This is a genomic window from Caballeronia sp. GAFFF2 (assembly GCF_023631485.1).
Classification (GTDB): domain Bacteria; phylum Pseudomonadota; class Gammaproteobacteria; order Burkholderiales; family Burkholderiaceae; genus Caballeronia.
The window spans coordinates 1-57061 of sequence record NZ_JALQDA010000009.1; the positions used below are offsets into that span (position 1 = coordinate 1).

Below are 57061 nucleotides of genomic sequence, written 5' to 3' on the forward strand. Positions count from 1 at the left end.
AGAAGCGACGGTGCGTTTCTTCTTCATCGGCATATCCATGACTTTTACCTCTCATAATATGCCTCGCCCACAGAATTGCGGATAGGTCCCAGAAGAGCCGCTCGGCTCAGTCGTCTGGAAAACCATACCAGCCATCCATTAAGGCGCTGATTTCGATGTCGATAAATTCTGGTCTGCCTTCGAATGAAGCTTCGTAATTACGAAGGGCCGCTATTCGGCCCTCGTTGCCTATTTATGCGTCGATGAACAAAAGGTTCGAACGCGCGCCCCTGCGTGTTTCTTTAGAGGTTGTATGAGTTAGTCCTACATCAACACAATGTCATATTGTCGTGATGTTGATGACACCTTGCACCAAACAGAACCGCCGTCTCTTTGCCGGGCAATACTTCGGCGTTTTCTGAAAAACATATCGAACCACGTTGAGCCACATAACTTCAATTAAAATGGGTAGCTAGACAGGTAGCTACGGGGCGACGATGGGCAAGAGGGCAATAAATTTGCTGGGCGACATCCAGCTCAGGCAGTTCGTCCGGGCCGGCGTGCCCGTCGCGAAATCCGATGGAGGCGGTCTGACGTTCACGCTTTCGGCGAACGGCACAGCCGCGTGGGTCCTGCGCTTCTATCACGGCGGCCGGCGCCAGGAAGTCACGCTTGGCCGCTATCCCGATCTCTCACTTTCTGCTGCTCGGGTCAGCGCCGCTCGCAAGCGGGCAGGCCTATCTGATGGCGTCAATCCTGCCGACGAGGTTCGCAAGGCGAAGTCGCGTCGCGATTGGACCGTGCGCGAGCTGGTCGAAGACTACCGTCTGCTCGTGTTGGATGGTCTCGCCGAAAGTACGCAGCGGAGCTACGAGCGCAACTTGAAGCGTATCGAAAACGGTATGGGCGCGATGTCCGTGCAATCTGTCGGACCGGCGGACGTGGTCGCGCAGCTCGAGCGCGTGAAGGTCGGGTGGGTCGAGTCGTTCACGCTCTGGTGCGCGCTACGCGGCATCTTCAAGCACGCCGCGGGCAAGAAGATTGTCATGGCGAACCCGTGTGCTGGCGTTGTTCTCGAGTCGATCATTGGCAAGCGTCCGGAGGTCAGAAAGCGCCTCATGCTGACCGCCGACGAGATTCGCACTCTCATGACTGCCGAGATGAGTGAGCCTAATCTTCTCTCGATGTCCATCCTTCTCGCGACCGGCGTGCGGGCATCCGAATTATTCACCGCGCGTCGCGCAAACCTATACCTTGACGAGGCGCGTTGGCATATCCCGTCAAGCAAGACCGGTCCGGAGATGGACATCCCGCTTGCGCCCGTCGTCGTGGCGTGGTTCCGGCGACTGGTTGAACTTGCTGGCGGTTCTGGTTTCGTTTTACCGGCCAGGCTGAGCACTCGGTTCAATCGCTTTGATGGCGACGCACACATCTCGAAGGATGTTTTTCGGGAGGCCATTGATTACTGGCTCGATAACACGGTGCCGAAACCGAAGATCCGACGCTTTACGCCGCACGACCTTCGCAGCACGATGAAAAGCCATATGCGCAAACTCGGGGTGTCGCGTGACATCTCGGAGATGTGCCTTAATCACAAGCTGAAGGGCGTCGAAGGGCTGTATGACCAGTACACGTACTATGAAGAGCGGCGGGAGGCGCTTCGGTTGTGGGCGTCGTTCCTGACATCCTGTCGAGCAGGAACCGTTTGGAATATCGTGCCGTTCAAGCGCTCAGGGTAATTTTGCTCCAATTTCTATCGAGTCAAAGGTTCCAATAGCGTTCAAAAAAGGACAATTCTGCGCTCCTGAAAACTTACTCTGCTGACATCGTGATGCAAGAAGCGCCACGAAAAAACACTCTGAATCAAGGGGCGTCACATGTCAGTAGAAGCCAAAGGGCGGGCCCTTCGCCCCAAGCAAGCCGCTGCTCGAATCGGTTTTAGCGTCACGTCGCTTTGGCGCTATTGCAGGACTCGTCCGGACTTCCCGAAGCCGGTCCAGATAAGCACTGGAATGACGATCTTTTTCGAGAACGAGATCGATCAATGGCTCGAACTGCAGGCTCAACGCGCTCGCGCAGCAGCTGCCTAAGCTCTTCAGATGCCGATCGTTCGAGGGCCGCAGCCCGATCGCAATTTCACTCGCATCTCCAATCGCATACTCAACGACGCCGGATTGTCGTGGGCGGCGAGAGGGATGCTCGTGCATCTGCTGAGCAAACCGGACCATTGGGCAATCAACGTCCAGGCGTTGATCAATGAGACCCGCGATGCACAGCGGCCCGCCGGTCGCGATGCGGTCTACAAGATTCTCGATGAGCTCACGTCCGCTCGCTATGTTCGCCAAAAGCGGAACTCAACGGGTTCAGTCGTCTGGACGGTCTTCGACGAGCCTTATCCGGAAAATCCGGATGAGGGTTTAGAAATCTGCGAAAAGCCCTATCCGGAAAAGCCCGACGAGGAAGCCAGGAAAGGCGTTGCGGATCATGGCGAGCCTCATCCGGAAAAGCCCGATCTGGAAAAGCCCGATCGGGATATTCCGGATGTATTAGTAAAGACTGAAGAAGCAGTAAAGACTGAAAAACCAGCAAAGGGTGACTCGCTCCGCGAGCCGTCGACTACCGCGTCCATTGCTTCGCATCGTCAGAAGTCTTCTGCACTTCCCTGTCCCGTCGATGCCATCGTCAAGGCGTACCACGATCTTCTGCCTGATAACCCGCGCGTGAAGGTCGTGAGTGATGCACGCCGAAAGATGATTTCGGCGCGATGGAAGGAAGCGTCCCAGCTCACTTGCAAACCTTTCGGCTACGCCGACGTGCCTTCGGGCATCGCGGCTTGGCGTCGTTTCTTCCAGGTCTGTTCGCAGTCTCTGTTCTTGACTGGCAAGGCGACGCCTTCTCCGGGCCGCACGCCGTTTGTTGCCGATATCGATTTCCTAATGAAGCCGAGCAGCTTCATTTCCTGCCTCGAAAACAAATACCACCGGGATGCAGCATGACCAAGACCATCGGAGACGCTATCGATTTTGACGCCTATCTCAACCAGACATCGCAGGAGCTAGCCTCCGTCGAGATGGAGCAATCGGTGCTCGGCGCGCTGCTGCTCGACAACGACGGGATCGACCGCATCGGGCCGCTGCTCGCCGAGCATTTCGCTCGCGCTGACCATCGCCTAATCTTCGAAGCGGTTACGCGCATGATCTCCGCCGGCTCGACCGCCGATGTCATCACTGTGCTCGAACAGGTGCGCGCCATTGGCAAGGAAGACGTGGTCGGCGGCCTGCCGTATCTGAATGCGCTTGCGCAGAACACGCCGGGCGCCGCGAACATTGCGCGCTATGCCGAGGGCGTGGTCGACCGCTGGCGTCTTCGCCAAATGCTGAAAGCGGCTGACGATATTCGGGGTGAGGTGATGAACCGCAACGGCGCGAGCGTCGGCGACATCCTCAGCAGCGCGCAAGCAAAGTTCGAACGGATGGGCGACGCGCGCGGCACGGAGCCGCGGCTGCTGGGTGAGTACTTCGGTGAGCTTGTGCAGGAACTGGATGCCCAGTACACCGGGCGCTCGACAGTCAAGGCAACCGCCACTGGCTATGCGGACCTCGATGCCAAGCTCGACGGCGGCATGTTCGACGGCGATCTGGTGATCGTAGCCGGGCGGCCGTCCATGGGCAAAACGGCCTTTGCGCTTGGCATCGCCGAGCACGTCTCCGGCAACGCCCCTGCGGTGTTCTTTTCGATGGAAATGGGCGGCCAGCAGATTGCGATGCGTCACGGCGCACGCGCGGGCGGCATTCCAATGGGTCGATTGAAAGATGGCAAGCGGCTGCACGACGGAGACTGGCCGGGCATCACGCGCGCTGCCCAGCGTGCGGCAGCCGCGAAGCTCTTCATCGACGATCGCCCAGGCCTGTCGCTCTTCGAAGTCCAGAACGCTGCGCGGCGCATCAAGCGCGTGCACGGCCTCGGGCTTGTCGTCATCGATTACCTCGGCCTCATGACCGGCGGCGACGGCGATAACCGCACGCAGCAGATCGGCAGCATCACGCGCGGCCTGAAGGGGCTGGCCAAACAGCTTGGCTGTCCGATTGTGCTGCTCGCCCAGCTCAGTCGCGCGATCGAGCAGCGCCAGAACCGCCGCCCGGTAATGGCAGATCTGCGCGATTCGGGTGAGATCGAGCAGGACGCGGACACGATCTTGTTCATCTATCGCGACGAGGTCTATTACCCCGACACGCAGGCCAAAGGAGTTGCTGAAATCATCATCGGCAAGCAGCGGAACGGCGCTCTGGGCAAGGTCGGACTCGCGTACACGGGTGAGCTGACACGCTTTTCGGACCTTCCGCCCGGCGCGTTATGGGAAGACGCGCGCGAACGCCGCTCGCGCCCGCGCGGCGGATTCGACGAGTGATCGGCGCGATGCCGAACGCGAACGAGCGCCGCAAGGCGTGGAGCAATCTCATGCGCGCTGTGCACGAAGGCAAACGCGGAAATTACGGGCCCGCGCGACAGATTGTCGAGGCGGTGCGAGCGAAACACGGCGACATGGCTGCGGACAGCCAGCGTCGGGAGCTTTGGCGAATGATTCAGACCGGGGAGAAGAAGACGTGATCGATGCATTAGTGGGCGGCAAGCTCTACAAACAGGCCGAGGCGCGGCGTAGCCAAAACGGCAACACCTACGTGCTCGCGAAAGTGCGCGCGGCCGACGGCGACGGCGAGAGCATGTTCATCAGCGTCATTGCCTTCGACCAGCAGGCTCAGGACGCCTTGCTCGCGCTCGCCGACGGCGACAGCGTCTCGCTCGCTGGTCCGTTGAAGATCGGCACCTACACCGGGCGCGACGGCACAAAAGCGAGCGTCAGCATGACGGCGCAGCGCGTTTTGACTGCGTACCACGTCTCTCGGAAGCGGAGGGCGCTGGAAGCCGCTGGTGGGGCCGCAGAGGCATTCAGCGAAGGCTTCGACGATCCTATTTGATAGACAAAAATTTACTGGAGGTCTGACACATGACACCCCAATGCGCGGCCGCAGTCGCAAAAGCAGCAGGACGAGCCATTTCGAAACGCGAGCTGGACGAGATCGACAGTCGCTTGAAGCGCACGGCGCGACGGCTCGCTCGAGAGGACAACTCGACGTGGCGGTCGCTTTCGCCTGAGGAACGAACGATCCGCGCCGCTCAGCGCGCGATGCAGGACATCAACGCCGAAGCGGATAAGAAAGCTGCTCGCGGGAAGCTGCAAATCCTGAAAGCCATGCAGACGGATGCGCGCGTTACGGCCGGCATGGCAAACGGCGAAAAGCGCGCGCATGCCCTTGTCGAAGACATCGAGCGCACGGACGGCTATATCCGCGCAATCAAAGACACGTCGCTTGGCGGCCTGCTTGACCTCATCAACGCGGCAAAGAGCGGCCAGGGTGCGAGCGTGGCGCGCCGTGTGTCGATGTTTCTCTTTGACGCAGAGAATCCCCAGATGTCCCGCGACCTTCTGCGCGAGATCTACGCGAACGCGGACGGTTCCACGGGCAACAAGACGGCTCGCGACGGAGCCAAGGCATGGCTGACCACCATCGAAGAGTTGCGCACGCGCTTCAACGCCTCCGGTGGCGACGTGGGCCGCTTGGAGTACGGGTATATCCCGCACGCCTGGGAGACCCATCTCGTGCGCGGCAAAGGCGATGCGCGCGCCAAGCAGACCTTCGTCGACGACGTGCTACCGCAGCTGGATCGATCGCGGTACTTGCGCGAGGACGGCACTGCGATGCCGGACGCAGAGATCGCCGACTTCCTGGCTGAAGCTTGGGAGACGCTTTCTACGAACGGCCTGAACAAGATGGAGGTCGATGCCTTTCCGGGCACTGGTGCGCGCGCCGGCCGCGGCAGCGAATCCCGTGAGATTCATTTCCGTGATGCCGATGCTTATTTGCAGACGATGGCGAAATACGGCGGCGGCAGCATGTACGACGTAATGCTTGGCCATCTCGGCGGCATGGCACGCAATATCGGTTTGGTGGAGCGCTATGGGCCCAATCCGAACAGTCTCATGCGCATCGAGTTCAACAAGGCAGCGGCGACTGATCTTCGTGATGTCAGCCGACTGCACCGGACGTTTGGCAACACGCCCCAGGCGTATTGGGACATGGTGAGCGGCAAGGCCGCGACACCTGCTGACGCGAACATTGCGAAGATCGCCGGCGCCGCGCGCGCTATCGAGTCGGCGGGCAAGCTGCAGGCTACGCTCCTTTCGTCGATCACGGACCTTCCGCTTCTATTCGTCACCACGGGCTTCAATAAGCTGCCGTACTTCGATCTCATTCGGAACGTCACCCATGTGGCGGCAGACGCAGACACGCGCGACTTCCTGACCATGCACGGCATCATCGCCGAATCGATCGCATCGGACTTGAACAGGTGGAGCGGAGATAGCCTGCGCGGTGACCTGCCCGGCAAGCTCGCCAATTCCACCCAGAAGCTTTCGCTTTTGCGCGCCTGGACAGATTCCCTGCGCGGAGGTTTCAGCCTGACTATGCAGGCAGCCATGGCTCGCCTTGCGAAAACCGACTGGCAGGCGCTCACGGAATACGACCGGTGGCGGATGGAAAACCACGGACTCGGCGAGGACGACTGGAATCTGATCAGGCAGGCGACGCCGACGCAATTCAAGGGCCGCGAATTCATGACGCCGCAAGCTATCCGTGCCGTCGATGATCCGCGCGCCGTCGAGGTGCTGACGAAGTACCAGGCCATGATAATCGACGAGTCGGAGACGGCCATCCTGAACCCAGATCTGAAGGTGCGCACAGTCGCATCCTGGGGTGGCAGTCAGGCGGGCACGATGCGCGGCGAACTGGCGCGTGCCGTGATGCAGTTCAAGAGCTTTCCTCTGGCCATCATTACCCGCCATTGGCAACGGCTCTTCGACACGCCCGCTGGCCTTGAAGGCGCGCCGCTCGCCTCGAATAAGCTAGCTTATGGATCGGCTCTCACGATCGCAATGACGGCGCTCGGTGCGATCGCCGTGCAGGCGCAACAGATCGCGGCAGGCAAAGACCCGATCGACATGACCCAGAAGAAGTTTTGGCTTGCAGCAGCCACGAAGGGTGGCGGGCTCGGCTTCCTTGGCGACGTGCTGCTTCGCGATTCGACTGACGACAACTCGCCTCAGCAAGGCCTGTTCGAGCTGCTCGGACCGACTTTCGGCACTGTGGCACAGGCCTATGAGCTGACGAAGGGCAACATCGATAAATCGATCGCCGGCAAGCAGACGCATGCAGGCGCTGAGGCGCTCCGGCTGGCGCGCGGGCATCTTCCGTTCACCAATCTTTGGTATGCACGCGCGGCGCTCGATCACGCCTTCCTGAATGCGTTGAGCGAGAACCTGTCGCCTGGATATCTTGGGCGCATGCAGGCGCGCGCGCAGCGCGAGTTCGCTCAACAGTACTATTGGGCGCCGGACAGCGGCTCGCTTCTAAAAGGCACCATGAGTAGCCCGAGCCGTGGGCCTGACCTGGGCGCTGCCATCGGCAATTAGCTTAGCGGGAACATCGCGACGCGATAGCGTCGCGTAGTTCGCGAGAGGCCGGAGCTTCAAAAGGCGGGCCGTATGTGGGATGTACCAGCAGCGTTAGGCTTGTTAAACGGTCTTCCCACCGCTCTCCAAGCGCCTCCGGCCAGTTGTCGAGCCAGTCAGCTACGGGAAAGAACCATTGAGCCTGTTCCCCGTCCGCTATGGTCACAGGTAACGGAGCGGACATCAGGTCGCGGCCGGGCGGGAGTTGAACAAGGTGTGTGGCGGATTTTCCGTCACCTGCGCGCCACCCAATGCTCAGAATTTTGGCGGAACGAGAGCCTTTGTTGGTTGCGGATATGACGACGAAATCAGAAGGTTCCACTCCGCCGCCTACGAGCGTACGGACGTTTGCACTGACCTCAAGATCGAGGCCTTCCTTGCGTTGCGCGAGCCATAGAGAAACGATAACTGCGGCCAACGTTCCTGCGGCGCCGACACATGAGGCAAATGCATTCGCGATTTCCCATTGCTCTTTGTCCAACCCGAGGAATTGATACATGGTTTTTTGTCCAAATGGTGACGCTCTGCATTTTCGCGCAAATGCGGACATTTCTGCGAACGAAACGCGGCAGTATCAAGACTTTCAACGGGAAACACGGAGTAGGGCCATGGCAGATATCGAAGTGATCGAGCAGCACCTGCGCGATGCACGCGCCAAAGCGGAAGAGGTGCAAAAGCAACTCGACGAGCACTTGCTTGATACGAACGGCGCTGAGGATGCTACAGCGGCAGAGCTGCGAACGGTCGCTCACGGGCATCAGGCGCGCGTGGCTGAACTCATGCGCGTCAAGCTGATGGCCGAGAGCAAAGATGCGGCTCAAGAGCTTGCCGAAGAGGCTGCAACCGCGCGCCGCGCGTTGCAGATGTACAGCAAGATTTCGCCGCGTCGGATAGAGGCCTTGAAGGCAGTAGATAAGGCTCGCGACCATTTAAAGCGCGCCATCGAAGATGCAGAAGCGCTCGAATCGGAGGCCGCGCGCATTGCGAAGGAAATCGTCTTGCATTCGCGCGTACGTGAGAGTCATGCGTTCGGCGCGCTCGCTCATGTCGTCTATCCGGTGCGCACGCGGACCGCTGATCTTATTCGCAGCGTTTTGGCCGAAGGCGGGAAGGGCGAAGAACGTCTCGAGACGTGGGCTCGACACCATTGCGAGTCAAGCGAGCGGCACTTTGCGGGCGTCGTCGCCTATATCCCCGGCCCCGCGTTCGACCCTGCATCGATCTACCCGCCAAGCAGCTACAAAGTCCTTTTCCGTCGAGGTGCATGAAATGTTTCTTACCGGAGTGCAAGTTGATTGGCCCAAGATTGTGCAGGACCTTTTCGATAGCGGGATGTCGTCTCGCGCGATCAGCGTCGCGATCGGAGGCCATGCAAGTGAGCGGCAAATTCGCGCGTACGCGGACAATCAATCGCCCGGGCATTATCGGGGTGAGCTGCTTTTATGCCTTTGGGCAAAGAAATTGGAGCGTTCGCGAGATGATGCGCCGATGCGTCCGTACAGTCTGAAGAGCATGCCGTCTGCACGTGCTCTGCCGGCATCGTCCGAGGTTCGAGATGCTGACGCCTAAGCAACAGCGCTTCGTCGACGAGTATCTGATCGACCTCTCGGGGGCGAAGGCCGCTGTGCGAGCCGGGTTCGGGGCCAAAAATGCGCGCCAGGCCGCTCACAATCTGCTGCAGAAGCGCGAGGTCGCCGAAGCGATAAACACCGGCCTGGCTGCGCGCAAGGTCAGGGTCACTGCCGAGTCAGACAGGGTGGTGCGAGAACTGTACGAGCTCGTGTTCGCGAACGCGGCGGACGTTGTCGAGGTCCGGCGTACGTGCTGCCGCTATTGCTACGGCCGTGACAACCGCTATCAGCGCACCGCTGGAGAAATGGAGCGTGCTCGCGCGGCCTACGCGCGTGATATGCGCGCCGCGCGAGCCAAAGGCGAGGAATTTCCTGACCCCTTCGATGAGCAGGGTGGAGACGGCTGGAATCCGACACGCGAGCCTAGCCAGTCCTGCCGTGAATGCTTCGGTGAAGGCGTCGGCAGCGTCCACATGCACGACAGCGGCACGCTCATCGGTGGCGCCGCTCGTCTTTTCGACGGCGTCGAGGAGACGAAAGACGGCATCAAGGTTCGGTTACGCAGTCGGGATAAGGCTATCGAACTGCTCGGCCGCCATCTCGGTATGTTCAATGACAAGCTCATTCTGAAGAAACCGAAGGTGCGTGTGCGCGACTTCACCGGGCGGGGCCTGAAAACTTCTAAGACTGGAGAAAATGATGAATGAAGAAGAGATGGCTGCGGCCTTCTATGGCAGCAGCACCGACACCACGCCAGCCGTTGCCGCGCCCGCGCGAAGCGATGAGGAGATGGCTGCAGTGCTGTACGGTAAGAGCACGACTGCGGAAGCCCCAGCAACGCCGCAAAACGGTCGCCAGGACGCGACGGCGAACCCGCTAACTATTCAGGCCAAGGAGCAGTCGGCGGACGCGCACGCGCTTGATCTCGTGCGCAACGACCCGATGCGCAAGATATTCAGCGACGAAGGGTCGAATGGCCTGCTCTACGACGAGCTCATCGCGACTGACGGCGTCAATGGAGTACCGCACGATATGGCGCCTGTCGAAGGCGTTGACCGCGCGGAGTTCTCCTCGATCGTTGCTGATCACGGCGCCTCGCACGCGGATGTGCGCGAGTTCCTGCAGGACTACCGCGAATTCAGCGAGGCGAAGCTCACAGAGGCACATAAGCAAGAGTTCCTTGCCGATGCCATTCAGGGCATGAAGGAAAAGTATGGCGATGGTTGGGAAGGCGCTTGGGACGCTGCTGCGGCGCTTGCTCGGCGCGACCCGCGCGTCGCCAAGATGCTCGTGGAGTCTGGCCTCGGGGCAGACCGAAAGACCGTGATGCGGTTCGCTGAAGAGGCATTGAGGCAGCGTAATGATGGGAGGCTGAAATGATCAGCGACACGCTTTTGACCTTCTCAGACCGGCAAGCGCTTACGGTGAGTGCCGGCTCTTCGAACGTAATCGACCTGTCCGCGCAACCGCGGCTCGATCGGCCAATGTGGCTGGCCTTCGTTTTGCACCAGATTGCAGGCGCTGGTGTGTATGAGATCCAGATCCAGACCGCCGACGATGCCTCTTTCACATCGCCGCGCGTGATGCAAAGCATTCGACCTGCGCCGGAAGACGCGCACGCTAATGCCGTCCTTGGCGTGCCGATGCCATACGGGATTCAACGTTATGTGCGCATCTACTACGCCTTGAGCGGAACGACGCCTTCATTAAATGTCACTGCCTATCTCACTAGTCAGCATCCAACGTACTGGAAGCCAATGCACTCAGCATCTTCGACTTGAAGATTATTGAGGCGGCAATATTTGAGTAAGGACACGTGCCGCTGCTTTCCGCAGCGCGTCGACTGCAAGAATATATGCGGCTAGGTCGCGCTCTCTGCTGTATTGTTCGAAGGCCGCTTTTTGTGCGTTCATGTCGATGCTATTGATGGCTTGGCGAACACGCACAGCCATTTGACTGCTCCGATTTACGCGGTCCGAAACGACTGCCAGCAGTACCTTCATTTCCGGTCGCAGTTCGGGGAAATAGAGTGTTTCTATCGTTTCTAGTTCCGGCCGCGGATCTGTCGCATCAAGGATCGTTCCGTCAAGCGCACACCGTTCCGCTGATGTAAGGAAGCGCTCCGTCTCATGCACATGATTTAGTAGCTCTTCCAGTTTAATGCGCCGCAGGTTCGTCCACTCTCGCTTTGTCCAATCCAGATGGTTGACCTCGGTTCTAACCTTCTCGACGATGGCGGTAATCTTTCCAATGTCCTCTTTCGTTGCAAGGCTCTTTCCTTTTTCTCTTATATACGACCCGAAGTAGGCCCCACCGCCAGCGACAAGGAATGTGAAAAGCAGTTGAAGAAACAAGGCCGAGTCCATCAGTTACACCTTTGCTGTTTTGGAGTGTTGTAAAGATATCGCATAACGGAAAACGGACAATTCTCCACGCCTATGCGGTGACCATGGCGCAGACCAACCAAGGCTGCGCCATGACCATCAGCTCAGATACATCATCAGTAGTCTTCTCGACGGATGGCTCATCCACCGTCTTCGAAATCCCATTTTATTTCTTGCGCGACACGCATCTCCTAGTCGATTTGATCGCAAAGAATGGGGTGTTGACGCCGTTGGATCTCGGATCGGACTACAACGTCGAAGGGGCTGGCAACCAAAGCGGTGGAGCACTCTCGACCGTCCTGACATACGCACCGGGCTTTCAGCTTCGTATTTACAGAAATGTGCCGGCAACGCAAGAAACCGAGTATCAGCAGAACGATGCATTCCCGGCGAAGACTACGGAAAAGGCGCTCGACAAGCTGACGATGCTTGCGCAGCAGGCCCTCGCGGGCGTCATCAATTCCCTGCGCTTCCCTTTGTCTGAATACGGAACAGACGGAACGCTTCCGTCTGCTTCACAGCGCGCCGGATACCTGCTCGGGTTCGATTCAAGCGGACTTCCGACGATGGTCCCCCTCTCTGCGAATGTCGGCGCGGGAGACCTGCGGACCGAGGTGTTTGTCGCTGACACACACTTCGAGCCTGGCGTTACCACGCAACTCGTTCTCTCCCGCGCGCCCGGCACGGTTGACAATCTCCGTCTGTTTTTTGACGGCGTGTATTGGGGTCCCGAGAACATCGCCACGCTCGTGGGCAACGTCATCACGTTTAAGCAGCCCATCCCCATCTACATCAACCGCGTCTATGCAGAAACCGGCACCACGCTATCGGTGTTTGTCGATGCCGATGATGCGGTCAAGGATGCACTTTCATACCTCAACCCGAGCAACCAATCCATTCAGAACAACGCGCCGACGAATGTGATCGGGTGGTCGACGCAGTTCGATCGACTCGGGAAGAATTTCGACGCACCTTCGGGCGTTTTCACATGCCCGCGGGGCGGCTCCTATCAAGTCAGTGCCTCGCTTGTTTTCGGCGCGGCGATGCCCGTTGGAACGCTCACCGCAGTCAACGTGCTGGTGAACGATTCTGCCATCTATCTCCAAGGCGCAGAGGTTTCGCAAAACGCAACGATCGCGGCGCATCGCGTCTCTGTAAACGGGGTTTTGGCGCTTAGCACCGGCGACAGGCTACGCGTGCAGGCGTACCAGAACAGCGGTGTTGCCGTTCCGCTGACCAGTAACCCACTCCTGAATGTTTTCGCCATCGCGCGGATTTAAACAACAAGGAAGCCAATGAAACGCTCATTAATCGGTGCAATCCTCGCGTTTGTTTCTGCTGCCTCGCTCGCACAGACGACAGTTCCCACACAACTGCTTCGCGCTGGTGGCACGCCGCCCGTTGGCGCGGTAGGTGACGTCGCCTCGACGGCAACGGCCGCAGTACTCTCGGATGGTTCTCCAGCCAACCCGCATACCGCGAACACGCCGTCGTTTTCCATCAATCGCACTGAGGCCCAAAACGCCACCGACCTCACCGGCGCCGCGCCCGCCTTGTGGGTTGAGGTGCTGAGTAACAATACCGGCACTGGTTCGGCAAACGCGAACAGCAACGCGATGGAGGCGATCAGTACGCAGACTGGTAAGGGAGACGCCGTCGGCGTGGTCGGCTGGGGTATCCAGCGGGGCTCGTCGGGCCACTATGCCTATGGCGGCTTCTTCAACGGACAGGCCGACACGGCCGGCAACAACGCGTTCGCGGTCGAAACATACACCGCGAATAACACGGGTTCCGATGCGCCGCTCAACACGGGTGCGGTGCCATCTGCAGTCGGTATCCATGTGACCGCAGGGGGAGCCAAGCTCAATACCTCAGCCTTGTGGGTGAGCAAGGATACCGGCGCTGGCCCGTCGAACTGGGATTCGGGACTCTACTTCAGCTCGAGCAGCGTCAAGACATACTCGTTCATCGATCAGAGCAATTCAACGCATTCCATCTTTATCGGTGGAACCCACCAGTACGGTATCAACCTGGCGAACGGCACATACACCGGAAACGCAATTCAGGGTACGGGTTTCAACGTAAGCAACAGCGGCGCGACCTACGCAAGCTCTTTGTCGCTAGGCAGCGCGCTCCCGGTGGCGAGCGGCGGAACGGGTGCAACGACAGCGGCTGGGGCGCTGACGGCGCTGGGCGCGGCATCGACATCGAGCCCGACCATCACGACGCCAAACCTTGTCGGCGTGACGAACGGCAGCGCGGCGGCAGCCGGCAGCGTAGGCGAAGCGGTATCAGGCAATTCGACCGGCGTGTCGATGACGAGCAACACCGCCACGAACTGTACGAGCAAATCGCTAACGGCCGGCGAATATCTCGTGTGGAGCAACATTGCGTTCACGGCGGCCGGCTCCACGACAGTCAGCGCGATCTATGGTGGCACGAACACTACCTCCGCAACGCTGCCATCGAATGCATCGCTTACCGCCTTGACGGCGTCGTTCGCGACGGGCGCCGCACAGATTGTTCACACCACACCGACTGTTGTGAACGTCTCTACCACAACCACCGTCTATGCTGTCGGCATGGCGACGTTCGGCACCAGCACGATGACATGTAGCGGCTACATCAACGCGCTGCGCGTGCGATGAACGATTAGATTTCTAAGGAAGCAATCTGTCTACCGCTGCCGTTATACTTGTCTGGCGCATGTGAAGTCTTGGTGGGAATCGACGGTTTAGGGCTGCCAATTCGGCAGCCCTTTCTTTTTTCGCACGTCAGAGCACGGACGATCTTTAGCGCACATATGAAAAATAAAGCGCTTGACGCGCGCTGATTGTCCAAACTATCCTTCGCTCACTGCTGAAACAACAGCAGTCAGGTTTGGCGACCTGAACAGTAATAGGCGGACAACCGCCCAGCGCGGTTTTTTTACGTCCGCACGCCGGAGATCTACCCTATGGGTGGGCCTGGTGGGGAGACCTTCGGGTCTGCCGGGTTCCTATTACCTCGGTTCGCCAACCCCACCAGCGCCCGCTCACCTCATTTGGCGATGAGTGGCCGGGCATTAAGCCTAATAGGAGCCACAGCCATGTCAAAAGCCATCACCGCGTCGAAGCCTGTCACCAAGCCGGCCGCATCAGCAAACCTCGATCACGAGCAACTGAACTTCAAAGGCGCGATGATGCGCGATTACATGGTCGCCGACGGAGAAGAAGAACTCATGCATATCGCCTCGGCCGATGTCGCAGAACTTGACCGCGCATCGAATGCCATTCAGACCATCTCACGCCTTGTCCACAACAGCATCTGCGAGCCGCAAATGAGCGGCGCTGAACCGCTGGGCTTTTCAGCTCACGTGGGGCTTCTCAACGCGATGGAAGTCATCGGTGCACATATCGGCCGCTTGGCAGATTCGATGCGCGAAAAGAACCGTGATATCAGTGAGCTCCATCGGATGATGCGCGGTTCTTCGGACGAATGATTGGAGACAGCCATGCGAGCCGACAATGATTTAGTGATCGCGATGCACCCGGAGTTTTGCTGGACTTTGTACATCGGCGCGCGGGAACAGATAGAGGCAGAAGGATTGGCGCCTCCGTCTGGAATATGGCCAGGAGTGAACCAGGTTGTGGAGTGGGAGATGCGCGGATTAATTTGCCGACTACGGCGCGAACGTCCGCGCAGCGCTCCGCATCTGCGTGCTCCTGCTGCGCGGGATACATGGTGCCTGTCGATGACGCGAACCGATTGGACTGGGCGCGACTACAGTATGTGGCGAAGCGAAAGACGGCAGATGCGAGACACCTTTTTGCGATCGGCAGAGGGCCGCAAGGCATGGCGTGAGCAGCACATGCGACACGTCACCGCCCGTAATGACGCCACATTTCAAACAATGCTGCAGAAGATGTTGCCGTCCCATGCGGCCTCGTCGCGCGAGCATCGAACGCTATACCGGGTGGAGCGATGAGCGAAGAAAGGACGGAGTGGCGCGATCTCATTGCACAGTTAGAACGGCCGCGAAAGGGGAGAAAGGGACTGGCTGCGCAGCGTGGCCCTTTCAAGCCGAGTGACTGTTCAGCGTCCAATGCGCCATTCGTGATGCCGCTCCCAATCGACTTTGTAGCGTTGATTGCAGAGATGGGCCTGAGCGATAAAGAGATCGTCCGAGAGGCGCAGGGCTATTTCTCTGAGAGCTCGGTCCGAGCATGGAGAAAAGCGGCCTCTCCCAACCTGCAGCACTTCAACGGTGAGTTGTTGATTCGAATATGGCAGGACGCAACAGGTAAAGGACGCGACCAAGTGCCTAGGCGCGCCTTGGAAGGGTAGCCAGATGGGTAGCTGGCGTTCAAAATTCTGCAGATATGCTACTTTAAGCTCTTGATTTAGATAGATATTTCAAATTAGAGGAGGACAATGTCATACTGCTCCTGACTCAAATTCGACTCCACCTGCAACGAAACCGGCTTGCCGATAAAGTCCATCAACATCGCCAGATGCTGTGACTCTTCTTCCAGAAACAGATCGATCACCTGCTGGGAAGCCACCACGCGAAATTCGCGCGGATTGAACTGCCGCGATTCGCGCATGATCTCGCGCAACACGTCATAACACACGGTTCGCGGCGTCTTCACCTGCCCCTTGCCCTGACAAGTAGGACACGGCTCGCACAACACATGCGCAAGAGATTCCCGCGTGCGCTTGCGCGTCATCTCCACGAGCCCGAGTTGCGAAAAGCCATTGACCGTCACGCGCGTACGATCCCGCGACAGCGCGCGCTTCAATTCGCTCAGGACCTGATCGCGATGCTCGACGTTCTCCATATCGATGAAATCGATGATGATGATTCCGCCCAGGTTCCTCAACCGCAATTGCCGCGCGATGGTGTGCGCCGCTTCGAGGTTCGTCTTGAAGATGGTGTCGTCGAAATTGCGCGCGCCGACATAGCCGCCCGTATTCACGTCGATGGTGGTCATGGCCTCGGTCTGATCGATCATCAGATAACCGCCCGACTTCAAATCGACGCGCCGCGACAGCGCCCGCAAAATTTCCGCCTCGATGTTGTACAGGTCGAAAAGCGGCCGCTCGCCCGTGTAGTGATGCACGCGCGATGCCACCGCCGGCGTGAACTCCGCCGCAAAATCCGCCAGCATCTGATACGTCTCGCGCGAATCCACTTGAATGCGCGTGGTCTCGTCATTCACGAAGTCGCGCAACACGCGCTGCGCCAGATTTAGATCCTGATAGAGCAAAGTGGTCGGCGGTACGCGCTGCCCTTGAGCAACTATCGTCGCCCAGGTCTTGCGCAGATACGAGACATCGGCGGCAAGCTCTTCACTCGATGCATCTTCGGCAATCGTCCGCACGATATAGCCGCCTTTCTCATCGGCGGGCAGCACGGCGGTGAGACGCGCGCGAATAGCTTCGCGCTCCGTCTCGCTCTCAATCTTCTGCGAAATCCCGATATGCGGTTCCTGCGGCAGATAAACCAGCGTGCGCCCCGCAATGCTCACCTGCGTGGAGAGTCGCGCGCCCTTCGTGCCGATAGGGTCCTTCACGACCTGCACCATCAGCGCCTGTCCTTCGAAGACGATCTTCTCGATAGGCACATGCGGCGACGATCCATGCGGCTCGCCCGCCACGCGCGGATGCCATATATCCGCAACATGAAGAAACGCGGCGCGTTCCAGACCAATGTCGATGAACGCCGACTGCATGCCCGGCAACACGCGCACGACCTTGCCAAGATAGACGTTGCCGACGCGGCCGCGCGAGAGCGTGCGTTCGACGTGAAGCTCCTGAACGGCGGCTTGCTGAACCAGTGCGACGCGGGTTTCTTGCGGTGTGACGTTGATCAGGATTTCTTCGTTCATGGCCTGTTTAGAATTCGACGCGTGCCACGCGCAAGAGTGCTGCGGTTTCGAAAAGGGGCAAACCCATGATACCCGAATAGGACCCGTCGATTCGCTCGATAAATGCTGCCGCGCGGCCTTGAATGCCATAGGCGCCAGCCTTGCCCAAAGGCTCGCCCGTCGCGGCGTATCGTTGCAGCGCAGCACGGTCGACCGGCGCGAAACGCACCGTCGAGCGCGAGAGCGCGGCGTGACATGCGCCATCGGCATCGACGATGGTCAGCGCCGTCAGCACTTCATGTTCGCGACCCGCGAGCTTCGTCAGCATCGCGACCGCGTCTTCTTCATGCGTGGGCTTGCCAAGTATTTGTCCGTCGATGGTCACGGTGGTATCCGCGACGAGAATGGGCGCTGTCCCATGATTGCCCGCGACAAGACGTGCGCGCGCCGCATGCGCCTTCAGCATGCAGACACGCTGAACATAGGCATGCGCTGCTTCGCCGGGCAGCTCGGCTTCGAGCGCTTCGGCGTCTTCATCGGGACGAGGCAAGAGGAGTTCGAACCGCACGCCCAGTTGCCGCAGCAACTCCTGGCGGCGCGGGCTTTGAGACGCAAGATAGACGAAGGGATAAGTAGACATTCGATAGCGGGTCTCGACAAGCGCGCCGGCCTTCGACACCACCACGGAATATCAGGGCATCTGCCGTTACGCGCGATGATAAGGATGATTCTGCGTGATGCTCCACGCACGGTAAAGCTGTTCGGCAAGCAGCACGCGCACCATGCCGTGCGGCAGCGTGAGACTCGAGATACGCAGCATGAGTTTGGCGCGCGCCTTCACTTCGGGCGCGAGGCCGTCCGCGCCGCCGATCACGAACGCGACATCGCGGCCGTCCTGTTGCCAGGCGGGCAGGGCGTTCGCGAGTTGCATCGTGGTCCAGTCGCGGCCGCGTTCATCGAGCGCAATCACGCGGGCGTTCTTCGGCAGGGCGGCTTCTATTCGCTGCTTCTCGGCAGCCATCACGCTTTCGGCATTGCGGCCGGACGAGCGCTGCTCGGGCTTGATCTCTTTGAGCTCGATGCGCAATTCGGGCGGCATGCGCTTCGCGTATTCGTCGAAGCCATTCGTGATCCAGTCGGGCATCTTGTGTCCGACTGCGAGAATGACGAGCTTCATCGACGCGCTGCGCTTTAGGCCTGCTTGCGCGCGGTCTTGCGGGCGGGACGCTTGACGGCCGGTGCGGCATCTTCCTCGTCTTCGTCCTCGTCGGCTTCGACGTTCGCGCCGCCGAACATGCTCGGCTTGCTCAATTTCACGCGCACGGGTTTGTCGCCCCAGACTTCTTCGAGGTTGTAGTACTGGCGCAGCGCCGGTTGCAGGATATGGACGACCGCGTCGCCGCAGTCGACCAGCACCCATTCGCCGATCTCTTCGCCTTCCGTGCTGATGATGTCGCCACCGGCTTCCTTCACCCGTTCGCGCACGCTGTTGGCAAGCGCCTTGGTCTGCCGGTTCGACGTGCCGCTCGCCACGACCACGCGGTCGAACAGCGACGTCAGGTGAGTGGTGTTGAACACTTTGATGTCTTGCGCCTTGACGTCTTCGAGACCGTCGATGATCGCGCGTTGAAGCTTTTGAATTTCCATGATTACCGTTGATACAAATGATGTTGAACAATGTAGTCCCATACGGCGGATGGGACCTGCGCGCGGACTTCGTCTTGCGACGCGCCTCGTGCGCCTTCGTGTGATGCGCTCGCTTCCTCGCGGATCGCCGTGGCGGATACGTCGATGAGAAGCGTGGTGTCGATCAGCATGTGACCGTGCGTGCTGGCCTGCAAGACTTCCGGGGATGCCTCGCGTGCTTCGAGTTCGGCGGCGACGGGCGCGGGCAGCGACGCGACATCGAAGCCGGGACGCGTCTCCACGCAGACATGCGCGAATTCGAAGAGCCGTTTCCAGTCGCGCCAGGTATTGAGCTTGACCAGTTGATCCGCGCCGATCAGCAACGCAAGCGATGCCTCGGCGCCTTCCTGCTCGCGCCAGCGGGCAAGCGTCTCCACCGTGTAGGTCGCGCCTTCGCGCTCGACTTCATCGGTGGCGACGGTGATCTTCACGCCCTCGATGTGCAGCGACTGCGCCGCCGCGCGCGTCATCGCCAGCCGGTGATGCGGCGCCGATACGCCTTCCTTCTGCCACGGCTGACCCGCGGGCAACAGCACGAGTTCGGTCAGGCGTAAGAGCGCGGCGAAGCGGCGCGCGAGCGCCAGATGCCCTTCGTGAATCGGATCGAAGGTGCCGCCCAAAATGCCGACGCGCTTTTTGCAAGGTGTGCCCGGCGCGATCACAGCCATTGCCGGCGCACCAGAAAGTCGGAATAGAGTCGCGCTTCCGGCGTGCCGGGCTCGGGCGCCCAGTCGTAGCGCCAGTTCGCGACCGGCGGCATCGACATGAGAATGGATTCGGTGCGCCCGCCGCTTTGCAGACCGAAGTGCGTGCCGCGATCGAACACGAGGTTGAACTCGACGTAACGTCCGCGCCGATACGCCTGAAACGCGCGTTCGTGCTCGCCGTAAGGCGTGTCGCGGCGCTTGTCGATGATTGGCAGATACGCTTCGAGAAACGCATCGCCGACGCGCCGCATCATCGCGAACGAACGCTCGAAGCCGGGCTCGGAGAAATCGTCGAAAAAGATGCCGCCGATACCGCGCTGCTCGTCGCGATGCTTCAGATAAAAGTACTCGTCGCACCACGTCTTGAAGCGCGGATACAACTCCACGCCGAACGGGTCGAGCGCGTCGCGGCAGACGCGGTGGAAATGCCGCGCGTCGTCCTCGTAGCCGTAAATGGGCGTCAAGTCCATGCCGCCGCCGAACCAGAAGATCGGCTCTTCGCCGGGCTTGACCGCCGTGAGCATGCGCACGTTCATGTGCACGGTTGGGCAGTGCGGATTTCTCGGATGCATCACGAGCGACACACCCAGCGCCTCGAAACCGCGCCCGGCGAGTTGCGGACGCGCGGCGCTAGCGGAGGGCGGCAGCGCGTCGCCCGCCACGTCCGAAAAGCCGATGCCGCCGCGCTCGAAAAACTCGCCGCCTTCGAGAATGCGCGTCACGCCCCCGCCACGCAGATGCGCGCCGGGCTCGCGAGTCCAGGCATCGGTCGCGAACGAATTGCCGTCGAACGCGCCGAGGGCATCGGCAATACGCGTCTGCAAGCCCGTCAGGTATTGACGGACGGCGGCGATATCGTGGGCTGCGTCGTGCTGGTTCGTTTCACTCATCGATTGCTGCAATGCGCCATGACAGGCGTTATGTGGATTCTCTAAAAACGCGCTGCCGGACGCGGAGGTCCGGCAGCGCGGGAAAAACGGCTCGATTTCAGGCGAAAAGCCTTATCCGTGCTTGCGGTTCACCGCCCGGTAGCCAATGTCCCGGCGATACTGCATGCCATCGAACGAAATCTGATTCACTGTATCGTAGACCACGGATTGCGCGCCGCGCACGGAATCCGCCAGACCCACGACACACAACACGCGCCCGCCTGAAGTGGTGAGCTTGCCGTCCGCGAGCGTGGTGCCCGCATGGAACGTGACGGCGTTGTCCGTTTCAGGCGGAATGCCGTTGATGCGGTCGCCCTTGCGCGGCGTCTCCGGGTAGTTGTGAGCCACGAGCACGACGCCCAGCGCCGTGCGCCGGTCCCAGTCGAGCTCCACGCTGTCCAGCTTGCCGTCGATGGCCATCTCCACGACCTTCGAGAAATCGCCCTTGAGGCGCGCCATGATCGGCTGCGTTTCGGGGTCGCCCATGCGGCAATTGAATTCGAGCGTCTTGGGCGTGCCGTTGGCGTCGATCATCAAGCCCGCGTACAGAAAGCCGGTGAAGCGGATGCCGTCGTTTTCCATGCCGCGCACGGTCGGCAGGATGATCTCGCGCATCACGCGCGCGTGCAGTTGCGGCGTGACGATCGGCGCGGGCGAATACGCGCCCATGCCGCCGGTGTTCGGGCCCTTGTCGCCGTCGAGCAGACGCTTGTGGTCTTGGCTGGACGCGAGCGGCAGCACGTGCTTGCCGTCCACCATGACAATGAAGCTCGCTTCCTCGCCGGACAGGAACTCTTCGATCACCACGCGCGCGCCTGCGTCGCCGAGCTTGTTGTCGGCGAGCATGGAGTCGATCGCGTCGTGTGCTTCCTCTGCGCTCATCGCGACCACCACGCCCTTGCCGGCAGCAAGGCCATCCGCTTTCACGACGATCGGCGCGCCTTTCGTGTCGATGTAGGCATGCGCGGCGGCGGCGTCGGTGAAGGTTTCGTAGTCCGCCGTCGGAATGTTGTGGCGCTTCATGAACGCCTTCGCGAAGTCCTTCGAGCTTTCGAGTTGCGCGGCTTCCTTTGTCGGCCCGAAAATCTTGAGCCCGCGCGAACGGAACAGATTGACGATGCCCGCGGCGAGCGGCGTTTCCGGTCCGACGACGGTCATCGCGACATGCTCGCGTTCGACGAAATCGGCGAGCGCCGAAGGCTCGGTGATGTCGATATTGCGCAGGAGCTCGTCCTGCGCGGTGCCGCCGTTGCCGGGCGCCACATAGACGATCTGCACGCGCGGCGACTGGGCGAGCTTCCAGGCCAGCGCATGTTCGCGACCGCCGGAACCAACGACGAGTAACTTCATTTGAATCCCCGAAAAGCTTGAGTGAAAGCAGTAGCCGCGCGCTGACGCCGGGCGGACCAGGCCAATGCCGGAGTCCACGCCGTCACCGGCATGACAGGTCGAAGGCGGCTCGCGCGGACTTCAGGCTGCGTCACCTGCCTTCTCATCAAGCGAAAGCCGTTCCAGCATCGCGGCCCGCCGAGCGCGGCGGACGGGCGCAACGGCGGCGCTTATTCGTCGTTGATGGCGGCGTTTGTATAGACTTCCTGCACGTCGTCGAGATTTTCGAGAGCGTCCAGCAGTTTTTGCATTTTCAGGGCGTCGTCGCCGCTGAATTCCACTTCGCTTTGCGGCTTCATGGTTACTTCGGCGAGTTCCGCCTTGAAGCCGGCGGCTTCGAGTGCGTCCTTCACCTTCTGGAAGTCGTTGGCGGGGCTGATCACTTCGATGCTGCCGTCGTCGTTCGTCACCACGTCGTCCGCGCCTGCTTCGAGCGCGGCGTCCATCAGCTTGTCCTCGGGCGTGCCCGGCGCGAACAGGAACTGGCCGACATGGTCGAACATGAACGACACCGAGCCGTCCGTGCCCATGTTGCCGCCGAACTTCGAGAACGCGTGGCGCACTTCCGCGACCGTGCGGGTGCGGTTGTCGGTCATGGTGTCGACGATGATCGCCGCGCCGCCGATGCCGTAGCCTTCGTAGCGGATTTCCTCGTAGCTCGCGCCATCGACGCCGCCGACACCGCGCTGGATCGCGCGGTTGATGTTGTCCTTCGGCATGTTGGCGTCGTAGGCCTTGTCGACCGCGAGCCGCAGCCGCGGGTTCGAGTCGACTTCGCCGCCGCCCATGCGGGCCGCGACCTGGATTTCCTTGATGAGGCGCGTCCAGACCTTGCCGCGCTTTGCATCGGCTGCGGCCTTCTTATGCTTGATGTTGGCCCATTTCGAGTGACCCGCCATTACCTTTCTCCATCGCGCGCGGACGTCGTGCCGCGCCTTGGTTTGCTGTGATGCTGTAGATGTCTGTTCGATGCGCTGCCGCGTCGTTTTAAACGGCAGCCGGGTTCGTGCGTCGGGCGCGGCCCGAAGGCAAGCCAGTCAGGCTCGCGGCAAGATCCGCTTAGGAACAAACCGAAATTTTATCATGCTGGGATGGCTTGGCAGGCGGCTTGCGTCGATTGGGGAAAACGAGCGGGCGAAGGCGGATTCGGGGAAAGTGCGCCGCGCAAAAGCCATCGCACAATAAAAAACCGCCGCGCATGTCGCGCGGCGGTCTCGAGACTTGATTTGCGAAAACGGGTTGCGATCAGTTCTTCGTGCCGAACAGCCGGTCGCCTGCATCGCCGAGACCGGGAACGATATACGCATGATCGTTCAGATGCGAATCCAGCGAGGCGACGTAGAGCTTCACGTCCGGATGCGCGTCCTGGAACACCTTCACGCCTTCGGGCGCCGCCACCAGCGCCACGAACACGATATTCTCGGACAGCACGTTGCGGCGCTTCATCACGTCGACGGCGTGGACGGCCGAGTAGCCGGTCGCGACCATCGGATCGCACAGAATGAAGACGCGCTCTTCCAGGTCGGGCGGCAGGCGCACGAGATACTCGACCGGCCGGTGATCTTCCGCGCGATAGACGCCGATATGACCGACGCGCGCCGAGGGGATCAGGTCGAGCAGCCCGTCCGACATGCCGATGCCCGCGCGCAGCACCGGCACGATGGCGAGCTTTTTGCCCGCGATCACGGGCGCGTCGATCTCGACGAGCGGCGTTTCCACGCGCTTGGTCGTGAGCGGCAGATTGCGGGTGATCTCGTAGCCCATCAGCAAGGTGATTTCCCGCAGCAGTTCGCGAAACGTGCGCGTGGACGTGTCCTTGTCGCGCATGTGGGTGAGCTTGTGCTGGATCAGCGGGTGATCGGTGATGAAGAGATTGGGAAAACGGCTGTCCTGTTTCATGGGTCTCGCGCGTTCGCGCGTCCTGCTGGTGTGCTGCTCGTGTGATGGGGTGCCGTCATGGGCGATGCATGAGCGCCGGCGCTCATGCCGCGCGCCGGGCGGACAGTGGCGACAGTTTACCGAAAACCCCGCCGTTGCCTAAGAACATTTGCCGCATTCACCGGCAAGCCGCATGGCCCGCCCGACGTTGCCGCCCCGATTCTCTTAGAATTGCGCGGAAGGCGTGACGGTCATCTCACGCGCTCCGAACCGAAACAGTCGAGACAACCTTTGGAGGATGGACGATGGACATGGGAATCGCAGGGCGCACCGCGCTCGTCTGCGCGGCAAGCAAGGGACTCGGGCGCGGTTGCGCCGAGGCGCTCGCAGCCGAGGGCGTCAATCTCGTCATCACCGCGCGCACGGCGGAAACGCTCGAAGCGACGGCCGCCGCCATCCGCGCGGCTTATGGCGTGGACGTGAAGACCGTGGCCGGCGACATCGCCACGCCCGAGGGCCAGGCCGCCGCGCTCGCCGCGTGTCCGCAGCCGGACATCCTAGTCAACAACGCGGGCGGGCCGCCGCCGGGCGACTTCCGCAATTTCACGCACGACATGTGGATCAAGGCGCTCGAAGCCAACATGCTCACGCCGATCGAACTCATCAGGCAGACCATCGACGGGATGATCGGGCGCGGTTTCGGACGCATCGTCAATATCACGAGCTCGTCGGTGAAGGCGCCGATCGATGTGCTCGGGCTCTCCAACGGCGCGCGCTCCGGGCTCACGGGCTTCGTCGCGGGTGTGGCGCGCAAGGTGGCGTCCACGGGCGTGACCATCAACAATCTGCTGCCCGGCACCTTCGACACCGACCGCGTCGCCGTGACGTTCGAAGCGCAGGCAAAGGCGCAGAACATCAGCATCGACGAGGCGCGCAAGCGTCGCGCGGACGCGCTGCCCGCTGGACGCTTCGGCGAGCCGGACGAGTTCGGCCGGGCCTGCGCGTTCCTGTGCAGCGCGCATGCGGGCTACATCACCGGGCAGAATCTGCTGATCGATGGCGGCGCTTATCCGGGCACGTACTGAACGCAGCCGCACCGCACGCGCATCAGCGCGAACGGCGCACTTGATTCTCGACACATGGCGAACTGAACCGACGGAGACATTCAAGCGATGACCAAGGCAATCCGATTCGACAAGACAGGCGGCCCCGAAGTCATGAAGTGGGTCGACGTGAACGTGGGCGAGCCGGGCAAGGGTGAAATCCGCGTGAAGCATCACGCGGTCGGGCTCAATTTCATCGATGTGTATTTCCGCACCGGGCTTTATCCGATGCCGCTGCCCAACGGGCTCGGCATGGAAGGCGCGGGCGAAGTCACGGCGGTGGGCGAGGGCATCACGCAATTCAAACCGGGCGATCGCGTGGCGTATGCGTCGCGTCCGCCGGGCGCTTATGCCGAGGAACGCGTGATGGCGGCGGATTTCGTCGTCAAGCTGCCGGATGCGATCAGCTACGAAGATGCCGCGTCGATCATGCTGCAAGGACTGACCACGCAATATCTGCTGCGCCGGACCTATCGCGTGAAGGCGGGCGAAACGGTGTTGATCCACGCGGCGGCGGGCGGCGTCGGCCTGCTCGCGGTGCAGTGGGCGAAGGCGCTCGGCGCGACGGTGATCGGCACGGTCGGTTCGGACGAGAAAGCGGAGATCGCGAAGGCGCATGGCTGCGATCACGCGATCGTCTACACGCGCGACAACTTCACGCAGCGTGTGCGCGAGATCACCAACGGCGCGGGCGTGCCGGTGGTCTACGATTCCATCGGCAAGGACACGTATATCGCGTCGCTCGACAGCCTCTCGCCGCTTGGATACTTCGTGAGCTTCGGCAATTCGTCGGGTCCGGTGCCGCCTATCGATTCATCCGAACTCGCCGGGCGCGGTTCGCTTTACTTCACGCGTCCGACGCTTTTCAGCTATATCGCCAAGCGCGCCGATCTGGATGCCATGGCGGCGGAACTGTTCGAAGTCGTGTCGTCGGGGAAGGTCAGGACGAACGTGCGGCAACGTTATTCGCTGGCCGACGCGCCCCGCGCGCATGAAGACCTCGAAGCGCGCAAGACGACGGGCTCGACCATTCTTTTGCCTTGAGCCTTTCCCGCGTGACGGATTCTCACTGAAACTAAGAAATAGAACAGCATCGATATGAGCGAGCCGTCCGTCACCGTCGTCCTGATCGAGGACGAAAAGCAGATTCGCCGCTTCGTGCGCGTGTCCCTGGAAGCCGAGGGCATGACCGTGCACGAAGCGGAAACCGGCCAGCAAGGTCTGATCGAAGCGGCGACGCGCAAGCCCGATCTCGTGATCGTCGATCTGGGGCTGCCGGATACCGATGGCCTCGACGTCATTCGCGAACTGCGCGGCTGGACCGAATTGCCGGTGATCGTGCTCTCGGCCCGCACGCAGGAAGCGGAAAAGGTCGCCGCGCTCGATGCCGGCGCCGACGACTATCTCACCAAGCCGTTTGGCGTTTCCGAGTTGATGGCGCGTATTCGCGCGCATTTGCGGCGGCGCAATCAGGCGGCGGGCAGCGAGACGCCGGCCGTGCGTTTCGGCGATGTCACCGTCGATCTCGCGTTGCGGCGCGTCACGAAAAACGGCGAGAGCGTGCATCTGACGCCGATCGAATATCGCCTGCTTGCCACGCTCGTGCGGCATGCGGGGCGCGTCTTGACGCATCGGCAATTGCTGAAGGAAGTGTGGGGACCGTCGCATGTGGAGAGTCCGCATTATCTGCGCATCTACATGGCGCATCTGCGGCAGAAGCTCGAGCGCGATACGGCGCAGCCCGAGCATATCGTCACGGAAACGGGCGTGGGATATCGGCTCGTGGGAGTCGTGTGACGTGCGTCGTTCGAATTACGCGGTGACCGCGGCGTAGGTATCGAGCACGGCGTCGAGCGGTTCGTTTCCGCCGACGAAGCCGATGACCCGATCCCGCACGCCAAGCGCCACGCAACGCAGCGCAATGCGCGCGACATCCTCGCGCGACACGTCGGGCATCTCGACCGTGGTCTCGTCCGCGAGCGCAATCGTGCCGCGCGCGGGTTCGTCGGATAGCGGGCCAGGACGCAGGATCGCGTAAGGCACGCCGCGCCGCATGACGTAGGCATCGGCTTCGCGTTTCATGCGCGAGTAATGACGCAGGGAAAGCGGATTGCGCTCCGGATGAAACGCGGTCAGCGCGCTTACGACGACGAGTTGCCGCACGCGCCGGCGCTTTGCGTAATCGGCGGTGCGCATGACGGCGTCGCGATCGATCGCACGTTCCTCGTGCACGCCTTCGCTCTCGGACGATCCCGCCGCGTAGATCACGTGCGTGATGTCGTCGAAGACATGCGAGAAGTCCTGATCGAGATCGCCGAGCACGATTTCGGCGCCCAGCGCCGCGAACTCGCTCTTGTGCGCGGATTTGCGAAGCAGCGCCCGAAAAGGCGCGGCGTGGTCATGAAGACCTTGCGCGATAAGCCGGCCCGTGCGGCCGTGCGCGCCGATCAGCAGAACTTTCATCGTCTTCATTGAGTTCGCTCCCTTGCGGTGGCCGGCTCGACAATCAAAGTAGGCGATTTCGGCGCCTTGTGCTATCCGTGCTTGCGCGGCCTCGCGTCACTCCACCGCGCTTGCCGGCCGCGCATTGCCACGCCGCCGCGCGCGCCGTTCCTCTGCGCGCACACGGAAGCGGTCCATGTACAGATAAACCACCGGCGTCGTATAGAGCGTCAGCATTTGACTCACGATCAGCCCGCCGACGATTGCAATGCCAAGCGGCGCGCGCATCTCCGATCCTTCGCCAGTTCCGAACGCGAGTGGCAGCGCGCCGAGCAGCGCGGCGGCGGTCGTCATCATGATCGGGCGAAAGCGCAAGAGACACGCTTCCTCGATGGCATCGCGCGAAGTCTTGGCGCCGTGCCGCGTGGCCTCGATAGCGAAGTCCACCATCATGATCGCGTTCTTCTTCACGATGCCGATCAGCAAGATGACCGCGATCAACGCGATGATGCTGAATTCCGTCTTGAACAGCAGCAGCGCAAGCAGCGCGCCGACGCCCGCCGACGGCAGTGTGGAGAGAATCGTGATCGGATGGATATAACTTTCATACAGAATGCCGAGCACGATATACACGGCCGCGAGCGCCGCGAGAATCAGGATAGGCTGGTCGTTCATCGACTGCTGGAACGCCTGCGCCGTGCCCTGAAAACTGCCGTGGATGGTCTGCGGCACGCCGATTTCGGCCATCGTTTCGTAGATCGCGGCGGTGGCCTCCGAGAGCGACTTGCCCGGCGGCAGATTGAACGAGATGGTGGAAGCCACGAACTGGCTCTGGTGATTGACGGAAAGCGGCGTATTGCCCGGCCCGAATTTCGCGATGGCCGAAAGCGGCACCATCGTTTCCTGCGATGTGGAAACCGCCGCGCCTGACGACGAACTCGACTTGCCGCTCGCCGCGATGGCGTTGGTCGCCGAATTCTTGACCGAAGCGAGCGCCAGCGCGGCGGCTGTGTCGGAACTGCTGGTGGACGAGCCACCCGCGCCGGTCGAGCCGGTCGCCGAGGTGGACGCCGTCGAGTTGGCGCCGGAAGTGGTGGTCGAATTAGTCGATGACGTGCCGCTCGCCGTGCCGCCCGACGTGCTGATGTAGATCTGCTTGAGCATCTCCGGGTCCTGCCAGTATTTCGGCGCGACTTCCATCACCACGTGGTATTGCGACAGCGGGTTGTAGATGGTCGAGACCTGGCGCTGGCCGAAGGCGTCGTAGAGCGTGTTGTCGATCTGCGCGGGCTTGATGTTCAGACGCGCGGCCGTGGCGCGGTCGAAGGTCACCATCGCTTCGAGACCGCCTTGTTGCTGGTCGGAATTCACGTCGGTGAGTTCGGGGCGCTTGAGCAGCGCCTCGGTGAGCTTGGGCGCCCACGTGTAAAGGTCGCTCGTGGTGTCGGACAGCAACGTGAATTGATACTGCGCATTCGACTGCCGCCCGCCCACGCGAATATCCTGAACGGCTTGCAGGAAGGTGCGCGCGCCCGCGACATCGGCAAGCGGCTTGCGCAGACGGTTGATGACCTGATCCGCCGACACCTTGCGTTCGCTCTTCGGCTTGAGCGAGATGAACATAAAGCCGGAATTGGTCGTGCGCCCGCCCGTGAAACCGGCGACGCTGTCCACGGCCGGGTCCGATTCGACGATTCGCATCATCTCCGAGAACTTGCCTTTCATCGCCTGAAACGAGGTGCTCTGGTCCGCCTGAATGCCGCCGACGATACGCCCCGTGTCCTGCTGCGGGAAAAAGCCCTTCGGCACGATGATGTACAAATAGACGTTCAGCCCGATGGTCGCGAGCAAAATGAGCAGGATGAGCCGCGGGTGCCCGAGCGCCCAGCCAAGCGTGCGCGCATAGCCGCGCTGCATGCGCTCGAATTGGCGTTCGAGCCAGAGCGCGAGCCGGCCTTCTTTCTTCTTCTGATGCGGCTCTTGAAGCAGACGCGAGCACATCATGGGCGTGACGGTGAGCGACACCACGAGCGATACGGCGATCGCCAGCGACAAGGTCAGCGCGAACTCGCGGAACAGGCGCCCGACGATACCGCCCATCAGCAGGATGGGCAGGAACACGGCAACGAGCGAAATGCTGATGGACAGCACCGTGAAGCCGACCTCGCGCGCGCCGAGTATCGCGGCCTGCATGCGCGGCACGCCGTTCTCGACATGCCGCGAGATGTTCTCCAGCACGACGATGGCGTCGTCCACCACGAAGCCCGTCGCGATGGTCAGCGCCATCAGCGAGAGATTGTCGAGCGAGAAGCCGAGCAGATACATCGCCGCGAAGGTGCCGATGATCGATATCGGCACGGCGACGCTTGGAATCAGCGTTGCGCGCCAGTTGCGCAGGAACAGGAACACGACCATCACGACGAGCGCCACCGCGATCACGAGCGTGAGTTCAGTGTCGTGCAGCGAGGCGCGGATGGTGGTCGAGCGGTCCGCTGTCGGGGTGATCAGGACATCGGCGGGAAGGGCGGCTTGCAGTTGCGGCAGCATGCCCTTCACGCGGTCGATCGTCTCGATGATATTCGCGCCCGGCTGACGGTACAGAATGACGAGCACCGCGTGCTTGTTGTTGATGAGGCCGAGATTGCGCAGGTCTTCCACGGAATCGACCACTTCGCCGACGTCCGAAAGATGCACCGCCGAGCCGTTGCGATAGGCGACGACCAGATCCTTGTATTGCGACGCCTTGCTCGCCTGATCATTGGTGTAGAGCTGGACGTGGTTGTCCTTGAATTCGATTGCGCCCTTCGGACTGTTCGCATTCGCCGATGCCAGCGCCGCGCGCACGTCTTCCAGCCCGATGCCGTAGTGAAACAGCGCGCCCGGTTCGAGTTCCACGCGCACGGCCGGGTTTGCCGAGCCGCTCACGTCCACTTCGCCGACGCCCGGCACGGTAGAAAGCGTCTGCTGCAGCACGGTCGCCGCGGAGTCGTAAAGCGCGCCCGCGGTTCGGGTAGGCGAGGAGAGCGCGAGCACCAGAATGGGCGCGTCGGCCGGGTTCACCTTGTGGTACGTCGGGTTGCTGCGCAGCGCGGTTGGCAAGTCGGCGCGCGCGGCGTTGATGGCGGCCTGCACGTCGCGCGCGGCGCCGTCGATGTCGCGGTTCAGGCCGAATTGCAGCGTGATGCGCGTGGTGCCGACCGCGCTTTGCGAAGTCATCTCGCTGACATCGGCGATGGAGCCGAGATGCCGTTCGAGCGGACTCGCCACGCTCGTCGCCACGGTTTCGGGACTTGCGCCCGGCAACTGCGCCTGCACGGAGATGGTCGGAAAATCGACTTGAGGCAGCGGCGCGACCGGCAGCTTCACGAACGCGAACATGCCGGCGAGCGCGATGCCCACCGCGAGCAGCGTCGTCGCAACGGGCCGGTCGATGAAAATGCGCGACATGTTCATGGCTTACTCCGCGTCGGCGGCGGGCCGCGGCTCGTGCATGCCGCCGCCGAAGCGCGCGCGCAACCGGCGGCCGAGCGAATCGAAGGCCAGATAGATCACGGGCGTGGTGAAGAGCGTGAGCAACTGCGAGACGATGAGACCGCCGACAATCGCGATACCGAGCGGATGCCGCAGCTCCGAACCCGCGCCCCAGCCGATCATGAGCGGCAGCGCGCCGAGAAGCGCGGCCATCGTCGTCATGAGAATCGGGCGAAAGCGCAGCAGACACGCCTGGAAGATCGCGTCGCGCGGCGACTTGCCTTGATCGCGCTCGGCTTCGAGCGCGAAGTCGATCATCATGATGGCGTTCTTCTTCACGATACCGATCAAGAGCACGATGCCGATGATGCCGATGATGTCCAGATCGTGCCCGGTGACCATCAGCGAAAGCAGCGCGCCGACGCCTGCGGACGGCAGCGTCGAGAGAATGGTGATCGGGTGGATGAAGCTCTCGTACAGCACGCCGAGCACGATATACATCGTGACGATGGCCGCGAGGATCAGGAACAGTTCGTTCGAAAGCGAAGCCTGGAACGCGAGCGCCGCGCCCTGAAAGCGAATCTGGAACGACGCGGGCAGGCCGATGTCGTTCTTCGCCTGCTCGATGGCCTTGACCGCCGCCCCAAGCGATTCGCCCTTGGCCAGGTTGAAGGAAACGGTCGTCGCCGGGAATTGGCCCAGATGCGTGACGAGCAACGGCGCCGCGCGCTCGTGGAACTTGGCGATGGTGTTGAGCGGCACCTGCCCCGTCGTCGAAGTGGACGACGGCAGATAGATGCCGTTCAGGATCTCGCTGTAGTGCGCGTCCGAAGGCTCCGATTCAAGGATCACGCGATACTGGTTCGACTGCGTGAAGATGGTCGAAATGATGCGCTGGCCGAAGGCGTCGTAAAGCGCGTTGTCCACCGTCGCGGGCGTGATGCCGAAGCGCGCCGCCGTCGGCCGGTCGATTTCGATATACACCGACTGGCCGTTCTGCTGCAGGTCGGTCGCCACATCCGTGAGAATGGACGTATGTTGCAGCCGCTCGACGAGCTTCGGCACCCATTCCGCGAACTCGGACGGGTTCGGGTCGGTCAGCATGAACTGATATTGCGTCGGACTGACGGTGGAATCGATCGTCAAGTCCTGCACCGGCTGCATATACAGCTTGATGCCAGGAATGTCCGCGACGTCGCTCTGAATGGAACGGATCACGTCGCTCGACGTGTTGCTGCGGTCGTCGCGCGGCTTCAGGTTGATGAGCATGCGCCCGCTGTTCAGCGTGATGTTGGTGCCGTCCACGCCGATGAACGAAGTCAGGCTTTCGACATCCGGGTTCTGCAGAATCTTCTGCGCGAGCGCCTGCTGCTGCTCGGCCACGGCCTGATACGACGCGGCCTGCGGCGCTTGCGTGATCGCCTGGATCACGCCGGTGTCCTGCGTGGGAAAGAAGCCCTTCGGAATGAAGATGTACAGCACGGCGGTCAAAACGAGCGTCAGCAGGGCGACGACGAGCGTCGCGGCTTGCCGCTCCAGCACCCATTCGAGCGCGACGGCGTAGCGGCCGATCACGTAGTCGATGAACTTGTGGGCGCGCGCCTCGAAGCGCTTGCTGTCTTTGGGCGGCGTGTGGCGCAGGAGTTTTGCGCACATCATCGGCACGAGCGTGAGCGAGACGATAGCCGAGATCACGATGGTCACGGCGAGCGTGATCGCGAACTCGTGGAACAGACGGCCAACCACATCGCCCATGAAGAGCAGCGGGATAAGCACCGCGATCAGCGAAACGGTCAGCGAAATGATGGTGAAGCCGATCTGCTTCGAGCCTTTCAACGCTGCTTCGAGCGGCGGGTCGCCTTCCTCGACATAGCGCGCGATGTTTTCGATCATGACGATGGCGTCGTCGACGACGAAGCCTGTCGCGATGGTCAGCGCCATCAGCGAAAGATTGTCGAGTGAAAAGCCGCACAGGTACATGATCGCGAGCGTGCCGACCAACGACAGCGGCACGGAAAGACTCGGGATGATGGTGGCGTAGACGTTGGCGAGAAACAGATAAATTACCAGCACGACCAGCACGACGGAGAGCGCGAGTTCGAACTGCACGTCGCGCACCGACGCGCGGATGGTCGTGGTGCGGTCCGTGACGATGCGCACGTCCAGCGCCGCCGGCAGCGATTGCTGCAAGCCTGGCAGCAGCTTCTTGATGCCGTCCACCACTTGAATGACGTTCGCGCCCGGCTGACGCTGCACGTTGAGGATGATGGCGGGCGTCGCGTCGACCCACGCGCCGAGCTTGGTATTCTCCGGACCTTCGACGACCGTGGCGACATCGGTGAGCATGACCGGCCGGCCGTTCTTGTATGCGACCACCGCGCTTTGGTACGCGCTTGCATCGGTCAACTGGTCGTTCGCATTGATGGTGTAGTTGCGCGATGGGCCGTCGAAATTGCCCTTCGGCGTATTGACGTTGAGGTTGGCGATAGTCGTGCGCAAGTCGTCGATATTCAGCCCGTACGAGGCCAGCGCGCGTGTGTTCGCCTGAATGCGCACGGCGGGGCGGTTGCCGCCGCTGATCGACACGAGACCCACGCCTGCGACTTGCGAAATCTTCTGCGCGAGGCGCGTGTCGGCGAGATCCTGGACCTTGGTGAGCGGCAGTGTCTTGGAACTGATCGCGAGCGTGATGATTGGCGCGTCGGCGGGGTTCACTTTCGCGTAGATCGGCGGGGCGGGCAGGTCGGACGGCAGCAGATTGCCCGCCGCGTTGATGGCGGCCTGAACTTCCTGCTCGGCGATATCGAGCGGCAAATCCAGACTGAACTGCAAGGTGATGACCGACGCGCCCGCCGAACTCTGCGACGACATCTGGTTCAGGCTCGCCATCTGCCCGAACTGCTTTTCGAGCGGCGCGGTGACGCTGGAGGTCATCACATCCGGCGACGCGCCGGGGTAAAACGTCTGCACCTGGATGGTCGGATAGTCGACCGCGGGCAGCGCGGACAGCGGCAGAAAACGTAGCGCGACGAGGCCGACCAGCATGATCGCCGCCATCAGAAGCGCCGTGCCGACCGGACGCAGGATAAAAAGGCGAGATGGATTCATGCGGCTCTGGTTGCTCTTGGCTTAACTGTCACTGCTGCGGTTGCTGACGACGATGCCCGCCATGACGCGCGCCCGAAGCTGCCGACGCGGCAGCCGCCGCCGATGCACCTGAAGCGCCGGATGCGCCCGAAGCACCCTTGGCCTTGTCCGCCGGAATCGTGATCTTCGCGCCTTCCTTGAGCCGGTCGGAGCCGTCGATCACCACGCGCTCGCCGGCCTGCAGACCGGTTTTGATGCTGGTGCGCTCGCCATCGACGGGACCGGTTTTCACGTTGCGCACCGTCACCGTATTGTCCGGCTTGACGACATACACGAACGATCCCGACGAGCCGTTCAGCACCGCCGAAGTCGGAACGATAAGCGCGTCCTTGATGACATCGACGAGCAGCTTCGTGTTCACGAACTGGTTCGGAAAAAGCCCGAGTCCTTTGTTGTCGAAGGTCGCGCGCAGCTTGACGGTGCCGGTGGTGGTGTCGATCTGGTTGTCGAGGGTTTCCAGATAGCCCGATTCGAGCGCAACCGTATTGGCGCGGTCATATGCCGTCACCGACATCTTCGTGCCCGCGTGCAGCGGCTTCAGGATGGCGGCAAGGTTGTCTTCCGAGGTGGTGAAGATCACGCTGATCGGCTGCAATTGCGTGATGACCACGACGCCGTTGGTGTCACCCGTCGTCACGTAATTGCCGGGATCGACCTGACGCAGGCCGACGCGTCCCGACACGGGCGCCGTGATGCGCGCGTAGGTGAGATCGAGCTTGTAGGTATCGACGTTGGCCATGTCCGACTTGACCGCGCCTTCATACTGCTTGACGAGCGAGCCCTGAGTGTCGACCTGTTGCTTGGCGATGGAGTCTTGCGAGAGTAGCGTCTGATAGCGCTGCAAGTCGAGCCTCGCGGTCTGCAACAGCGCCTGATCCCGCGCCAGCGTGCCTTCGGCGTTACGCAGCGAAATCTCATAAGGACGCGGGTCGATCTGCGCGAGCACGTCGCCCTTCTTGACCATCTGGCCTTCCTTGAAGGCCACGTCCATCAGCGTGCCATTGAGCTGCGTCTTGACCGTGACGTTGGCAAGCGGCGTGACCGTGCCGAGCGAATTGATGACCACCGGCATCTCGCCTTGCGCGACGGTCGCGACGTGCACGGGCTGCGGCTGATTCATCGCGTTCGCGCCGCCGCCACGACGGCCGCCGCCCTGACGTGCATCCTGTGGTTGACCCGAGGCACTGTTGCGGCTCCAAGGATGCCACCAGGCGACGGCTCCCGCGACAATCAGCAAAGCGATCACGAGCGGGACGAGCTTGCGCCGCCTTGGCGGGCGTTCCCCGAGCGTGGTCGTGGCAGGTCGATCAGGCGAGTTGGACGGTTTCTGCGGTTGTCCGGGAGAATTCTTTTGGTCGTCCATCGGTTCTGTGGCTGGTATTTCAAGTGATTCGTTGGAGCGCCCAAGGCGGCGCGCGAACGCCAGGCAGGACAGCGCAATCTGCAAGCCGCATCGAGGCGAGGACCTGAATGCGGGCAATGAGCACATGAAGCTTTGTCGCGACGCGTTCGAAGCGCTGCCGCGCATGACGAAACCGCAACGAAGAGACACGACGCATACAAGCCGCACCAACGCCGCGCAGTCGTGCGAAGCATGATGCTACGTCCCGCATCGAGGCCCGTCCACCTACCTTTCTTTCGGCTGATTACGAGTGTTACACGCGGCCTGACATGGCTTTCGCACGATGCGAGCGCAGGCCGGCCGAACCCGTCGATGGGTCGGCCGGCCAATACGTCAGGGGTGTCAAGTCTACTCGGTGGCGCGCAAGTCCGTAGAGGCAGCCATCGCGATGGCCGCCGATGCGGCGCCGGACGTGCCGCCGATCTCGTGCGCGATCTGGCTCACGCAGCGCAACAGCGCGGGCGCGACTGTTTCGATGAGCGTCTCTTCGGGACACTGATGTGCCGCGCCGCCGCAGTTCACGGAGTAACGCTCTTCCGACGGACCGATGAAGCCCGCCGCGACCGCGTTGAGCCCCAGATGCCATTCGCCGATCGAAACAGCGAAGCCATTGCGATGCGTGTCTTCGATACCGTGCCGAAGTCCCATCGCGATGAGCGGCCAGTCGTCGCCGGATGCGATCTGCAGACTACCGATGAGCGTCTCGCGATCCGCCTGCGACAGCACGGACAAGTACGCGCGCCCCACGGCGGTACGGGTCAGGTCCATCCTTCCGCCCACTTCAAGACGTGAGACGAGCACGGCCGAACGCGGACGGATGGCATCGATAACGACCATTTCCAACCGGTCCCGCACCGCCAGATGCACCGACAGGCTGGTTTCCTCGGCGAGCGCGATGAGGTAGGGGCGCGCCCGAGCACGAATATCGAAATTGCGTAAGAATCCGTTGCTGAATTCCAGAACCGAGGCGGTCAGCACGAAACGCTCGCTGTCGGGCAGCCGCAGCAGCAGGCCCGCGCCGACGAGCGTTGCTGTGATACGCGACACGGTAGGTTTGGGAATGCCGGTCCATTCGGTCAGCTCTCGGTTGCTGACAGGGGCATCGGCGGCAGCGATACGGCGTAGAACGTCAAGACCGCGCGCAAGCGCCGTGACTTCTTCGCCCTCTCTCTCTCTCGGTTTTTCCCGGTCTGGTAGCCGGCTTTTTAATGTGTGCATTCTTATTTTCTGAAACGTAGTTTCGGATGCGGACTGACGCTAAATAACCCGGATGCCGCTTAAACTTGCAAGCGGTGCAAGCCTCTCATCGATAAGCGGTAGACGGGATGAAACATTTCTCTTGTTAGGGGTTTGCAAAGATTACCTTGGGCAGAAGTTCTGCGCCGGAGATTTTGCTTGACTTGGGCAGCAATCCCATAAAAAATGGAACCGAATTTCGAAACTGGTGGGGCGACGTGCACAGTTGCTTTCCGCTCCCCGCTTGAATGACCGGCTCTCAGGTTCTAGCACGGCCCTCGGAATGGCTAGAACTTTTAAGGCGCTATGGAAACATAGCGCCTTTTTTTTCGCCCTATGTTTGCGGTAACAAACGCACTGAATATACGCTGAAAGCAGAAATGGCGTCGGACTGGAAGCTAGCTTGCTTCGGCGCGAAGGGTTGCGGAGACGCTGGAAGAGGGCGAGGCGCGCGCCCGAAGGCCGGGTGCGTGGACCTATAGCGGCGCGCGATGCGCCGCCGGTGAGTCGATTCAATCGAATTCGTTGAACACACGGCGCTGCCGAAGCAGCCGCTTGCCGCGCATGATCCAGTACACGCCGGCAAGTAACAAAAGCAACGCGACGCTCAAAACGAATACTGGCGAAATGCGTTCGGGCGCTGGCTGACTGGTGGCGATCAAAAGCGCCGCGAAAAATGCCGCCGCCGCTTGATAGTAGGCGCGCTTGGCCAGACTGCGGCGCATCTGGTGCGTGGTAAAGCGGGAGACAGGAGGACGGGTGAAAGGCTCGAAAAGCAGGACCCCGGCGAAGAGGGCCACGACGAAATTCATATAAAGCATGGGGGCAACGTTGGCGCGAAGAGATGTGGACTGGCGGCGAATATATGCGAGTCCCATGCCTCTCAAAACCAGAAGTGTCCTAAATGTAGAGGGAAAACTCTATTACATTCGCGGGGAGTTAGAGGGTGTTCAAAAGTTAGGCGAAGCCAAGAAGAGCCGGTAAGGGTTTTCCAAGGTTCCCTCGTGATGCAAGCTTTACAAAAAGCTTCTTTTCCAAGTGCCAATTCGAGCTGTCGCGCTTAGGCAAAATGCGCTCAAAACGTTGCCATCCAGGGTCAGCGTATGATGAGCGCCATTTCCAAGAGGAACAAATCGCGCTCAGGCGTGCGGACTTCGCATCAAGATTCATGCAGCACTCAGGCACCACATCTGGAAGGAACGACCATGCAGACTTCGCCCATGACCCGAATCGGGATCGCGCTCGCCGCGCTCGGTGTACTTGCCGCGTGCGAAAAGCACGATGCATCGGCAGGACAGGCGGCGGGCGCGCTCAACAACCTCGCGAGCCAGACCCAGCAAAAGTTCGATCAGGCGGCGAGTTACGTCGACCAGAAGGTCGATTCCGCCAAACAGACAGCTCAGCAGAACATCGACAACGCCGGCTCGATGCCCGATATCTCCGCGAGCAGCGTCGCGGCGACGGCGCGTGCGAATCTGCAGAACGCGGCGAGCGCGACTAACGCCGCCATCACCGACGCGGCCAGCGCGACGGGCGCCGGTTTGCAGAACGCGGGCCGCAAGTTGCAGGACTGGTCGAAGGACGGAAGCGCATCGGGCACGGCGGGTAACGCGGGTACGTCGGGCACTTCGGGCGCGAGCCCGACCACCGACACGAGCGGCGCCCGCACGGAAATGGACAAGTAAGCAGCCGGCGTCGACTTAACATTCCGTTACGTCCGATTCGGCCGATGCCTTCACCGCAGCCGCTAAACTGGCGGTCTTTCGGAAATCGAGACAGTTATGAAGTCACGCAAGCTCGCGCATGACGGCGCGCTGGCGATCGTCGCGATATTTTGGATGGCCGCGCTTGCGCTTTTCACGCCCGCCGCGTTCGCGGCTCCGGCGCTCACGCTGCCTTCGTTCGAGGAACTGATCAAGCCCGCCGCACCCGCATCCGCTCCCGATGCGGCTTCCGGCGTGACGGACCCGGTAGTATCGGATGCCGACATGGTGCGCTCGCTCGATACGGTCATCTCGACGCTCGACAGCGATCGACAGCGCGGCGCGCTCGTCGCGCAATTGAAGAAACTGCGCGAAGCCAAGCGCGCGGCCGAGACGGCTGGCGCGTCATCGGGCGCGGTCGCGGTCGATTCAGCCGCTGCGTCAGGCGCAAGCGCACCCGCGGCCACGGCGTCGACGGCATCGTCGGTCGTGGCGAGCATGGCGCAGAACGCGGGCTTGCTGGGCGCGATAGCATCGGCGCTCACGAACATCGAAGCCGACGTGAAGCGCGGCAAAACGCCGATCGCGTACTGGGGCGGGCGCTTCAACGCGGCCGGCAACGAACTCTTCACCATCGTCACGAGCCAGAGCCGCGAGCCGTTCGGCCGCACGCTCTTCAATTACTTCGCGATGCTCGTCGGCTGGGGCGCGTGCGCGTTCGTCCTCGTCTATGTGCAGCGGCAGGTCCACGCGCGTTACGGCATCCAGGCCGGACTGCATTCCAACCCGACCACGCGCGAATTGCTGCTCTTCGCGCTGCGGCGCGTCGCGCCTTATTTGTTCGCGTTCCTCGTCGCGCTGGCCTTCGTGCGCATGATGCCGCTTTCGCTCGGCCGCACGCTCGCGATGGTCACGGCCTACGCCATCGTGGCGGGCGCGGTGTTCTCGGCGATCTGCCTCATCATGTTTTCGCTGTTCGGCTCGGCGCACCGGCGCGTGGCGGTGAACGTGCTGATCATCCGCGCGCGGCGGCTCCTGTTCCTGATCGGCACGTTCGGTGCGCTCGGCGACGCGGCCGCCAACTACGACGTCGCGCAGCAACTCGGCACCAACCTGTCCGCCCTGATCTCGACCTTCGCGAACATGGGCGCGGCGGCGCTTACCGCGTATTTCGCGCTGGCGTTCCAGCGGCCGGTCGCGCATCTGATCCGCAGCCGCACCTACGAGCAGCGCAATACGCGCAAGGCCGCGACCGAGACCTTCGAAGTGGTCGCTTCGTTGTGGCAGTTGCCGTTGCTGCTGCTGGCGTCGGCGTCGGTGGTCGCGACGCTCGCGGGCATCGGTACATCAGAGAACGTGTTGCAGATGGCGATTGCGACCGCCGGACTGCTCGTCGTCGCGTTCTTCCTGTCGGCGATCGTGATCCGCATCACGCGGCCGAAGTCGCAGAAGCCACGCCGCCAGTCGGCTTACGTGCGGCGGCTCGTAAAGTTCGTCGGCACGATGATCGTGACCGGCGTGTGGCTCGTATTCCTCGAACTGTCGTCGCGCTTCTGGGGTTTTTCGCTCGCGCACATGGCCGAGGAGAGCGTCGCGGCACGCGGCATCACGCGCGCGTTCGCCATGATCGTGCTGACGTTTTTCATCGTCTGGCTGGTGTGGATCCTGATCGATACCGCCATCCAGGAGACGTTGCGGCCCGATTCCACGCGGCGCGGCACGCGCGGCCCGAGCATGCGCGCGCGCACCATGCTGCCGCTCGTGCGCAACGTCGTGTTCGTCGTGCTGCTGATGATCGCGGGCATCGTCACCGCGGCCAATCTCGGCCTGAACGTCACGCCCTTGCTGGCGGGCGCAGGCGTGATCGGGCTCGCGGTCGGCTTCGGCGCGCAATCGCTGGTCGCGGATCTGATCACGGGGCTTTTCATCATCATCGAGGACACCATTTCCGTCGGCGATTCGATCGAGGTGGAAGGCGGCCACGCGGGTATCGTCGAAAGTCTGACGATCCGCACCGTGCGCCTGCGCGACGGCCAGGGCGCAATCCACGCGATTCCCTTCTCGCAGATAAAGACGGTGAAGAACCTGTCGCGCGACTTCGCCTACGCCGTGTTCGAAGTGCGCATGCCGTTTTCGGCGGATGTCGACGAAATCACGCAAATGATTCGCGAAGTCGGCGTCGAGCTGATGGACGATCTACGCTACCGGCGCGAGATGCTGGGTCCGGTGGAGGTCTGGGGACTGGACCGTTTCGATCCGAACTGGATGGTCGTGAAAGGGCAGATCAAGACGCGGCCGCTGCAGCAATGGAGTGTGGCGCGCGCGTTCAATCTGCGCATCAAGCGGCGGATGGACGAGGCGGGCATCGAGATTCCCGTGCCGCGGATGCATGTGCAGATGAGCCGCACCGACCTGCATGCCGCGTTCGAGCCGCACGCCGATGGCCGCGCGCAGCGCATCTGGACGGGCGAAGAACGGCTGCTCGAAGACGAGGAATTGGTGGATGCCGATCCCTCGAAGGCCCGCGATGTCTCGCACGAACCGCGTCCCGCGCCGCCGCCGACGGACCAGTCCGTGCAAATTCCGCCGCAGATTCCCACGGCGGAGCCGGGCAAAGGTTGAGACGAACTCGTCGTCAGGCCGCGAGCAAGTCGTTCACGTGCGTGGCAATCTCGTCGCCCGCGACGCCGTAGATATGCAGCGAGATCGCGCGCGCGGTGGCATCGGCGGGATTTCCCAGGCGGTGAATCGCGCCTCGGCCCGCCTGCACGAAGGAGACGTCGCCGGCCTCGCGCGCATGATGCCGCGTTTCGATGGCTGATGCTGAAGGCGCGTCCCAGCGATAAAGCGTCTCTTCAAGCGTCCCGTCGATCACCGCATAGCCGCACCACGTTCGATGACCGTGCACCGGACTCGCCTGTCCCGGCTCCCAGACGAGCGCGGCGATGGCGTAGCGGTCAAGCGGATCGGCCGCCAGCAGATGACGGCGATAGCCGCGCGCGCCGCTCTCACGCTGATCGAGACGCAGCAGGCTCGTATCGGACGAAGCGCGCCGCAGAGCCGCACGCACGCGCGATCCGAACGACAAGGCATCGGCGGAATGGAAGGCGGCATCGATTTCATCGCAGAGCCGGTTTAGCGCCGAACCGCCGCGTGGCGACGCCGGCGCTTGATCCCGAGGCCGCGAAAGGCGGCTGAACGCTTCGAATTTCATGATGACGGCACCGGTTTTCGTTGTGTTTCGCGAACAACATTTATACCGGCTTGCGCCCAGAATTAGTTTCCATATAATTCCGCTCAAAGAACCAAAAATAGAATAATTTCCTATCGGGGGTGCGCTGTGGGAATGGACCTTATCGATCGCAAGCTGCTGGAATTGCTGCAGACCGACGTGACGATGCCTATCGCCGAGCTTGCGCAGCGCGTGAATCTTTCGCAGACACCGTGCTGGAAGCGCGTGCAGCGCTTGAAGGAAACCGGCGTGATCCGCGCACAGGTGGCGCTATGCGATCCGAAGAAGCTGGGTGTCGGCACCACGGTGTTTGTCGCGGTACGCACGAATCAGCACACGCAGATCTGGGCCGAGGACTTCACGCGCGCCGTGCGCGACATTCCGGAGGTCGTGGAGGTGTATCGGATGAGTGGCGAGACGGACTATTTGCTGCGCGTGGTGGTATCCGATATCGACGATTACGACCGCGTCTACAAGCAGCTCATTCGCGCCGTGCCGCTCTACGATGTCAGTTCGAGCTTCGCGATGGAGCAGATCAAGTATTCGACCGCATTGCCGGTGCGTCCCACGCTCGAATCCTGAGGCGTGACTCGTTTTCAGATGGCGGTTGGCGCTTGCCCGCGCCATGCCACTTCAGTCCGCACCAAGCGCCTGCCTGTGGAAGGCGCGGCATGCTCGATTCGCCAAAAAAAACCGCCCGTGGAGGGCGGCGTAACGCGTCCAGTCACTAGGTATTCCGGTCTAGCCCTTACTGCCCCGGCCGGAATCAGACGCGCATGGAATCGAAGGAAGTATGGCCGGTGACGCGGTGCCCCTCAAGCGGGACCGTGCAGCAAAGAATTTCGCGGTGCTTGGCCGTCTTCCGAAACGGCGCGCGCGGACATGCGGCAGATCGAGGAACGGTCGGCGCAACGCAACTGAAAACCAGTGCGGGTACTATCACGGGTTGATGACGAAACGCGCCAGGAGACGCAACATCCGCCATGACCGATGACCGCAACGACCGCCGCCCGGACAGCACCCGCAACGGCGCGCCCAAGAAGAAGAATCCGACATTCGGCGTCGGCGCGTTTATCGTCGTCGTGGTGTTGCTCGTGATCGGCACGCTCGCGTATAACGCGATTCGCGAGAAGCGCGACTTCGATCAACAAAACGCGACGCCTTCGCCAGCGAGCGATGCGCGGCCGGCCGTGCCGGCGATCGGAGCGTCGCAGTAGCCGAGCGCCTCAAACCGGCAAGCGAATTTGCGCCGCATCCTTGCTGATCAGCGCGGACGCTGTAAGCATCTGCTTGCATTGATGCGCAAGCAGTTTGAGATCGTGAAGCGCATCGGCGGGCAACGCCTGCGTGCGTTCGGCGTTCGTGACCATGGCGTCGAGTTCACGGCGCAGTTCCTTGATGTCGTCCGCATTCGCCGGTGTCGCTTCTTCGCGCGCGGGCTCCGGCAGCGCGCCCTGTGCATCGGACAGATTGTCGCGCACGATTCCGAAAGTCCGTTGCAACGGCTCGAACGCCTGACCTTCGGCTTCGTTGATCGTTTGCAGAAGCGGGGCCGCTGCCGTGATCTGCGACGCGAGCACGTGACTTTGCACGAGCAGATCGTTGAGTTCGGCGACGTATTTTTGCTGCGCCTTGGGCTCCAGCATCATTCGCTGGAACGCTTGCGCGAGATTGGCGAACGCAATGTGCACGTTCTTGCGCGCGAGCCGGTAGCGGAAGTCGCGGTCCAGCGCGGTGGCGGCGACGGTCGCGGCAGCCGATGCGCCCTTGCTGGTGGTCGCCGCCGTGCTCTCGCCGATGCTCACCGACGACAGCTTTTCCGCCGTTGCGCTCGCGGCACGTACCGCCGATGCCGTCACGAGATTCGGATCGAGCGCGGGAGTATCGACGGTGGATTCGTTGGCGGCTTCTTTCGCGATCACGATGGTCGATACGGCGGCGTCGTCTAGCGTCTGTGTCGCGGTGGCCGTGGCGACGGCGGCCGGTGCAATCGAATCTTGCGTGCGCGCACCCGCACCCGCACCCGCACCCGCACCCGCACCCGCACCCGCACCCGCACCCGCACCCGCACCCGCACCCGCACCCGCACCGCCACGCGCTTTACTCTCCGCTTGCCCCGCGCTCGCGCTCTTGGCCTTCCACCACCAACTCGCCTCGAGATAATTGCGCGTCGCGCCAAGCAGATCCTTCACGAGCTTGCCCATCAGCCGATATTCCCAATACGGGAACAGATGGCTCGCCGCGATTGCAATCGCGCAACCGACCACCGTATCGATAGCCCGTTCGCCGATCAGCCGCATGCTTCCCGGCGCGAGCAGATGAAACATCAAGAGCACATACGACGACGTGAACACCACGCTCGCCGCATAGTTGAAGAGCAGCAGGCTGTAGCTCATCACCATCGACGCGAACATCACGATGAGCAGAATGTGCGGCTCCTTCACGAGCAGAATCAGCGCGATGGTCAGCGCGCAGCCTATCGCCGTGCCGATGATCCGCTGCGTGTTGCGCTGCTTCGTGAGCGAATAGCCAGGCTTCAGAATGATGACCGTGGTCATCACGATCCAGTACGCGTTCGTGAGCGGCAAGAGCCGTCCCAGCCAAAAGCCGATGCCCACCGCGATCGTGACCCGAAGCGCGTGCCGGAAGCTCGGCGAGGCCATCGTGAGATTCGAGAAAATCTGCATGAACGGCACGCGCCGGCTCGATATGAAACGCGACAACGCATGGTCGATCTGCACTTCGGTTTCGATCAGGCTCGCGTCATCGCGCGTGCGGCGGCGCATCTTGTCGATCAGGCGCGTGGCGCTCCACAAACGGCGGAACACCGCCGCCGCGGCCGCGTAGGCTTCGGCGTTCTTCTCGGGCATGCCGTGCTTGCGCATGAGTTCGAGTTCGTACTCGATAGCGCGCAGCTCCGCCTTCATGCTGATCTGCCTGGGCGCGGAACTGTTCTGCAATACGGCCAAGCCGATTTCTTCGAGATCCGCGCTCGCCTTGCGCATCAGGTCGCGATAAAAGATCAGCACGTCCGAGCCCGCGAACGTCTTGCGCACGAGCGGATAGTCCGTATGCGCGCCGACGAAGAACTCGTGCAGATCCACCACGTTGATGAACAGATTGAAAAGCCGCGCGCGCCGCGCGTCGAGCTTGCGGCTTTTTACTTTCGGCAGATTGCGCAGCACGATGTCGCGCGCGGCTTCCTGTTGCTCCACCGCCGCAATCTGCTTTTCGATGAGCTTTCGGTAGCATTCGTCGAGATCGGCGTCGTTGTCGTAAAACTCGGCGCGCGCCTGCAAATATTCCGCGCAACTGAAGATGCTCTGCGCCAGCGCCTGCTGTTCGATGCGATACACGAGCAGCCGGCTCACGAGCGTGGCCCAGTACGTGTACCAGAGGCCGCCCAGCAAGATCCACGACGCGTTGACGAGCGCCTGCATCGGCGTGAAGTGCTCTTCCAGTGTGACGACCATCATGAAGAGCGTGGCGAAGCTGATCTGCGGCCAGCGGTTGCCATAGACGACGATCAGCGAGAGCACGAAGGTGAGCGGCACGACCGTGAGCCATAGCGTCAACGGATGCGCCGTCGCAATGCCCGTGGCGAGTGCCGAGAAGAAGCCGATCACCGTGCACGCGAGCATCTCGTTGTGCTTGTATTTGAGCGGACCCGGCATGTCGACGACACACGCGCCAAGCGCGCCCGTCGCGATGGTGAAGCCCAGCTCGCGATTGTGAAACACGATGAGCATGAGCACGGCGGGCAGGGACACGCCCAGAGCGATCCGCAAGCCGCCGAAGAAATACTGGCTGTAAATGAACTTCCTGATTTCGAACGAATAGCGCATCGACTTCCTGGTTTGACGCTCGTTATGACCACGGGCGAAGCACGCTCCGGACCCAGGCGGTCAGGCGGGTTGAGTCTATCGCACTTGTCATGCACTTATAACTCACTTGCGCTTCGTTCGGAACTCGTCCGAATAGCCAGCTTTTCGGCGCCTCGCGGCCTTTGTTATGCTCACGTGAAAAGCGCCGAACACATCTTCAAGGGAGCCCACCGATGAGCGACAGCATCGCCGTGCCGCCGCACGAGATCGAGCTGACGGCCGTGCGCGCGCAGGGTGCGGGCGGGCAGAACGTCAATAAGGTATCGAGCGCCATTCATCTGCGCTTCGACATCCGCGCATCGTCGTTGCCGGAGCACATCAAGGCGCGGCTGCTCGCGCTGTCGGATAGCCGCGTGACGCGCGATGGCGTGGTCGTCATCAAGGCGCAGGAATATCGGACGCAGGACATGAATCGCGCGGCGGCGCTCGCGCGGCTCGACGAGCTGATTCGCAGCGTGAGCATCGTGCGGCGCAAGCGCATCGCGACCAAGCCAACGCGCGGTTCGCAAGTGCGGCGCGTCGAAGGCAAGGTCAGGCGCGGGGCGATCAAGGCCGGGCGCGGGCCGGTGCACGGCGACTGAAGCGGGACTTCAAGCGGGATTCGAGCGAGAGTTGAAGCGGCGCGTCAGCCGTGCTGCTCCGCGGGCGATACATCGAGCGGCCCGAGCATGATCGTCTTAAGCCTGCCGCGTCCGAGCACGCGCGCGAGTTCCGCGAAGACGCAATAGTTGAAGACGAGCGTGACAAGCAAAATCTGCACGGCCCAGAATTGCGGCCAGTTCAGATGGTCCAGCAGGTCCTGGTGCGCGGCCGCAAGACTATGCGTCTCTTTCCAGAACTCGAACAAGCGCTCCAGGTAATGGAGCACCAGCGCGACGAGCGTATAAATGACGGTTTTCCATCCCGCATTCCAGATGAGCGGGCGCTCGGGATAGCGATTGATGAACGGCAGCATGTCGGCGAGTAGAACCGCCTTGCCGAGAATGAGCGAGGCGACGAGCACGGATGCCGACGCGGGAATCGACAGGCCGGCGCCTTTCACCATGAGCGCGTGCACGACCATCACCACGTGCAGCACGACGAAGAAGAACAAGGTGGGCGGCAGCATCTTCATCAATTCGTGCCTGGCCTTCGCGAAAAAGTCGTGCATGGTCTGCTCCAGGAAACGCATGGATGCGCATGCCGGCGCGTTGCACGAAATGCAACGCGCATCCGAACGATTCGATGAATCTCGCACTGCGGCAGCGGCTGCGCTGTTTGCAGTCTAGTTCAGCCTACGAGCTTGCGGCGTCCTGAAAACGGCAGGCGCTTGATCGCGCCGGTGGCGAGCGCGGTGCCCGCAAGCACGACGGCGCAGCCTTCGAGCATGACGAGCGACACCCGCTCATGCAGAAACAGCGCGCCCCACAGAATGCCGAAGAGCGGAATGACGAAAGTGACGGTCATCGCGCGCGCGGGACCGACGACCGCGACCAGATGGTAGTAGATGAAGTACGCGATACCCGTGCAACCCACGCCCAGCGCGAGCACCGCCGCCCATGCAGGCGCGGAGACCGGCGCGGCGGGCCACGTGACGAAGGCGATAGGCGCGAGCACGAGCGTCGCGCCGATCATGCTGCCCGCGGCGTTGGTCATGGCATCGACGTCCATCAGATACTTTTTCGCGAAGTTGCCCGCAACACCATATAGCGCCGATGCCGCGAGCGCCGCGGCCGCCGCCAACACGCCCGCCGCGCCCGATCCCGCCGATCCGGGCGAGCCTTCTATCTGATTCCACACGAGCAGCAGCACCCCCGCGAAACCGATCGCCGTGCCGATCGTGCGCAAGGTCGTGAGGCGGTCCTTCAGCCAGAGATAGGCGACGAGCGCGCCCCACAGCGGCGTCATCGCATTGATGACGGATGTGGCGCCAGCCGAAAGCGTCAGCTCCGCATAAGCGAAGAGGCAGAACGGCGCGGCCGAATTGAGAATGCCGACGATGAGTAGCGGTAGCGCACGCTTGCGCATGATCGCGAGACTGCTCGAAAACTGGCGGCGGCCGAGCAGCATGGCGACGAGAAACACGGCGCCGATGCCGACGCGCAAGGCCATGAGCGGCGCGACGCCGAACTCGGCGACGCCCAAGCGGATAAAGAGAAACGACGCGCCCCATAGCGCGGCGAGACAGACGAGTTGCAACAAATTGACGGGTGACATGACGATGCGGACTTCAGTGTTCCAAGGAAAAGTCCGCGCATGTTAGCACCGCGCCGCGCGCCGCTGGTCATCGCGCCGATGAGACCGCAAGGAACAATCAATGTGGCGGAATCATCCACGTCAACACGTTCTGCTGCAGCCACACGAGAATGCCGAGAATGATGGTGAGCAGAATCGAATGCTTGAAGGTGCGCGCGAAGACGAGTCCTTCCTTGCCCTTGAGTTCGGTCGTGGCGACGCCCGTCGAAATGTTTTGCGGCGAGATCATCTTGCCCATCACGCCGCCGGACGAATTGGTCGCGGCCATCAGCACAGGATTGAGATTGAGTTGATGAGCGGCGACCACCTGAAGGTTGCCGAAGAGCGCGTTGCCAGAGGTATCGCTGCCTGAGAGAAACACCGCCACCCAGCCGAGAAAGGCCGACACGAGCGGGAAGAACGGCCCGACCGAGGCCACCCCGAGTCCGAGCGTGTAGTTCATGCCCGAGTAGTTCATGAGATACGCGAGCCCGACGATGGTCGCCACCGTGAAGATGGCAATGCGCGTTTGCACCCAGGTATCGACGATAGCGTGGCCGAACTCGCTTGCCGGCAACTTCACCAGGAGCGCGGTGATGATGGCCGCCACGAGAATCGCCGTGCCGGTGGCGAGCGGCTGGAAGTCCCAGATGGCGCCGTAAGGCTGATTGTAGAGCGTGATGTAGACCGCCTTGTCGAGCCCCGGCCACGGGACCTTCACGTCGCCGATGAGGAAGATCTTGGCTACCGTCCAGACGATCACCACGACCGAGACGACGATCCACGGCATCCATCCCTGAGCGGCCGAGACGTTGCCGCGTGCGTTGGCGAGGCGATCGACGTTCACCGCGAAGCGTTCGTCGGGCGCGGGCTTCCAGACGCGCAGGAACGCTATCGTGAGGATCAGCGAGACGAGCGAGGAGAGGACATCGGTGAGCGAATAGCTGATGTAGTTCGACGTGACGTACTGCGTCAACGCGAACGCGCCGCCCGAGACGAGCAGCACGGGCCACACCCGCAGCATGTTGCGAAAGCCCGCGTAGATACCGATAACATAGAACGGCAGGAAGAACGCGAAGAACGGCAACTGGCGGCCGACCATCTTGGCGAGCGCATCGGTGGGCAAGTGCGTGACCGCGCCGAGCACGGTGATCGGTACGCCGAGCGCGCCGAACGCGACTGGCGCCGTGTTGAAGATCAGCGTGAACGTGAGCGCTTCGAGCGTCGGAAAGCCGAGCAGAATCAAGAGCGAACTCGTGATGGCGATCGGCGTGCCGAAGCCCGAGATGCCTTCGAGCAACGCGCCGAACGAAAAGCCGATGACCACGAGCACGATGCGCCGGTCGTTCGGCAGGTTGTCGATCATCCACACGCGAAACGCTTCGAAGCGTCCCGAGCGTTGCGCGACGTTGTAGAGCAGGATCGCGGAGAACACGATCCACATCACCGGCCAGAGCGCGAACACGGCGCCGGCCGCGATGGAGTCGAGCGCGAGTCCAAGCGGGAAGTGCCAGCCCACCATCGCGATGATCAACGCGACGATCAGTCCCGCAAGCGAAGCCTGCCACGCGGGACGGCGCGCCCAGCCGAGCATGACGAGTACGACGATGATAGGCAACGCGGCAACGATAAAGGAGAGCGCGAGCGAACCCGCGATAGGCTTGAGGATCTGATGGAACATCGGGTCTCCTGTGTCTCTATTCTTGGATGGATGCTGCGGTCTTCGCTGCTGGTTCGAGTGGTATCGAAGACTTTAAGCAACCGCATAACGCGCTCACTAAGAATAGGGCGAGGATGGCCCTCGTCAAGGCTTGAATATTGGCGTAAGGATGCCGGATGGAAGCGGAAAGGGACGTGACGCATCTGCTCCGTTCGGACGGTTGGTCACGCGTTTCGCGGGATGCGGCGCTCAACTCTCGACGGTCGCTGGAGTAGCCGTCGTTCGTTGTGCCGCGCTGGATTCAAGACGCGATGCCGGCACTTGGCGAAACACCCAGAGCGCGAGCAGCCCAAGGGATGCGACCATCCACAGCAGGAAAAAAGCGAAGGCCATCATGTCCAATCCCCGAGAACGATAGGTAACGCTTGGGCTGCCACCCGCGCTGTCCGATAAGTAGGGATACCATTTAGCGATAATCGTGCCAAAGCACCGGCGTAATGCGCCAGGGCCTTGTCGGATAAGGAAAGTGACCGATCGTACAGAGCGGCAAGGCAAGCGAATTGCTTCTGCATTGCCGGAAAATGTTTCAGAGTTGTTACTTTTTTCGGTAATAGCGGCGCAGAATGCGACATCGACGCCGCATTCGAGCGTGGGGTTTCATTATTCAATGGCCATGGCCGCCACCGCCATGTCCACCGCCGCCTTGCCAACTGCCACCGCCGCCGTGCCATCCGCCGCCACCGCCGTGCCATCCACCGCCGCCGCCATGCCATCCGCCGCCATAGCCGCGTCCCCAGCAACATCCGCCGCCGCCCCAGTAGCCGAAGCCGATCGACACCGACGGATAACCGTAGCCGTAGTAACCGGGGTAAGCAGCATATGCGGGATAAGCGGCGTAAGCGGGATAAGGTGCGTACGCGTAAGGATAGGGATAAGCCGGCGCATACGGCGTGCTCGTATAGATCGTCGAGTAGTCGACTGTCGGCGCGGCCACTGCGTACTGAGCTTGCGACGGCGCGTTCGCGGCACTGACGCCCGAAGCACCTTGCGCCGGTAACGCGAACTCACGTTGCGTGTAGGCAGCGGGAACCGGCGGATAGTAATAAGCGGGGTAGTCGGGATACGGCAGGTAGCATCCGCCGAGAAGCAATCCGGCAGCAAGCGAAACGGCCGCTGCCCTGTAACCAAAGATGATGCGCGGGGAAATCATGATGCTGCTCCTTGCTTGCGACTTGCCGGACTCTACCTATGCGATTGCGAGGAAGGGTCCGTTAAGAAGGAGCTTACTCGATCGTTGCGGCGTGCGCGTCGCGCGTCCGCTAACAAGCCTCGGCGTGTATCAATCCTGAAACAGCCCTCGATCGAAGCGGCGGCAAGCATCGCTGCTTGCCGCATGAGATGACTGTGGATCGCCCGCTTACTTCCCGACTTGATTGCCGATAACCCCGCCTACTGCCGCGCCCCCCAACGTCGATAACGCGCTTCCGCCGATCACGGCCCCACCCGCGGCGCCAACACCAGCGCCAACAGCCGTATCGCGTTGACGCGTCGTCATGTTGTCGCAGGCCGTGAGTCCGGCGAGAAGGGAAACGACCACTGCTGCGGCGCCGATTTGTTTGATGATTTTCATGTCGACTCTCCAGAACGATTGATCAATGAAACGGCCGCGGCTTTGCCCACGCGTCCTGCCGTTCGATCACGATCTGGCTTTCATCGACGGACGCCGCAACGTTTTTTTCGCCGGTTCGTTCGTATACCAGCAGGAAAGATGCCCGAAACGGTGCACGCGCGCGCCATGCAAAAACGGCCTGCAAGGAAGCACAGGCCGTTGCGTACAGTCAGCGTTTGCTTCAGGTCGGCTGATAAATCTCCGCGCCCTTCTTCACGAACTCGATGGCCTTGGTCTGCATGCCCTTGGCGAGCGCATCGCTTTCGGAGACGCCTTGCTTGGCCGCGAAGTCGCGCACGTCCTGCGTGATCTTCATCGAGCAGAAGTGCGGGCCGCACATCGAGCAGAAATGCGCGACCTTGGCGGAATCCTTCGGCAAGGTTTCGTCGTGAAACTCGCGCGCCTTGTCGGGATCGAGGCCGAGGTTGAACTGGTCTTCCCAGCGAAACTCGAAGCGTGCCTTGGATAGCGCGTTGTCGCGCACCTGCGCGCCCGGATGACCCTTCGCCAGATCGGCCGCGTGCGCCGCGAGCTTGTACGTGATGATGCCGGTCTTCACGTCGTCCTTGTTCGGAAGTCCGAGATGCTCCTTCGGCGTGACGTAGCAAAGCATGGCGGTGCCGAACCAGCCGATCATCGCCGCGCCGATGCCCGAGGTGATGTGATCGTAGCCCGGCGCGATGTCGGTGGTGAGCGGCCCGAGCGTGTAGAAGGGCGCCTCGTCGCACCATTCCAGCTGCAGGTCCATGTTCTCCTTGATGAGCTGCATCGGCACATGGCCGGGGCCTTCGATCATCACTTGCACGTCGTGCTTCCACGCGATCTGCGTGAGTTCGCCGAGCGTCTTCAGTTCACCGAGCTGGGCTTCGTCGTTCGCGTCGTAGATGGAGCCGGGACGTAGGCCGTCGCCGAGCGAGAACGAGACGTCGTACTGCTTCATGATCTCGCAGATGTCTTCGAAGTGCTCGTAGATGAAGCTTTCCCGATGATGCGCGAGACACCATTTCGCCATGATCGAGCCGCCGCGCGAGACGATACCCGTCATGCGGTTGGCCGTCAGCGGCACGTATTGCAGGCGCACGCCCGCGTGAATGGTGAAGTAATCGACGCCTTGCTCGGCTTGCTCGACGAGCGTGTCGCGAAAGATTTCCCAAGTCAGGTCTTCGGCCTTGCCGTTGACCTTCTCGAGCGCCTGATAGATCGGCACCGTGCCGATCGGCACCGGCGAATTGCGGATGATCCACTCGCGCGTCTCGTGAATATGCTTGCCCGTGGACAAGTCCATCACCGTGTCGCCGCCCCAGCGGATCGCCCAGGTCATCTTGTCGACTTCCTCGCCGATCGACGAACTCACCGCCGAATTGCCGATGTTCGCGTTGATCTTCACGAGGAAGTTGCGCCCGATGATCATCGGCTCGCTTTCCGGGTGATTGATGTTCGCGGGGATGATCGCGCGGCCGCGCGCCACTTCATCGCGTACGAACTCGGGCGTGATGGCCTTCAGGGCGTCCTTGTCGAACGGCACCGCGCCGAACGACTGGCCGGGATGCTGACGGCCCATCATCGCGGCGAGTTTTTCGCCGTTCGGACCGCTCGTCTTGAGGCTTTCGAGGTATTCGGCGCGGCGCTGATTCTCGCGAATGGCGATGTATTCCATCTCCGGCGTGACGATGCCCTCCCGCGCGTAATGCATCTGCGACACGTTCTTGCCGGGCGTCGCGCGTCGCGGATGACGATGCAGATCCGGGAAGCGCAGCTCGGCCGTTTTCGGATCGGCGGCGCGCTCGCGGCCGAATTCGCTCGAAAGACCCGCGAGTTCCTCGGTGTCGCCGCGCGCTTCGATCCAGCCGGCGCGCAACGCGGGCAAACCGGAGCGGATGTCGATCTTCGCGTCCGGATCGGAGTAGGGGCCGGACGTGTCGTACACGTACACCGGCGGATTCTTTTCGCCGCCGAAACTGTCGGGCGTGTCGGACTGCGTGATCTCGCGCATCGGCACGCGGATGTCGGGCGTCGAACCCGTCACGTAGACCTTGCGCGAGTTGGGCAGCGGCGCGATGGCGGCTGCATCGACGATGGCGTTTTCGGACAGGAACTTGGGATTCGCATTCATGTGCTGTTTCTCCTTTTCAGTCGCAGGGACGGTAATTGACAGCGAGCACGCGGGCGATCGAATGAACAACGAACAAACGAACGCCGGCGAGCTCGGCTGATTCAGGAGCTAGACAGGGAAGAACGAGATGGAAAGGTGCGGGCCCGAGAAGACGTGGCGCGTGAGAGAGATACCGTGCGCCGAGGCCCGAACGCTTCCCTGCGCTGGCATTATCCAGATCAGGTTCAAAGGGTATTTCTCACCCACATTGCACGGGCCATTCAGTCGACGCAGCCGGACGAATCGCGATGTGCAACGCAGGACCCCCGCGTTAGCAGGCGTCACCATACATCGTGGCGTGGCATCTTGGCAACCGTTCGCGAAGTTTGCGCTGAAGCGCAGGCGCTTACTGCATAATGGCGAGCGCGCGATTTTCGGTACTTACCCGGATGTCGTCAGCAGTCGCCCCGCCTGTCGCTTCCGCACTTCTTTCGCTCCGTCATGCCGTCCATCGTCAGTCCCGCCTCGTTCGTCACCTGGCGCGCGCGTTCTTCAAGCTCATGCCCCGTTCGGTCGATTGGCGGCAGTCCCCATTGCAAGTCTCTTGCCCCGATCCGGGCGCGCTTCGCGGAGTAATGCATGTCTGCCGTACCTCCGCGTCTGCCGCTCGGTTTTCCCGACCGCTTTCCGTTTCGCGCTCCTCGCAGCCTCAAGGGACGCGTCGCGCTCGCGTTGGCCGTCGTTTATCTCGTGTGGGGATCGACGTATCTCGGCATTCACCTGGCGCTCGAATCGTTTCCGCCGCTCATGCTCGGCGGCCTGCGTAACCTGTGCGCTGGCGTCGGTCTCTTCGCGATTGCCGTGCATCGCAAGGCGGTGTGGCCGACGGCGCGTGAAGTACGGAATGCAGCGATCGTCGGGACTTTGCTCGAAGGTTTGTCGAGCGGGATGATGGCTTACGGCATGCGCACGGTGGGAACCGGCACGGCTGCCGTGATGGTGGCTACCGTGCCGCTCTTCGCGACGATCTTCACCGCGCTTGCCGGGCGCAGTGTGGCGAAGGGCGAATGGTTTGCGGTGGCGCTGGGTGTCTTGGGTATCGCGTTGCTCAATCATGGCGATCCCTCGCCGAGCTCGACCGTCGGCACGCTTGCCATCTTGTGCGCGGCAATTTTTTGGGCGGGCGGGGCGCATCTGGCAAGCCGTCTTTCGCAGCCTTCCGATCTGCTGATGTCGACTGCGTTGCAGATCGGGCTTGGCGGGCTTATCGCGACTGTCATCGCGTTCGTGTCAGGCGAGCGCCTTGGCCCAGTGAGCATGGGCGCGGGGTTTTCGTTCTTGTATCTCGTCGTGATCGGATCGATGGCCGCGTATGTCGCTTATAACTTCCTCATTCGGAACACGAGCACGATTGTCGCGACGAGTTGTCTTTACGTGAATCCGGTCGTCGCGGTTTTATTGGGCGCTTTGTTGCTCGGGGAAATCATCACGCAGTGGACGGTTGTTGCCACGGTCGTGATTTTGATGAGCGTTGCGTTGTCGTTTTGGTTTGATTATCGGCGGCGGGGGTTGATTTGAGCTGCGCGCCTTCCGCCTTTCCTTTTGTAAAAACCTCCTCCGCGCGCTGCATTCGCTCCTATCCGGCGCCGCTTTGATCGGCCTTCCAGCTCGGCCCGAGCAATTCCTCTAACGAATAACAAATCCTTGCGGCGCAAGGCTCCCCGTCATATCGGCCGCCTCTGCGCACCGATGCAGGGCATGCGCATTGCTCAATGCCGTCACCCTCGAACGACAGTTTCATCGGCATGACACGAAAGCCTGTCGTTCAAGGGAATAGAAGCAAAAGAGAGAAGGGGTCTTCCGAGGCGCGCCGGGCAATACGCATGATCACTTAAGCGTGATGCTCGCAGCGCGGACCGGACAACAAAATCAATGATTAAAGCTAAGGAAGGTGGAAACATGAAGCTCATCCGCACAGTCACCGCGCTTGCCGCTGTCGCCTCGCTCCTGTCCGCTTGTGGCGGCTCCGACGACGTAGGCAAGGAACTCGGACTCACGAATCCAGAAGTCCACTTCATCCACGCGATCCCGAGTGCCCCCAACGTCGACTTCTACGACAACGGCAAGGTGCTGCAAGCGAATCTCGGCTACCAGACGGTGACGAACTTCGCAAACATCGATACGGGCCAGCAGAACTTCTCCTACGCCGCCGTCAACACGACGACGCAACTCGCGACCGACACGAGCATCTCGAATGCCGCCAAGGGTCACGAGTACACGGTGATCGCGCTGCCTGACGCGGGTTTCCTGCCGTCCATCGCCGTGATCGACGATCCGTTCGACAAGGGCCTGCTCTCGAACAGCGCGCGGGTGCGCGGCTTCAATGCGTCGGCGAATGCGCAGACTCTCGATCTGTATCTGGTCGCACCGGGGACGAACATCGCGACCGTCAATCCGACGATGGCGGGCGTCGGCTTTAAGAACGCCGTGCCGGCAACGACGCAAGACTCGCTCTACGTCAACGGCGGGACGTATCAGCTGGTCGCGACGCTGCCGGGTTCGAAGACGCCGGTGTATGCGTCGGCATCGTTCAATCTGAGCAACAACGCCGATTGGCTCGTGACGACGCTGCCTTCAGGCAACGCGCTGTCGCAAGTGATCCCGAACAAGATTCGCGTGCTCGTTGCACAGGGCGGCAATACCACGACGCCTGCAATCGAGTTGCCGGACACGCTGTAAGTTGAAGCGCCCGGGTAACAGGGCGCAGACATCGACGAACCCCACGCTGCCGCATGCGTGGGGTTTTTTCGTTCGACGAGGAGCGGGTTTATGACCCTCGCAGACATCCGGCCGCCTACCTAGGTGCGAACGTCGCCGATCACGCGAGGCAAGCAAGCCTCAGGCGCCACGCATCCACGCTCTCTCACGTACTAAAGACAAACGAAAAAAATCCCGCCAAAAAACATGACGGGACGACAGAAAAACAGCACGAGACATCAACGCGATGAGCGCCTGGCTCACCGCGCCGCGGCCAATTTACTTATGCTCTTCGGCCGAATTCGAAATAGCCTGACCGCCCTTCGAGATATCCTGGCCCGCGCCCGACATGGTATTGCAGCCCGCGAGCGCGGCGGTGCCGGCGATCAGCAGCAAAGCGATGATTCGAGTCATGTGTGTTCCCCTTGAATTAGAAATTCGGGTAGCCCTTCGAGGCTTCCGTTGTGATCAATCATAAAAAAGCGGCGTAGTCGACGCTGTAGGCGCGCACGGGTTTTTGGTGTCGGCCGTCTCTGCTATTGGCGTAAGTATCGTCCTACGTAATCAAGCAAGCGGAACGGCCGCCGGCGTGCTTGCATCGATGAACGTGCCCGCGCTGCGCTCGCGTGGCATCGACACGCTGATGCGCGTGCCATGCGGCGCCACGCGTTCGATCTCGAAGCGCCCGCCGCGCGCCGACACGCGCTGACGCATGCCGACCAGTCCGTGCGTCTGCGTGCGCTTCAAATCCTGCGGACGGATGCCGATGCCGTCATCCGCGATAGCGAGCGCAACGTCGTCACCATCGAGCGCGAGCGCGATTTCGATGCGGTTCGCGCGCGCGTATTTCGCCGCGTTCGTGAGCGTCTCCTGCGCCACCCGAAAGAGCGCGATCTCGATAGCCTCGCCGAGCTTTACATCGTCGCCGGGAAGATCGAATTCGACGCTCCAGCCGTTGCGTTGCGCGGCTTCATCGGCGAGCGAGCGCAGCGCGGTCACGAGACCGAAGTTGGCAAGCACGGTCGGCCGCATGTCTTCGATAATTCGCCGCTTGAGCGCAATTCCCTGGTCCAGATTGCCGATGGCGCGCGCGAGCTTGTCGGACATGGC

The 57061-nt window shown here is 61.7% G+C and carries 52 protein-coding genes and 1 riboswitch (1 of these 53 cut by a window edge); of the genes, 24 read left to right on the forward strand and 28 right to left on the reverse strand.

Annotated elements, in window-relative coordinates; genetic code table 11:
- The first annotated feature begins 476 nt into the window (after positions 1-476).
- From NCT04_RS05390 to NCT04_RS05420, 7 genes are all read left to right on the forward strand, one after another.
- Positions 477-1718, forward strand: coding sequence for a tyrosine-type recombinase/integrase (locus tag NCT04_RS05390; protein WP_250464218.1), 1242 nt, complete (start codon positions 477-479; stop codon positions 1716-1718).
- 138 nt (positions 1719-1856) lie between these two features.
- Positions 1857-2069: a helix-turn-helix transcriptional regulator gene (locus NCT04_RS05395; protein WP_250464220.1), complete on the forward strand. Its 213-nt coding sequence runs from the start codon at positions 1857-1859 to the stop codon at positions 2067-2069.
- A gap of 9 nt (positions 2070-2078) precedes the next feature.
- Positions 2079-2975, forward strand: a complete 897-nt coding sequence (locus NCT04_RS05400) for a hypothetical protein (protein WP_250464222.1) — start codon at positions 2079-2081, stop codon at positions 2973-2975.
- Positions 2972-4387: a replicative DNA helicase gene (gene dnaB, locus NCT04_RS05405; protein ID WP_250464224.1), complete on the forward strand. Its 1416-nt coding sequence runs from the start codon at positions 2972-2974 to the stop codon at positions 4385-4387. Before NCT04_RS05400 ends, dnaB begins: the two co-directional genes overlap by 4 nt.
- A complete protein-coding gene (locus NCT04_RS05410; protein WP_250464226.1) occupies positions 4384-4587 on the forward strand; it encodes a hypothetical protein in 204 nt (67 codons plus the stop codon). The genes dnaB and NCT04_RS05410 overlap by 4 nt, the downstream gene beginning before the upstream one ends.
- Entirely contained in the window at positions 4584-4955 is a 372-nt protein-coding gene (locus tag NCT04_RS05415) for a single-stranded DNA-binding protein (protein WP_250464228.1), read from the forward strand. The genes NCT04_RS05410 and NCT04_RS05415 overlap by 4 nt, the downstream gene beginning before the upstream one ends.
- A gap of 113 nt (positions 4956-5068) precedes the next feature.
- Entirely contained in the window at positions 5069-7507 is a 2439-nt protein-coding gene (locus NCT04_RS05420; protein ID WP_250464230.1) for a hypothetical protein, read from the forward strand.
- A 1-nt stretch (position 7508) separates the two neighbouring features.
- On the opposite strand, the gene NCT04_RS05425 is transcribed toward NCT04_RS05420, so the two are convergent.
- Positions 7509-8045: a hypothetical protein gene (locus NCT04_RS05425; RefSeq protein ID WP_250464232.1), complete on the reverse strand. Its 537-nt coding sequence runs from the start codon at positions 8043-8045 to the stop codon at positions 7509-7511.
- On the opposite strand from NCT04_RS05425, the gene NCT04_RS05430 reads away from it, so the two are divergent.
- From NCT04_RS05430 to NCT04_RS05445, 4 genes are all read left to right on the forward strand, one after another.
- Positions 8044-8814 (forward strand): hypothetical protein, encoded by a 771-nt coding sequence (locus NCT04_RS05430; RefSeq protein ID WP_250464234.1) that lies wholly within the window; start codon positions 8044-8046, stop codon positions 8812-8814. The two genes, NCT04_RS05425 and NCT04_RS05430, sit on opposite strands and share 2 nt — an antisense overlap.
- Before the next feature lie 287 nt (positions 8815-9101).
- Complete coding sequence (locus NCT04_RS05435) at positions 9102-9824, forward strand: terminase small subunit (protein WP_250464236.1); 723 nt, start codon at positions 9102-9104, stop codon at positions 9822-9824.
- Positions 9814-10497: a hypothetical protein gene (locus NCT04_RS05440; protein ID WP_250464238.1), complete on the forward strand. Its 684-nt coding sequence runs from the start codon at positions 9814-9816 to the stop codon at positions 10495-10497. Before NCT04_RS05435 ends, NCT04_RS05440 begins: the two co-directional genes overlap by 11 nt.
- Positions 10494-10898, forward strand: coding sequence for a Bbp16 family capsid cement protein (locus tag NCT04_RS05445; protein WP_250464240.1), 405 nt, complete (start codon positions 10494-10496; stop codon positions 10896-10898). Before NCT04_RS05440 ends, NCT04_RS05445 begins: the two co-directional genes overlap by 4 nt.
- A gap of 3 nt (positions 10899-10901) precedes the next feature.
- Here NCT04_RS05445 and NCT04_RS05450 read toward each other — a convergent pair whose 3' ends face one another.
- Positions 10902-11483: a hypothetical protein gene (locus tag NCT04_RS05450; protein WP_250464242.1), complete on the reverse strand. Its 582-nt coding sequence runs from the start codon at positions 11481-11483 to the stop codon at positions 10902-10904.
- Between the two features lie 83 nt (positions 11484-11566).
- On the opposite strand from NCT04_RS05450, the gene NCT04_RS05455 reads away from it, so the two are divergent.
- The 3 genes from NCT04_RS05455 to NCT04_RS05465 all read left to right on the forward strand — a co-directional run bounded on the left by NCT04_RS05455 (position 11567) and on the right by NCT04_RS05465 (position 14982).
- Positions 11567-12781, forward strand: coding sequence for a hypothetical protein (locus NCT04_RS05455; protein ID WP_250464244.1), 1215 nt, complete (start codon positions 11567-11569; stop codon positions 12779-12781).
- Between the two features lie 15 nt (positions 12782-12796).
- Positions 12797-14149 carry a hypothetical protein gene (locus NCT04_RS05460; RefSeq protein ID WP_250464246.1) on the forward strand — a complete coding sequence of 451 codons (1353 nt, stop codon included), beginning with the start codon at positions 12797-12799 and terminating at the stop codon, positions 14147-14149.
- Positions 14150-14589: 440 nt separating this feature from the next.
- The gene (locus NCT04_RS05465; RefSeq protein ID WP_250464248.1) at positions 14590-14982 is read left to right on the forward strand and encodes a hypothetical protein; all 393 of its coding nucleotides are present in this window, start codon (positions 14590-14592) and stop codon (positions 14980-14982) included.
- 919 nt (positions 14983-15901) lie between these two features.
- Here the strand turns inward: NCT04_RS05465 and rng are convergent.
- The 9 genes from rng to upp all read right to left on the reverse strand — a co-directional run bounded on the left by rng (position 15902) and on the right by upp (position 23960).
- Positions 15902-17371 carry a ribonuclease G gene (gene rng, locus NCT04_RS05470; protein WP_250464251.1) on the reverse strand — a complete coding sequence of 490 codons (1470 nt, stop codon included), beginning with the start codon at positions 17369-17371 and terminating at the stop codon, positions 15902-15904.
- Positions 17372-17378: 7 nt separating this feature from the next.
- Positions 17379-17990, reverse strand: coding sequence for a Maf family protein (locus NCT04_RS05475; protein WP_250464253.1), 612 nt, complete (start codon positions 17988-17990; stop codon positions 17379-17381).
- A gap of 66 nt (positions 17991-18056) precedes the next feature.
- A complete protein-coding gene (gene rlmH, locus NCT04_RS05480) occupies positions 18057-18527 on the reverse strand; it encodes a 23S rRNA (pseudouridine(1915)-N(3))-methyltransferase RlmH (RefSeq protein WP_250464255.1) in 471 nt (156 codons plus the stop codon).
- Between the two features lie 14 nt (positions 18528-18541).
- Entirely contained in the window at positions 18542-18997 is a 456-nt protein-coding gene (gene rsfS, locus NCT04_RS05485; protein ID WP_244827534.1) for a ribosome silencing factor, read from the reverse strand.
- Between the two features lie 2 nt (positions 18998-18999).
- The gene (locus NCT04_RS05490; RefSeq protein WP_250464257.1) at positions 19000-19704 is read right to left on the reverse strand and encodes a nicotinate-nucleotide adenylyltransferase; all 705 of its coding nucleotides are present in this window, start codon (positions 19702-19704) and stop codon (positions 19000-19002) included.
- Positions 19695-20633, reverse strand: coding sequence for an oxygen-dependent coproporphyrinogen oxidase (gene hemF, locus NCT04_RS05495; protein ID WP_250464259.1), 939 nt, complete (start codon positions 20631-20633; stop codon positions 19695-19697). Before hemF ends, NCT04_RS05490 begins: the two co-directional genes overlap by 10 nt.
- Positions 20634-20744: 111 nt before the next feature.
- On the reverse strand, positions 20745-22022 hold the full coding sequence (purD, locus tag NCT04_RS05500) for a phosphoribosylamine--glycine ligase (protein WP_250464261.1): 1278 nt from the start codon (positions 22020-22022) through the stop codon (positions 20745-20747).
- Between the two features lie 209 nt (positions 22023-22231).
- Complete coding sequence (locus tag NCT04_RS05505; protein ID WP_244827538.1) at positions 22232-22960, reverse strand: YebC/PmpR family DNA-binding transcriptional regulator; 729 nt, start codon at positions 22958-22960, stop codon at positions 22232-22234.
- A gap of 346 nt (positions 22961-23306) precedes the next feature.
- The gene (gene upp, locus NCT04_RS05510) at positions 23307-23960 is read right to left on the reverse strand and encodes a uracil phosphoribosyltransferase (protein ID WP_244827539.1); all 654 of its coding nucleotides are present in this window, start codon (positions 23958-23960) and stop codon (positions 23307-23309) included.
- Between the two features lie 284 nt (positions 23961-24244).
- On the opposite strand from upp, the gene NCT04_RS05515 reads away from it, so the two are divergent.
- The 3 genes from NCT04_RS05515 to kdpE all read left to right on the forward strand — a co-directional run bounded on the left by NCT04_RS05515 (position 24245) and on the right by kdpE (position 26839).
- The gene (locus NCT04_RS05515) at positions 24245-25024 is read left to right on the forward strand and encodes an SDR family oxidoreductase (protein ID WP_244827540.1); all 780 of its coding nucleotides are present in this window, start codon (positions 24245-24247) and stop codon (positions 25022-25024) included.
- Between the two features lie 87 nt (positions 25025-25111).
- Complete coding sequence (locus tag NCT04_RS05520) at positions 25112-26086, forward strand: quinone oxidoreductase family protein (RefSeq protein WP_250464263.1); 975 nt, start codon at positions 25112-25114, stop codon at positions 26084-26086.
- A 54-nt stretch (positions 26087-26140) separates the two neighbouring features.
- A complete protein-coding gene (kdpE, locus tag NCT04_RS05525; RefSeq protein WP_250464265.1) occupies positions 26141-26839 on the forward strand; it encodes a two-component system response regulator KdpE in 699 nt (232 codons plus the stop codon).
- A 15-nt stretch (positions 26840-26854) separates the two neighbouring features.
- On the opposite strand, the gene NCT04_RS05530 is transcribed toward kdpE, so the two are convergent.
- The 6 genes from NCT04_RS05530 to NCT04_RS05555 all read right to left on the reverse strand — a co-directional run bounded on the left by NCT04_RS05530 (position 26855) and on the right by NCT04_RS05555 (position 37618).
- The gene (locus tag NCT04_RS05530; protein WP_244827543.1) at positions 26855-27514 is read right to left on the reverse strand and encodes an NAD(P)H-binding protein; all 660 of its coding nucleotides are present in this window, start codon (positions 27512-27514) and stop codon (positions 26855-26857) included.
- A gap of 87 nt (positions 27515-27601) precedes the next feature.
- Entirely contained in the window at positions 27602-30937 is a 3336-nt protein-coding gene (locus tag NCT04_RS05535; RefSeq protein WP_244827544.1) for an efflux RND transporter permease subunit, read from the reverse strand.
- A 3-nt stretch (positions 30938-30940) separates the two neighbouring features.
- Entirely contained in the window at positions 30941-34063 is a 3123-nt protein-coding gene (locus tag NCT04_RS05540) for an MdtB/MuxB family multidrug efflux RND transporter permease subunit (RefSeq protein WP_250464267.1), read from the reverse strand.
- 28 nt (positions 34064-34091) lie between these two features.
- Positions 34092-35465: an MdtA/MuxA family multidrug efflux RND transporter periplasmic adaptor subunit gene (locus NCT04_RS05545; protein WP_250464269.1), complete on the reverse strand. Its 1374-nt coding sequence runs from the start codon at positions 35463-35465 to the stop codon at positions 34092-34094.
- Between the two features lie 387 nt (positions 35466-35852).
- Positions 35853-36722, reverse strand: coding sequence for an IclR family transcriptional regulator (locus NCT04_RS05550; protein ID WP_244827547.1), 870 nt, complete (start codon positions 36720-36722; stop codon positions 35853-35855).
- Between the two features lie 530 nt (positions 36723-37252).
- Entirely contained in the window at positions 37253-37618 is a 366-nt protein-coding gene (locus NCT04_RS05555; RefSeq protein WP_250464271.1) for a hypothetical protein, read from the reverse strand.
- Between the two features lie 327 nt (positions 37619-37945).
- Between NCT04_RS05555 and NCT04_RS05560 the strand changes: the two genes are divergently transcribed.
- Together NCT04_RS05560 and NCT04_RS05565 are read left to right on the forward strand one after the other, a co-directional pair.
- Entirely contained in the window at positions 37946-38425 is a 480-nt protein-coding gene (locus NCT04_RS05560; protein ID WP_250464273.1) for a BCAL1086 family glycoprotein, read from the forward strand.
- 96 nt (positions 38426-38521) lie between these two features.
- Positions 38522-41065 carry a mechanosensitive ion channel family protein gene (locus tag NCT04_RS05565; protein ID WP_250464274.1) on the forward strand — a complete coding sequence of 848 codons (2544 nt, stop codon included), beginning with the start codon at positions 38522-38524 and terminating at the stop codon, positions 41063-41065.
- A 13-nt stretch (positions 41066-41078) separates the two neighbouring features.
- Here NCT04_RS05565 and NCT04_RS05570 read toward each other — a convergent pair whose 3' ends face one another.
- A complete protein-coding gene (locus tag NCT04_RS05570; RefSeq protein ID WP_250464276.1) occupies positions 41079-41657 on the reverse strand; it encodes a cysteine dioxygenase family protein in 579 nt (192 codons plus the stop codon).
- A 132-nt stretch (positions 41658-41789) separates the two neighbouring features.
- On the opposite strand from NCT04_RS05570, the gene NCT04_RS05575 reads away from it, so the two are divergent.
- Both NCT04_RS05575 and NCT04_RS05580 read left to right on the forward strand, forming a co-directional pair.
- Complete coding sequence (locus tag NCT04_RS05575) at positions 41790-42257, forward strand: Lrp/AsnC family transcriptional regulator (RefSeq protein WP_244827553.1); 468 nt, start codon at positions 41790-41792, stop codon at positions 42255-42257.
- A 401-nt stretch (positions 42258-42658) separates the two neighbouring features.
- Positions 42659-42892, forward strand: a complete 234-nt coding sequence (locus NCT04_RS05580) for a hypothetical protein (RefSeq protein ID WP_244827554.1) — start codon at positions 42659-42661, stop codon at positions 42890-42892.
- 9 nt (positions 42893-42901) lie between these two features.
- Here the strand turns inward: NCT04_RS05580 and NCT04_RS05585 are convergent, their stop codons facing one another.
- Positions 42902-45520 (reverse strand): FUSC family protein, encoded by a 2619-nt coding sequence (locus tag NCT04_RS05585; RefSeq protein WP_250464278.1) that lies wholly within the window; start codon positions 45518-45520, stop codon positions 42902-42904.
- Positions 45521-45732: 212 nt separating this feature from the next.
- On the opposite strand from NCT04_RS05585, the gene arfB reads away from it, so the two are divergent.
- Positions 45733-46140 carry an alternative ribosome rescue aminoacyl-tRNA hydrolase ArfB gene (gene arfB, locus NCT04_RS05590; protein ID WP_250464280.1) on the forward strand — a complete coding sequence of 136 codons (408 nt, stop codon included), beginning with the start codon at positions 45733-45735 and terminating at the stop codon, positions 46138-46140.
- A gap of 44 nt (positions 46141-46184) precedes the next feature.
- On the opposite strand, the gene NCT04_RS05595 is transcribed toward arfB, so the two are convergent.
- The 7 genes from NCT04_RS05595 to thiC all read right to left on the reverse strand — a co-directional run bounded on the left by NCT04_RS05595 (position 46185) and on the right by thiC (position 53215).
- Entirely contained in the window at positions 46185-46709 is a 525-nt protein-coding gene (locus tag NCT04_RS05595) for a hypothetical protein (protein ID WP_244827557.1), read from the reverse strand.
- A 119-nt stretch (positions 46710-46828) separates the two neighbouring features.
- Positions 46829-47755, reverse strand: a complete 927-nt coding sequence (locus tag NCT04_RS05600) for a DMT family transporter (RefSeq protein ID WP_250464282.1) — start codon at positions 47753-47755, stop codon at positions 46829-46831.
- A 97-nt stretch (positions 47756-47852) separates the two neighbouring features.
- Positions 47853-49454, reverse strand: coding sequence for an L-lactate permease (locus NCT04_RS05605; protein ID WP_250464284.1), 1602 nt, complete (start codon positions 49452-49454; stop codon positions 47853-47855).
- A 228-nt stretch (positions 49455-49682) separates the two neighbouring features.
- Positions 49683-49829, reverse strand: coding sequence for a hypothetical protein (locus tag NCT04_RS05610; RefSeq protein WP_250464286.1), 147 nt, complete (start codon positions 49827-49829; stop codon positions 49683-49685).
- 268 nt (positions 49830-50097) lie between these two features.
- On the reverse strand, positions 50098-50643 hold the full coding sequence (locus NCT04_RS05615) for a hypothetical protein (RefSeq protein ID WP_250464288.1): 546 nt from the start codon (positions 50641-50643) through the stop codon (positions 50098-50100).
- Between the two features lie 207 nt (positions 50644-50850).
- The gene (locus NCT04_RS05620) at positions 50851-51063 is read right to left on the reverse strand and encodes a YMGG-like glycine zipper-containing protein (RefSeq protein ID WP_244827561.1); all 213 of its coding nucleotides are present in this window, start codon (positions 51061-51063) and stop codon (positions 50851-50853) included.
- Positions 51064-51283: 220 nt separating this feature from the next.
- Positions 51284-53215: a phosphomethylpyrimidine synthase ThiC gene (gene thiC, locus NCT04_RS05625; RefSeq protein ID WP_250464290.1), complete on the reverse strand. Its 1932-nt coding sequence runs from the start codon at positions 53213-53215 to the stop codon at positions 51284-51286.
- A 177-nt stretch (positions 53216-53392) separates the two neighbouring features.
- Positions 53393-53532, reverse strand: a riboswitch (TPP riboswitch).
- A 301-nt stretch (positions 53533-53833) separates the two neighbouring features.
- On the opposite strand from thiC, the gene NCT04_RS05630 reads away from it, so the two are divergent.
- On the forward strand, positions 53834-54772 hold the full coding sequence (locus NCT04_RS05630) for an EamA family transporter (RefSeq protein WP_250464292.1): 939 nt from the start codon (positions 53834-53836) through the stop codon (positions 54770-54772).
- A 381-nt stretch (positions 54773-55153) separates the two neighbouring features.
- Entirely contained in the window at positions 55154-55933 is a 780-nt protein-coding gene (locus tag NCT04_RS05635) for a DUF4397 domain-containing protein (RefSeq protein ID WP_250464294.1), read from the forward strand.
- 297 nt (positions 55934-56230) lie between these two features.
- Here NCT04_RS05635 and NCT04_RS05640 read toward each other — a convergent pair whose 3' ends face one another.
- Positions 56231-56365: an entericidin A/B family lipoprotein gene (locus tag NCT04_RS05640; RefSeq protein WP_244827565.1), complete on the reverse strand. Its 135-nt coding sequence runs from the start codon at positions 56363-56365 to the stop codon at positions 56231-56233.
- A gap of 150 nt (positions 56366-56515) precedes the next feature.
- A protein-coding gene (locus tag NCT04_RS05645) for a sensor histidine kinase (protein ID WP_250464296.1) crosses the window boundary here: on the reverse strand, positions 56516-57061 show its end. Its footprint extends 942 nt past the window's final position; the window shows 546 of its 1488 coding nt (coding positions 943-1488); the start codon falls outside the window, past its right edge — the gene reads right to left on this strand; the stop codon is at positions 56516-56518.

What these genes read in the sequence shown, in the direction of transcription:
- NCT04_RS05390 (WP_250464218.1), top strand. Translation starts at nt 477, where the DNA reads ATGGGCAAGAGGGCAATAAATTTGCTGGGCGACATCCAGCTCAGGCAG.
- NCT04_RS05395 (WP_250464220.1), top strand. Translation starts at nt 1,857, where the DNA reads ATGTCAGTAGAAGCCAAAGGGCGGGCCCTTCGCCCCAAGCAAGCCGCT.
- NCT04_RS05400 (WP_250464222.1), top strand. Translation starts at nt 2,079, where the DNA reads ATGCCGATCGTTCGAGGGCCGCAGCCCGATCGCAATTTCACTCGCATC.
- dnaB (WP_250464224.1), top strand. Translation starts at nt 2,972, where the DNA reads ATGACCAAGACCATCGGAGACGCTATCGATTTTGACGCCTATCTCAAC.
- NCT04_RS05430 (WP_250464234.1), top strand. Translation starts at nt 8,044, where the DNA reads ATGGTTTTTTGTCCAAATGGTGACGCTCTGCATTTTCGCGCAAATGCG.
- NCT04_RS05425 (WP_250464232.1), bottom strand. Translation starts at nt 8,045, where the DNA reads ATGTATCAATTCCTCGGGTTGGACAAAGAGCAATGGGAAATCGCGAAT.
- NCT04_RS05435 (WP_250464236.1), top strand. Translation starts at nt 9,102, where the DNA reads ATGCTGACGCCTAAGCAACAGCGCTTCGTCGACGAGTATCTGATCGAC.
- NCT04_RS05440 (WP_250464238.1), top strand. Translation starts at nt 9,814, where the DNA reads ATGATGAATGAAGAAGAGATGGCTGCGGCCTTCTATGGCAGCAGCACC.
- NCT04_RS05445 (WP_250464240.1), top strand. Translation starts at nt 10,494, where the DNA reads ATGATCAGCGACACGCTTTTGACCTTCTCAGACCGGCAAGCGCTTACG.
- NCT04_RS05450 (WP_250464242.1), bottom strand. Translation starts at nt 11,483, where the DNA reads ATGGACTCGGCCTTGTTTCTTCAACTGCTTTTCACATTCCTTGTCGCT.
- NCT04_RS05455 (WP_250464244.1), top strand. Translation starts at nt 11,567, where the DNA reads ATGGCGCAGACCAACCAAGGCTGCGCCATGACCATCAGCTCAGATACA.
- NCT04_RS05460 (WP_250464246.1), top strand. Translation starts at nt 12,797, where the DNA reads ATGAAACGCTCATTAATCGGTGCAATCCTCGCGTTTGTTTCTGCTGCC.
- NCT04_RS05465 (WP_250464248.1), top strand. Translation starts at nt 14,590, where the DNA reads ATGTCAAAAGCCATCACCGCGTCGAAGCCTGTCACCAAGCCGGCCGCA.
- rng (WP_250464251.1), bottom strand. Translation starts at nt 17,371, where the DNA reads ATGAACGAAGAAATCCTGATCAACGTCACACCGCAAGAAACCCGCGTC.
- NCT04_RS05475 (WP_250464253.1), bottom strand. Translation starts at nt 17,990, where the DNA reads ATGTCTACTTATCCCTTCGTCTATCTTGCGTCTCAAAGCCCGCGCCGC.
- rlmH (WP_250464255.1), bottom strand. Translation starts at nt 18,527, where the DNA reads ATGAAGCTCGTCATTCTCGCAGTCGGACACAAGATGCCCGACTGGATC.
- rsfS (WP_244827534.1), bottom strand. Translation starts at nt 18,997, where the DNA reads ATGGAAATTCAAAAGCTTCAACGCGCGATCATCGACGGTCTCGAAGAC.
- NCT04_RS05490 (WP_250464257.1), bottom strand. Translation starts at nt 19,704, where the DNA reads ATGGCTGTGATCGCGCCGGGCACACCTTGCAAAAAGCGCGTCGGCATT.
- hemF (WP_250464259.1), bottom strand. Translation starts at nt 20,633, where the DNA reads ATGAGTGAAACGAACCAGCACGACGCAGCCCACGATATCGCCGCCGTC.
- purD (WP_250464261.1), bottom strand. Translation starts at nt 22,022, where the DNA reads ATGAAGTTACTCGTCGTTGGTTCCGGCGGTCGCGAACATGCGCTGGCC.
- NCT04_RS05505 (WP_244827538.1), bottom strand. Translation starts at nt 22,960, where the DNA reads ATGGCGGGTCACTCGAAATGGGCCAACATCAAGCATAAGAAGGCCGCA.
- upp (WP_244827539.1), bottom strand. Translation starts at nt 23,960, where the DNA reads ATGAAACAGGACAGCCGTTTTCCCAATCTCTTCATCACCGATCACCCG.
- NCT04_RS05515 (WP_244827540.1), top strand. Translation starts at nt 24,245, where the DNA reads ATGGACATGGGAATCGCAGGGCGCACCGCGCTCGTCTGCGCGGCAAGC.
- NCT04_RS05520 (WP_250464263.1), top strand. Translation starts at nt 25,112, where the DNA reads ATGACCAAGGCAATCCGATTCGACAAGACAGGCGGCCCCGAAGTCATG.
- kdpE (WP_250464265.1), top strand. Translation starts at nt 26,141, where the DNA reads ATGAGCGAGCCGTCCGTCACCGTCGTCCTGATCGAGGACGAAAAGCAG.
- NCT04_RS05530 (WP_244827543.1), bottom strand. Translation starts at nt 27,514, where the DNA reads ATGAAGACGATGAAAGTTCTGCTGATCGGCGCGCACGGCCGCACGGGC.
- NCT04_RS05535 (WP_244827544.1), bottom strand. Translation starts at nt 30,937, where the DNA reads ATGAACATGTCGCGCATTTTCATCGACCGGCCCGTTGCGACGACGCTG.
- NCT04_RS05540 (WP_250464267.1), bottom strand. Translation starts at nt 34,063, where the DNA reads ATGAATCCATCTCGCCTTTTTATCCTGCGTCCGGTCGGCACGGCGCTT.
- NCT04_RS05545 (WP_250464269.1), bottom strand. Translation starts at nt 35,465, where the DNA reads ATGGACGACCAAAAGAATTCTCCCGGACAACCGCAGAAACCGTCCAAC.
- NCT04_RS05550 (WP_244827547.1), bottom strand. Translation starts at nt 36,722, where the DNA reads ATGCACACATTAAAAAGCCGGCTACCAGACCGGGAAAAACCGAGAGAG.
- NCT04_RS05555 (WP_250464271.1), bottom strand. Translation starts at nt 37,618, where the DNA reads ATGGGACTCGCATATATTCGCCGCCAGTCCACATCTCTTCGCGCCAAC.
- NCT04_RS05560 (WP_250464273.1), top strand. Translation starts at nt 37,946, where the DNA reads ATGCAGACTTCGCCCATGACCCGAATCGGGATCGCGCTCGCCGCGCTC.
- NCT04_RS05565 (WP_250464274.1), top strand. Translation starts at nt 38,522, where the DNA reads ATGAAGTCACGCAAGCTCGCGCATGACGGCGCGCTGGCGATCGTCGCG.
- NCT04_RS05570 (WP_250464276.1), bottom strand. Translation starts at nt 41,657, where the DNA reads ATGAAATTCGAAGCGTTCAGCCGCCTTTCGCGGCCTCGGGATCAAGCG.
- NCT04_RS05575 (WP_244827553.1), top strand. Translation starts at nt 41,790, where the DNA reads ATGGACCTTATCGATCGCAAGCTGCTGGAATTGCTGCAGACCGACGTG.
- NCT04_RS05580 (WP_244827554.1), top strand. Translation starts at nt 42,659, where the DNA reads ATGACCGATGACCGCAACGACCGCCGCCCGGACAGCACCCGCAACGGC.
- NCT04_RS05585 (WP_250464278.1), bottom strand. Translation starts at nt 45,520, where the DNA reads ATGCGCTATTCGTTCGAAATCAGGAAGTTCATTTACAGCCAGTATTTC.
- arfB (WP_250464280.1), top strand. Translation starts at nt 45,733, where the DNA reads ATGAGCGACAGCATCGCCGTGCCGCCGCACGAGATCGAGCTGACGGCC.
- NCT04_RS05595 (WP_244827557.1), bottom strand. Translation starts at nt 46,709, where the DNA reads ATGCACGACTTTTTCGCGAAGGCCAGGCACGAATTGATGAAGATGCTG.
- NCT04_RS05600 (WP_250464282.1), bottom strand. Translation starts at nt 47,755, where the DNA reads ATGTCACCCGTCAATTTGTTGCAACTCGTCTGTCTCGCCGCGCTATGG.
- NCT04_RS05605 (WP_250464284.1), bottom strand. Translation starts at nt 49,454, where the DNA reads ATGTTCCATCAGATCCTCAAGCCTATCGCGGGTTCGCTCGCGCTCTCC.
- NCT04_RS05610 (WP_250464286.1), bottom strand. Translation starts at nt 49,829, where the DNA reads ATGATGGCCTTCGCTTTTTTCCTGCTGTGGATGGTCGCATCCCTTGGG.
- NCT04_RS05615 (WP_250464288.1), bottom strand. Translation starts at nt 50,643, where the DNA reads ATGATTTCCCCGCGCATCATCTTTGGTTACAGGGCAGCGGCCGTTTCG.
- NCT04_RS05620 (WP_244827561.1), bottom strand. Translation starts at nt 51,063, where the DNA reads ATGAAAATCATCAAACAAATCGGCGCCGCAGCAGTGGTCGTTTCCCTT.
- thiC (WP_250464290.1), bottom strand. Translation starts at nt 53,215, where the DNA reads ATGAATGCGAATCCCAAGTTCCTGTCCGAAAACGCCATCGTCGATGCA.
- NCT04_RS05630 (WP_250464292.1), top strand. Translation starts at nt 53,834, where the DNA reads ATGTCTGCCGTACCTCCGCGTCTGCCGCTCGGTTTTCCCGACCGCTTT.
- NCT04_RS05635 (WP_250464294.1), top strand. Translation starts at nt 55,154, where the DNA reads ATGAAGCTCATCCGCACAGTCACCGCGCTTGCCGCTGTCGCCTCGCTC.
- NCT04_RS05640 (WP_244827565.1), bottom strand. Translation starts at nt 56,365, where the DNA reads ATGACTCGAATCATCGCTTTGCTGCTGATCGCCGGCACCGCCGCGCTC.